Origin of the sequence: Actinoplanes derwentensis (assembly GCF_900104725.1) — a bacterium.
Taxonomy (GTDB): Bacteria; Actinomycetota; Actinomycetes; order Mycobacteriales; family Micromonosporaceae; genus Actinoplanes; species Actinoplanes derwentensis.
Genome location: NZ_LT629758.1, coordinates 1 through 56,372 on the forward strand (window position 1 = coordinate 1; position 56,372 = coordinate 56,372).

At 69.5% G+C, this 56,372-nt stretch carries 54 protein-coding genes, 1 tRNA gene and 1 pseudogene (1 of these 56 running past the window's edge); 32 read left to right on the plus strand and 24 right to left on the minus strand.

Annotated elements, in window-relative coordinates; all coding sequences use genetic code 11:
- Positions 1-97: 97 nt before the first annotated feature.
- The gene (locus BLU81_RS00005) at positions 98-1,411 is read left to right on the plus strand and encodes a hypothetical protein (protein WP_231954911.1); all 1,314 of its coding nucleotides are present in this window, start codon (positions 98-100) and stop codon (positions 1,409-1,411) included.
- Between the two features lie 4 nt (positions 1,412-1,415).
- Here BLU81_RS00005 and BLU81_RS50105 read toward each other — a convergent pair whose 3' ends face one another.
- The gene (locus BLU81_RS50105; RefSeq protein ID WP_231954917.1) at positions 1,416-1,820 is read right to left on the minus strand and encodes a hypothetical protein; all 405 of its coding nucleotides are present in this window, start codon (positions 1,818-1,820) and stop codon (positions 1,416-1,418) included.
- Here BLU81_RS50105 and BLU81_RS50110 point away from each other — a divergent pair.
- From BLU81_RS50110 to pstS, 4 genes and pseudogenes are all read left to right on the plus strand, one after another.
- Positions 1,789-1,884: pseudogene (locus BLU81_RS50110) on the plus strand (hypothetical protein); the annotation flags it as partial. The gene BLU81_RS50105 and the pseudogene BLU81_RS50110 overlap by 32 nt on opposite strands.
- Positions 1,885-2,117: 233 nt before the next feature.
- Positions 2,118-2,384, plus strand: a complete 267-nt coding sequence (locus tag BLU81_RS50115; RefSeq protein ID WP_231954918.1) for a hypothetical protein — start codon at positions 2,118-2,120, stop codon at positions 2,382-2,384.
- 126 nt (positions 2,385-2,510) lie between these two features.
- Positions 2,511-3,776: a hypothetical protein gene (locus BLU81_RS00020; RefSeq protein ID WP_231953880.1), complete on the plus strand. Its 1,266-nt coding sequence runs from the start codon at positions 2,511-2,513 to the stop codon at positions 3,774-3,776.
- A 135-nt stretch (positions 3,777-3,911) separates the two neighbouring features.
- A complete protein-coding gene (pstS, locus tag BLU81_RS00025; RefSeq protein ID WP_092540399.1) occupies positions 3,912-4,955 on the plus strand; it encodes a phosphate ABC transporter substrate-binding protein PstS in 1,044 nt (347 codons plus the stop codon).
- Positions 4,956-5,090: 135 nt separating this feature from the next.
- On the opposite strand, the gene araD is transcribed toward pstS, so the two are convergent.
- The 3 genes from araD to BLU81_RS00040 all read right to left on the minus strand — a co-directional run bounded on the left by araD (position 5,091) and on the right by BLU81_RS00040 (position 7,506).
- On the minus strand, positions 5,091-5,798 hold the full coding sequence (gene araD, locus BLU81_RS00030; RefSeq protein WP_092540401.1) for an L-ribulose-5-phosphate 4-epimerase AraD: 708 nt from the start codon (positions 5,796-5,798) through the stop codon (positions 5,091-5,093).
- A 113-nt stretch (positions 5,799-5,911) separates the two neighbouring features.
- A complete protein-coding gene (locus tag BLU81_RS00035; protein ID WP_092540403.1) occupies positions 5,912-6,364 on the minus strand; it encodes a hypothetical protein in 453 nt (150 codons plus the stop codon).
- A 149-nt stretch (positions 6,365-6,513) separates the two neighbouring features.
- Positions 6,514-7,506: a LacI family DNA-binding transcriptional regulator gene (locus BLU81_RS00040; protein ID WP_092540405.1), complete on the minus strand. Its 993-nt coding sequence runs from the start codon at positions 7,504-7,506 to the stop codon at positions 6,514-6,516.
- 369 nt (positions 7,507-7,875) lie between these two features.
- Here BLU81_RS00040 and BLU81_RS00045 point away from each other — a divergent pair, with 369 nt between their 5' ends.
- The 5 genes from BLU81_RS00045 (at position 7,876) to araA (ending at position 13,972) form a co-directional block, all read left to right on the plus strand.
- Positions 7,876-8,814, plus strand: a complete 939-nt coding sequence (locus BLU81_RS00045) for an ABC transporter substrate-binding protein (RefSeq protein WP_231953884.1) — start codon at positions 7,876-7,878, stop codon at positions 8,812-8,814.
- Between the two features lie 65 nt (positions 8,815-8,879).
- Positions 8,880-10,406 (plus strand): sugar ABC transporter ATP-binding protein, encoded by a 1,527-nt coding sequence (locus tag BLU81_RS00050; protein WP_092540409.1) that lies wholly within the window; start codon positions 8,880-8,882, stop codon positions 10,404-10,406.
- On the plus strand, positions 10,403-11,437 hold the full coding sequence (locus tag BLU81_RS00055; RefSeq protein WP_092540411.1) for an ABC transporter permease: 1,035 nt from the start codon (positions 10,403-10,405) through the stop codon (positions 11,435-11,437). The genes BLU81_RS00050 and BLU81_RS00055 overlap by 4 nt, the downstream gene beginning before the upstream one ends.
- Complete coding sequence (gene yjfF / locus BLU81_RS00060; protein WP_092540413.1) at positions 11,434-12,450, plus strand: galactofuranose ABC transporter, permease protein YjfF; 1,017 nt, start codon at positions 11,434-11,436, stop codon at positions 12,448-12,450. The genes BLU81_RS00055 and yjfF overlap by 4 nt, the downstream gene beginning before the upstream one ends.
- Before the next feature lie 37 nt (positions 12,451-12,487).
- On the plus strand, positions 12,488-13,972 hold the full coding sequence (araA, locus tag BLU81_RS00065) for an L-arabinose isomerase (RefSeq protein ID WP_092540415.1): 1,485 nt from the start codon (positions 12,488-12,490) through the stop codon (positions 13,970-13,972).
- A 292-nt stretch (positions 13,973-14,264) separates the two neighbouring features.
- On the opposite strand, the gene BLU81_RS00070 is transcribed toward araA, so the two are convergent.
- Genes BLU81_RS00070 through BLU81_RS00085 form a run of 4 tightly spaced genes read right to left on the minus strand, consistent with a single transcriptional unit; the run spans position 14,265 to position 19,424 of the window.
- Positions 14,265-16,454, minus strand: a complete 2,190-nt coding sequence (locus tag BLU81_RS00070) for an MMPL family transporter (RefSeq protein WP_092540417.1) — start codon at positions 16,452-16,454, stop codon at positions 14,265-14,267.
- 35 nt (positions 16,455-16,489) lie between these two features.
- Positions 16,490-17,038: a TetR/AcrR family transcriptional regulator gene (locus BLU81_RS00075; RefSeq protein ID WP_092556360.1), complete on the minus strand. Its 549-nt coding sequence runs from the start codon at positions 17,036-17,038 to the stop codon at positions 16,490-16,492.
- Between the two features lie 38 nt (positions 17,039-17,076).
- Positions 17,077-17,847, minus strand: a complete 771-nt coding sequence (locus BLU81_RS00080; protein WP_092540419.1) for a hypothetical protein — start codon at positions 17,845-17,847, stop codon at positions 17,077-17,079.
- Positions 17,844-19,424: an AAA domain-containing protein gene (locus BLU81_RS00085; protein ID WP_092540421.1), complete on the minus strand. Its 1,581-nt coding sequence runs from the start codon at positions 19,422-19,424 to the stop codon at positions 17,844-17,846. Before BLU81_RS00085 ends, BLU81_RS00080 begins: the two co-directional genes overlap by 4 nt.
- Before the next feature lie 209 nt (positions 19,425-19,633).
- Between BLU81_RS00085 and BLU81_RS00090 the strand changes: the two genes are divergently transcribed.
- Positions 19,634-21,259 (plus strand): amidohydrolase, encoded by a 1,626-nt coding sequence (locus BLU81_RS00090; protein ID WP_092540423.1) that lies wholly within the window; start codon positions 19,634-19,636, stop codon positions 21,257-21,259.
- A 15-nt stretch (positions 21,260-21,274) separates the two neighbouring features.
- Here BLU81_RS00090 and BLU81_RS00095 read toward each other — a convergent pair whose 3' ends face one another.
- Positions 21,275-21,934: a hypothetical protein gene (locus BLU81_RS00095; RefSeq protein WP_231953890.1), complete on the minus strand. Its 660-nt coding sequence runs from the start codon at positions 21,932-21,934 to the stop codon at positions 21,275-21,277.
- Positions 21,935-22,311: 377 nt separating this feature from the next.
- Here BLU81_RS00095 and BLU81_RS00100 point away from each other — a divergent pair, with 377 nt between their 5' ends.
- The gene (locus BLU81_RS00100) at positions 22,312-22,953 is read left to right on the plus strand and encodes a LamG-like jellyroll fold domain-containing protein (protein ID WP_231953897.1); all 642 of its coding nucleotides are present in this window, start codon (positions 22,312-22,314) and stop codon (positions 22,951-22,953) included.
- 114 nt (positions 22,954-23,067) lie between these two features.
- Here BLU81_RS00100 and BLU81_RS00105 read toward each other — a convergent pair whose 3' ends face one another.
- The 6 genes from BLU81_RS00105 to BLU81_RS00130 all read right to left on the minus strand — a co-directional run bounded on the left by BLU81_RS00105 (position 23,068) and on the right by BLU81_RS00130 (position 29,561).
- Positions 23,068-24,159, minus strand: a complete 1,092-nt coding sequence (locus BLU81_RS00105) for a glycoside hydrolase family 53 protein (RefSeq protein WP_092540429.1) — start codon at positions 24,157-24,159, stop codon at positions 23,068-23,070.
- A 30-nt stretch (positions 24,160-24,189) separates the two neighbouring features.
- Positions 24,190-25,287 carry a glycoside hydrolase family 53 protein gene (locus BLU81_RS00110; protein ID WP_092540431.1) on the minus strand — a complete coding sequence of 366 codons (1,098 nt, stop codon included), beginning with the start codon at positions 25,285-25,287 and terminating at the stop codon, positions 24,190-24,192.
- Between the two features lie 53 nt (positions 25,288-25,340).
- A complete protein-coding gene (locus BLU81_RS00115) occupies positions 25,341-26,357 on the minus strand; it encodes a LacI family DNA-binding transcriptional regulator (RefSeq protein WP_231953899.1) in 1,017 nt (338 codons plus the stop codon).
- Positions 26,358-26,371: 14 nt separating this feature from the next.
- Positions 26,372-27,208 carry a carbohydrate ABC transporter permease gene (locus BLU81_RS00120; RefSeq protein WP_092540436.1) on the minus strand — a complete coding sequence of 279 codons (837 nt, stop codon included), beginning with the start codon at positions 27,206-27,208 and terminating at the stop codon, positions 26,372-26,374.
- The gene (locus BLU81_RS00125; RefSeq protein WP_092540438.1) at positions 27,208-28,179 is read right to left on the minus strand and encodes a carbohydrate ABC transporter permease; all 972 of its coding nucleotides are present in this window, start codon (positions 28,177-28,179) and stop codon (positions 27,208-27,210) included. The genes BLU81_RS00120 and BLU81_RS00125 overlap by 1 nt, the downstream gene beginning before the upstream one ends.
- A 68-nt stretch (positions 28,180-28,247) precedes the next feature.
- Complete coding sequence (locus tag BLU81_RS00130) at positions 28,248-29,561, minus strand: ABC transporter substrate-binding protein (RefSeq protein WP_092540440.1); 1,314 nt, start codon at positions 29,559-29,561, stop codon at positions 28,248-28,250.
- 198 nt (positions 29,562-29,759) lie between these two features.
- Here BLU81_RS00130 and BLU81_RS00135 point away from each other — a divergent pair, with 198 nt between their 5' ends.
- On the plus strand, positions 29,760-32,084 hold the full coding sequence (locus BLU81_RS00135; RefSeq protein ID WP_231953901.1) for a beta-galactosidase: 2,325 nt from the start codon (positions 29,760-29,762) through the stop codon (positions 32,082-32,084).
- A gap of 49 nt (positions 32,085-32,133) precedes the next feature.
- Here BLU81_RS00135 and BLU81_RS00140 read toward each other — a convergent pair whose 3' ends face one another.
- From BLU81_RS00140 to BLU81_RS00150, 3 genes are read right to left on the minus strand one after another with little or no spacing between them, the layout of a single operon-like run.
- On the minus strand, positions 32,134-32,400 hold the full coding sequence (locus tag BLU81_RS00140; protein ID WP_373873309.1) for a Txe/YoeB family addiction module toxin: 267 nt from the start codon (positions 32,398-32,400) through the stop codon (positions 32,134-32,136).
- Complete coding sequence (locus tag BLU81_RS00145) at positions 32,397-32,669, minus strand: type II toxin-antitoxin system Phd/YefM family antitoxin (RefSeq protein ID WP_231953903.1); 273 nt, start codon at positions 32,667-32,669, stop codon at positions 32,397-32,399. Before BLU81_RS00145 ends, BLU81_RS00140 begins: the two co-directional genes overlap by 4 nt.
- 55 nt (positions 32,670-32,724) lie before the next feature.
- Entirely contained in the window at positions 32,725-32,985 is a 261-nt protein-coding gene (locus BLU81_RS00150; RefSeq protein WP_231953905.1) for a type II toxin-antitoxin system TacA family antitoxin, read from the minus strand.
- 136 nt (positions 32,986-33,121) lie between these two features.
- Here BLU81_RS00150 and BLU81_RS00155 point away from each other — a divergent pair, with 136 nt between their 5' ends.
- The 4 genes from BLU81_RS00155 to BLU81_RS00170 all read left to right on the plus strand — a co-directional run bounded on the left by BLU81_RS00155 (position 33,122) and on the right by BLU81_RS00170 (position 37,603).
- Complete coding sequence (locus tag BLU81_RS00155) at positions 33,122-35,128, plus strand: TRAP transporter permease (protein WP_231953912.1); 2,007 nt, start codon at positions 33,122-33,124, stop codon at positions 35,126-35,128.
- Entirely contained in the window at positions 35,125-36,126 is a 1,002-nt protein-coding gene (locus BLU81_RS00160) for a TAXI family TRAP transporter solute-binding subunit (RefSeq protein ID WP_092540449.1), read from the plus strand. Before BLU81_RS00155 ends, BLU81_RS00160 begins: the two co-directional genes overlap by 4 nt.
- 144 nt (positions 36,127-36,270) lie before the next feature.
- On the plus strand, positions 36,271-36,765 hold the full coding sequence (locus BLU81_RS00165) for a SigE family RNA polymerase sigma factor (protein ID WP_092540451.1): 495 nt from the start codon (positions 36,271-36,273) through the stop codon (positions 36,763-36,765).
- Positions 36,766-36,778: 13 nt separating this feature from the next.
- Positions 36,779-37,603 (plus strand): hypothetical protein, encoded by an 825-nt coding sequence (locus BLU81_RS00170; protein WP_092540453.1) that lies wholly within the window; start codon positions 36,779-36,781, stop codon positions 37,601-37,603.
- Here BLU81_RS00170 and BLU81_RS00175 read toward each other — a convergent pair.
- Positions 37,600-38,067 (minus strand): GNAT family N-acetyltransferase, encoded by a 468-nt coding sequence (locus BLU81_RS00175; RefSeq protein ID WP_092540455.1) that lies wholly within the window; start codon positions 38,065-38,067, stop codon positions 37,600-37,602. The genes BLU81_RS00170 and BLU81_RS00175 overlap by 4 nt on opposite strands.
- A gap of 22 nt (positions 38,068-38,089) precedes the next feature.
- Positions 38,090-39,742, minus strand: a complete 1,653-nt coding sequence (locus BLU81_RS00180) for an SWIM zinc finger family protein (RefSeq protein ID WP_092540457.1) — start codon at positions 39,740-39,742, stop codon at positions 38,090-38,092.
- Between the two features lie 83 nt (positions 39,743-39,825).
- On the opposite strand from BLU81_RS00180, the gene BLU81_RS00185 reads away from it, so the two are divergent.
- The 3 genes from BLU81_RS00185 to BLU81_RS00195 all read left to right on the plus strand — a co-directional run bounded on the left by BLU81_RS00185 (position 39,826) and on the right by BLU81_RS00195 (position 41,991).
- Positions 39,826-40,263 carry an RDD family protein gene (locus BLU81_RS00185; RefSeq protein ID WP_092540459.1) on the plus strand — a complete coding sequence of 146 codons (438 nt, stop codon included), beginning with the start codon at positions 39,826-39,828 and terminating at the stop codon, positions 40,261-40,263.
- Positions 40,264-40,440: 177 nt separating this feature from the next.
- Positions 40,441-40,524: transfer RNA gene (locus BLU81_RS00190), tRNA-Tyr, on the plus strand.
- Between the two features lie 150 nt (positions 40,525-40,674).
- A complete protein-coding gene (locus BLU81_RS00195; protein ID WP_092540461.1) occupies positions 40,675-41,991 on the plus strand; it encodes a ferredoxin reductase family protein in 1,317 nt (438 codons plus the stop codon).
- Positions 41,992-41,998: 7 nt separating this feature from the next.
- Here BLU81_RS00195 and BLU81_RS00200 read toward each other — a convergent pair whose 3' ends face one another.
- Positions 41,999-42,262, minus strand: coding sequence for an ABC transporter permease subunit (locus BLU81_RS00200; RefSeq protein ID WP_197686086.1), 264 nt, complete (start codon positions 42,260-42,262; stop codon positions 41,999-42,001).
- Positions 42,263-42,758: 496 nt separating this feature from the next.
- Here BLU81_RS00200 and BLU81_RS00205 point away from each other — a divergent pair, with 496 nt between their 5' ends.
- The 7 genes from BLU81_RS00205 to BLU81_RS00235 all read left to right on the plus strand — a co-directional run bounded on the left by BLU81_RS00205 (position 42,759) and on the right by BLU81_RS00235 (position 49,396).
- Entirely contained in the window at positions 42,759-43,583 is an 825-nt protein-coding gene (locus BLU81_RS00205) for a TIGR02452 family protein (protein WP_092556366.1), read from the plus strand.
- Positions 43,584-43,814: 231 nt separating this feature from the next.
- A complete protein-coding gene (locus tag BLU81_RS00210; RefSeq protein WP_157751043.1) occupies positions 43,815-44,528 on the plus strand; it encodes a hypothetical protein in 714 nt (237 codons plus the stop codon).
- Positions 44,529-44,688: 160 nt separating this feature from the next.
- A complete protein-coding gene (locus tag BLU81_RS00215; protein ID WP_092540467.1) occupies positions 44,689-45,153 on the plus strand; it encodes a MarR family winged helix-turn-helix transcriptional regulator in 465 nt (154 codons plus the stop codon).
- Between the two features lie 267 nt (positions 45,154-45,420).
- Positions 45,421-46,962: an MFS transporter gene (locus BLU81_RS00220; protein ID WP_092540469.1), complete on the plus strand. Its 1,542-nt coding sequence runs from the start codon at positions 45,421-45,423 to the stop codon at positions 46,960-46,962.
- Positions 46,963-47,034: 72 nt separating this feature from the next.
- Entirely contained in the window at positions 47,035-48,621 is a 1,587-nt protein-coding gene (locus BLU81_RS00225) for a methyl-accepting chemotaxis protein (RefSeq protein ID WP_092540471.1), read from the plus strand.
- Entirely contained in the window at positions 48,621-48,893 is a 273-nt protein-coding gene (locus BLU81_RS00230; RefSeq protein ID WP_092540473.1) for a hypothetical protein, read from the plus strand. Before BLU81_RS00225 ends, BLU81_RS00230 begins: the two co-directional genes overlap by 1 nt.
- Positions 48,890-49,396 carry a GAF domain-containing protein gene (locus tag BLU81_RS00235; RefSeq protein WP_092540475.1) on the plus strand — a complete coding sequence of 169 codons (507 nt, stop codon included), beginning with the start codon at positions 48,890-48,892 and terminating at the stop codon, positions 49,394-49,396. The genes BLU81_RS00230 and BLU81_RS00235 overlap by 4 nt, the downstream gene beginning before the upstream one ends.
- Here the strand turns inward: BLU81_RS00235 and BLU81_RS00240 are convergent.
- The gene (locus BLU81_RS00240) at positions 49,393-49,944 is read right to left on the minus strand and encodes a hypothetical protein (protein ID WP_197686087.1); all 552 of its coding nucleotides are present in this window, start codon (positions 49,942-49,944) and stop codon (positions 49,393-49,395) included. The genes BLU81_RS00235 and BLU81_RS00240 overlap by 4 nt on opposite strands.
- Positions 49,945-50,159: 215 nt before the next feature.
- Between BLU81_RS00240 and BLU81_RS00245 the strand changes: the two genes are divergently transcribed.
- From BLU81_RS00245 to BLU81_RS00255, 3 genes are all read left to right on the plus strand, one after another.
- Complete coding sequence (locus tag BLU81_RS00245) at positions 50,160-50,636, plus strand: hypothetical protein (RefSeq protein WP_092540477.1); 477 nt, start codon at positions 50,160-50,162, stop codon at positions 50,634-50,636.
- Positions 50,637-50,664: 28 nt separating this feature from the next.
- Positions 50,665-51,708 carry a carbohydrate kinase family protein gene (locus BLU81_RS00250; protein WP_092540479.1) on the plus strand — a complete coding sequence of 348 codons (1,044 nt, stop codon included), beginning with the start codon at positions 50,665-50,667 and terminating at the stop codon, positions 51,706-51,708.
- A gap of 66 nt (positions 51,709-51,774) precedes the next feature.
- A complete protein-coding gene (locus tag BLU81_RS00255) occupies positions 51,775-52,428 on the plus strand; it encodes a class I SAM-dependent methyltransferase (RefSeq protein WP_092540481.1) in 654 nt (217 codons plus the stop codon).
- Positions 52,429-52,474: 46 nt separating this feature from the next.
- Here the strand turns inward: BLU81_RS00255 and BLU81_RS00260 are convergent, their stop codons facing one another.
- Both BLU81_RS00260 and BLU81_RS00265 read right to left on the minus strand, forming a co-directional pair.
- Positions 52,475-53,653, minus strand: a complete 1,179-nt coding sequence (locus BLU81_RS00260) for a fatty acid desaturase family protein (protein WP_092540483.1) — start codon at positions 53,651-53,653, stop codon at positions 52,475-52,477.
- 27 nt (positions 53,654-53,680) lie between these two features.
- Positions 53,681-54,757, minus strand: a complete 1,077-nt coding sequence (locus tag BLU81_RS00265; protein WP_092540485.1) for a ferredoxin reductase — start codon at positions 54,755-54,757, stop codon at positions 53,681-53,683.
- A 113-nt stretch (positions 54,758-54,870) separates the two neighbouring features.
- On the opposite strand from BLU81_RS00265, the gene BLU81_RS00270 reads away from it, so the two are divergent.
- Together BLU81_RS00270 and BLU81_RS00275 are read left to right on the plus strand one after the other, a co-directional pair.
- Positions 54,871-56,061 carry a PucR family transcriptional regulator gene (locus BLU81_RS00270; protein WP_092540487.1) on the plus strand — a complete coding sequence of 397 codons (1,191 nt, stop codon included), beginning with the start codon at positions 54,871-54,873 and terminating at the stop codon, positions 56,059-56,061.
- 115 nt (positions 56,062-56,176) lie between these two features.
- Positions 56,177-56,372, plus strand: partial view of a YqeB family protein gene (locus BLU81_RS00275; protein ID WP_092540489.1) — the 5' portion only. The gene runs 497 nt beyond the window's last position; only the first 196 of its 693 coding nucleotides appear in the window; it begins with the start codon at positions 56,177-56,179; the stop codon falls past the right edge of the window.

Here is a 56,372-nt window from a genome sequence, read left to right on the forward strand (position 1 = left end):
GGGGCTATCGGGTGCGATCCCGGGTCGGCACCGGCGCGTTCCGGATCGACCTGGCCGTGCGGGCGTCCCCCGGCGCAACGCCCCGTTCGCGCTCGGCATCGAATGCGACGGCACCACGTACGACTCGGCGCCCGCCGCCCGGGACCGGGACCGGCTGCGCGAACGGGTACTACAGGACCTCGGCTGGCGGCTGCACCGGATCTGGGGCACCGCCTGGTACCTCGACCGCGAACACGAGGAACAGCGGCTGCGTGCGGCGATCGAGGCGGCCCTGGCCGGGTACCCGGCCGACGAGCAGGCGCCCGAACTGGACGGCAGCACCGTGCCGGACCCGGCCGAGATCGAGGGCGAGGTCGAGGACGAGGAACGTGAGCCGGTCCTGGTCGTCGAGACCGAAGCGGGGTACGCCCCGGTGACGGTCCTCGCCGACGCACACGTCGACGGCCTGGCCCACGACCCGGCCGACACCTTGGCCGACGCTCTCGCCGATGTGGACGAGGATGCCGACGCTTACCTGGCCGGGTTCGCGGACGTGCGGCAGGAGATGGCCCCGCGGGAGTGGTCGCACGCCTTCCCGGGCGCCCACGACGAGGAACTGTCGTGGGAGGAGACCCCACCGGTGTGGGCGGGCGCCATGGACCTCGACCCCGACCTCGAACCGGTTGCGGCGGAACAGGCCTTCCCCGCGGCGTTCGATCTGCCGGCCGAGTTCGATCTGCCGGTGGCGTTCGGGCCGCCGGCCGTGGCTGACTCGCCCGCCGAGGCGGAACAGGTGTTCAGCGGGCCGCCCGCCGAGGCGGAACCGATGCTCACCGAGGAGACGGGGGTACGGCCCGCGGTGTTCGAGCGGGTGTCCCGCACCGAGCCCGCCGAGTCCGCCGGGGCCGTGCCGGAGGTTCGGGCGGCGGTGTTCGAGCAGGTGAACCGGGCCGAAGAGGAGACCCGGGTCCGGCCGGCCGTCTTCGAGAAGGTCAACCGGGGCGAGGTGGCGCGTGCCGCCGTCGAGTCGGGCAACCTCATCCACGGCGACATCGACGACGAGCCCCGGGTCACCGCGGCCGTCTTCGAGCGGGTGAGCCGGGCGGACCTGGCCAGGGCCGAGACCGCCCGAGCCGAAGCCGCCCGGGCCGCGACGGAACGGGCCGAAGCTGTTCGGGCCGCCACGGAACGGGCCGAAGCCGTTCAGGCCGAGGCGAAACTGGCCGAAGCCGCCCGGGCCGAAGGGGCACGGGCTGCGCAGGCCGCGCTCGCTGAGGCGGCCCTGGAGGAGGCGGCTCTCGCCGAGACCTCCCGCGTGGAGATCGCCCGGGCTGAAGCTGCAGCCCGGGCTGCAGCTGAAGCGCGGCTGAGGCCGAGGAGATCGCCCTCGCCGACGCGGTGCGGGCCGAGGCCGACTTCCACGCTCCGGTAACCGTCTACGGGCTGCCCGACGTCCAGCCGGTCTTCGTCGCACCCGTCGAGGCTCCGGGGCCCGCGCGCAAGAGCACCCGGCCGCGGACCACGCGCACCATCCGGCCGGTGAAGAGCACCGTCGCCGAGACGACGGCCGGCGAGACGACGGCCGCGAAGGCGCCGACGGCTCCGAAGGAGAGCACGGCTCCGAAGAAGACGACAGCTCCGAGAAAGACAGCGGCCCCGAAGGAGAATGCGGCTCCGGCGAAGGCGGCGGCCTTGAAGGAGACGAACAAGGAGACGACGGCACCGAAAGCGGCCGGGAAGGTCGAGGCGGCGGCGATGGAGGTGCACCACGGGCCGGACGAGTGGGCCCACCCGTACCAGAAGGCGCAATTGGCCCCGCTGCCTGCCGGAACCGGCCTCACCGACCCGGAGAGCCGCCCCCACCTCGCCGACGCGATCCGGCGGATCGCCGCCGTCGAGGGGCCGGTGCACGTCAGCGTCGTCCTTCAGCGGATGCGTGAGGCCTGGTCGATCGCCCGGATCACCAAGCCGGCCCGGACCGTGATCGACGCCGAGATCGCGGCGCAGGCCGAGAAGGCCCGGGTCACCTGGGCGGACGAGTTCCTCGGTGATCCCGGCCAGATCGTGCCGGCGGTGCGGACCCGGGCCGGCGGGGGTGGCCCGCAAAGCCGATCAGGTCGCCGACTCCGAGCTGCGGGGTGGCGCTGGAGCATCTGGTCCAGGACGCCGGGGCGATCGAGGTGGAGGGTCTGCTCGCCGCGACCGGGAAGCTGTTCGGATGGGCGGCGCGCCGGTCCGGGAACTGGACGACCGGCTCACCGGGCTGGTCGCCGACCTGGTCGGCGAAGGTATGCTGGAACGCCGCGACGAACGGGCTCAGCGCCGCCCACGACCTGCCCGATCCGCTCGCTCTGCCCCGCCACGACGCGGCGCCGTCGCGCTCCCGGAAAAGGGTGCGCAGCTGATCTTTGGATAAAGCGATTCGGAGGGCGTCTTTCCAGCTCAAGGCCGTTTAGGGAACGGTGAATTAACGTCCGGAGAACTGCTGGCCGCGCTTTCTGATAATTGCGGTAATGGCTTACCGTGGCGGCGTGCCCGTCAATGTCGAGGCTGTTTTCCGGAGTGAGACGCCGGCCCGTCTGCGGTTGTGGGCGGTGCTCGCCGCGGGCGCGGCCGCCGCCCTGCTGCTCGCCCTCACTCTGGTGATGGCCGGGGTGCGCGAACAGGTCCGGGTCATCGGGCTCCAAGCCGCGCCGCAGGCCGCCACCGCCGCCGACCTCTACTTCGCCCTAAGTGACCTGGATGCCCAGGTCACCCGGATCCTGCTGGCCGGCGACAGCGACGAACTGGCCGGCAGTCGTGTCGACGCGCTCGGCATCTACCGGGACCGCGGCTACCAGGTCGACCATGATCTGCGACTGCTGCTGACCACGGACGCGGAACCGGCTGTCGTGCTCCGCGTCATGGACGGGCTCACCGTCTACCGGCAGCGTGTCGGCCAGGCCCTGACCGCGCCGGACTCGCTGGGATACTGGACCCAGGCCACCAACCTGCTGCACCTGCGGATCCTGCCGGACGCGGCCCGGTTGCGGGAGGCCAGCACCGGACGGCTCGACGCGGCGTACCGGGCGAAAGCCGCCTATGAGTCAGCGGGTTCCGCCGTCGTGATCGTTCTCGGCGGGGCGCTGGTCGGGCTGCTGATCCAGCTGCAGATCTGGATGGCCCGCCGGTTCCGGCGCAACTGGAACCCGGCTCTGGTCGTGGCCACCGGCCTGAGTGTGCTGTTGCTGGCCGCCGCGGTCCTGGTACTGCAGCTGCAGTCCCGGCAGCTCGCCGACGGGCGCGACGACGGGCTCGGGCCCTACCTCGCCCTCTCCGAACTGCGGGCCCTCGGTTACGACGCGGCCGCCGACACCGGGCGATATCTGGTCAGCGGCAACCTTTCCTACTACCGCGACGACTTCACCGGGAAAGCCGCCTGCCTGACCGGCGAGGCCCCCTGCGACACCTCGGCCACGGGCGGTCTGTCCCGTCTCGCCGGGGCGGAAGCGGCCGTGCGCTGGGCCGGTTACCAGCGGGTCCATCTGCGCATCCTCAACCTCGCCGACGCCGGCCGCGCCGACGAGGCTACCCGGCTGCTCACCGGCATCCGTCGCGGTGACGCGGCCTTCGACTTCGCCTGGTTCGACGCGTCGGTGGCCGAGGTCGCCGGCGAGCGCGAGCAGGACTTCGCTCGGGCGCTCCGCGCCGCGGAGACCACCATGACCGGTTCCACCGTGCTGCCGGGCGCGATTCTCACCGTGGTCGTCGCGCTGATCCCCATGGCCGTACGCCGCCGCCTGGCCGAGTACCGATGACTCGCCCCAGCGCCGCGTCGTCGCCGTACCTGCCGCTTGCCCTGCCGCCGTGCCGTCTCCGCGCCGGCCGCGCTCCGCTGCCGTGCCGTCTCCGCGCCGGCCGCGCCCGGCCGCCGTCCGAAAGGAAACACCGTGATGAAGCTGCGGGCCCTCGCCGTCGTGGCGCTGCTCGCGACGGCGGGCTGTCAGGCGCCCGAACCGGAACCGGTGCGGATCTCCTGCGGCTCCGGGCCGGTGACCGGGCAGGGGTCGTCGGCGCAGACGAACGCCGTCAACGCCTGGATCAAGGCCTATCAGATCGCCTGCCCGGAGGCAACCGTCGAATACGCGAGCACCGGTTCCGGAGCCGGTGTGCGGGCGTTCCTCACCGGAACCGGGGACTTCGCCGGAACCGACACCCCGCTCAGCACCGCCGACCAGGCCAAAGCCGACGCCCGCTGCGGCACCGGCCCGGCGGTCCATCTGCCGCTGGTGGCCGGGCCGATCGCGCTCGCTTACAACGTCGCCGGAGTCGACAGTCTGCGGCTGCGGCCGGACACCATCGCCCGGATCCTCAGCGGCCGGATCACCGTCTGGAACGATCCGGCCGTCGCCGCCGACAATCAGGGCGTCGCCCTGCCCGCCACGGCGATCCGGGTGGTGCACCGGTCCGACGACTCCGGCACCACCGCGAACGTCCTCGCCTATCTGGCGGTGGCGGCCCCGTCGGTCTGGACCCACGGCACCGGCAGTGCGTGGCCACTTCGTGGCGGCGACGGCCGTCGTGGCAGTCACCGGGTGGTGGCCGCGATCGCCGGGACCGACGGCGCGATCGGGTACGTGGAATCCTCGTACGCCCGGGTCAATGATCTTCCCGGGGTTCGGGTGGGCACCTCGGACGGCCGCTGGGCCGATCCCACCGACCACGCGGCCGGCCTGACGATCGCCGCGGCCACCGTCTCCGGTGCCGGCGGCGACCTGCGCCTGGCGATCGACCACACGGTCACCGGCGGCGCCTACCCGATCGTCTCGGTCACCTACGAGGTGGTGTGCCGGGGCTCCGTCTCCGGGGTGGCCCGCAGCTTCCTCGGTTACGCCGCGAGCGAGGCCGGCCAGGAGGCCGCCGCGAACGCCGGGTTCGCCCCGTTACCGCCGGCTCTCCGCGAACAGGTGGTCGCGAGCGTGGCTGAGCTGGGATGAACCGAGCGCCGGGTCACCGGTGCGGCCGGCGAGGGAGCAGGCACGGCGGAGCCAGTGCGGTGAGCGCCGCACGTCGGTCTGGCGACCGGCGGATGCGGTCCAAGGGGGTGGCCGCATCCGCCGGTCGTGGGGTGCCTACTTCGGCGGGTTGCCGTAGTAGGCACCCGGCCCGTGTTTGCGCTTGAAGTGGCGCTCCTGCAGGTGCTGCGGGGTGGTGGCGGCCGGGTTGAGGGCCAGCGTCTTGATGGCCATCTCGGCGACGGCCTCCAGGATGATGCCGTTCTCGACCGACTTCATCGGGGTGGCGCCCCAGGTGAACGGCCCGTGGTTGGCGACCAGGGCGGCCGGCATCCCGGCGGCGGCCTCGTCGTCACCGATGCGTTCGACGATGACCCGGCCGGTGTTCAGCTCGTAGTCGGTGGCGCACTCCTCGGGCGTGAGCCCGCGGGTCACCGGGACCGGGCCGTCGAACGTGTCGGCGTGTGTGGTGCCGAGGACCGGGATGTCCAGGTCGGCCTGGGCGAAGGCGACCGCGTTCGTCGAGTGGGTGTGGGTGACCCCGCCGATCGACGGCCACGCCAGGTAGAACGCGCGGTGGCTCTCGCTGTCGACCGACGGCCGCAGGTCACCGTCGAGGACCTTGCCGGTGGCGAGGTCGACGGGCACCAGGTCGTCCTCGGTCAGGTCGTCGTAGGCGACACCGGAGGGCTTGATCACGTACAGCCCGGCCTCCCGGTCGATGCCGCTGACGTTTCCCCAGGTGAGCTGAGCGAGCTTGGCCAGCGGAATCCTCTGATTGGCCAGCAGCACGGCCCGGCGCAGGGCCGGCGAACCGTAAGTCACGTCGTCTTCTCCTCGACCGGCGGATGTTAGCGCTCACCCTAGCGGAGCCGGGTCGTCACGATACAGGGCCGAAACACCCGAGTGTTAGCGACAACAGGTCTCCTGCCTCGACGCTACCGGCTCTGGGTGACGCTCCGGACCATGTTGCGGAAGCGGCCGTAGTCGGCGCGGGTGTTTGCGGTGCGCTGCGCCGGGACGCGCAGGTGGCCGGGAACGTTCGGCGGTGGCAGCAGCCAGGTGAAGTCGGCGCCGCCCAGGGTGATGGTCCGCCCGGCGGGGCAGATGCCGGAGCGCCGGTCGGCCACCGCGCCGGTCGGGCCGTAAACGATCAGCAGACCGGTTCGGGAGGTGCCGAGGTGCACCGCCCAGGCCTCCCCGTAACCGGGCAGTCCGCTGCCGGCCGCGGTCAGCAGGGTGTCCCGTCCGCGCAGCGGCACGATGATCTCGTGACCGGCGGCGTCGCGGATGTGCAGGGTGCCGGCGAGCCGTGGGGCCCGGCGCCGGAACCAGGCGCTCACACCCGTGCTGGTGGGCGTCTCCGGAAACGGCGTCTCATCGGTGAGCACCCCTCGCACTGTAGCGGCGTGCCGCCGGGGCGCAACCCTCGGTCACCGGAGCGAGCCGAGATTGGCACCGCCCCGGACCGGGGTGCTGGCACCGGTCCGGGGCGGGCGTCTGGGTGAAGACCAGGTCGGATGTCGGGGGAGACCGCTGGTCAGGTGTGTGGTGGGCCGGCGCTGGCCCGGGCCACGACGCGGGGTGCGACCACCACGTCCTCCGGCGGGTCGTCGCCGTCGGGGGCGGCCATGTGGCGCAGCAGCAGGGACAGGGCGCGCCGCCCCAGTTCGGCGAAGTCCTGGTGGACGGTGGTGAGCGGGGGCAGGAAGTAGCCGGAGTCGGGCATGTCGTCGAAGCCGGTGACGCTGACGTCGCCGGGCACCCGGCGGCCGGATTCGTGCATGGCGAGGAGGACCCCCAGCGCGATCCGGTCGTTGGCGCAGAAGACGGCGGTCACGGCCGGGTCGGCGGCGAGACGGCGGCCCTGGTCGTACCCCGCTTCGGCGTCCCACCATCCGGTGGTGACGGCCGGGACGACGGCGCCGGCCGCGTAGAGGGTCTCGCGCCAGCCGTCGACCCTGGACTGTGCCTCGGGCCAGTCGAGGGGTCCGGCGACGTGGTGCACGGTGGCGTGGCCGAGGTCGAGCAGGTGCCGGGTGGCCAGGCGGGCTCCGGCGGCGTTGTCCACCCGTACCGTCGGGAAGCCGGCTTGTCCGTCTCCGCCGACGGCGACGCAGGGCATGCCGGCGGGCGCGTGGGTGAGCGCCGTGGTGACCGCGTGTTTGGGTGCGATGGCGATGATGCCGTCGACGCCGTGCTGGACGAGCCGGTCGACGGCTTCCAGGACGGGCCGGTGTGACAGGTCCCGGACGGTGGCGACGCTGACCAGGTAGCCGGCGGCGCGGGCGGCGCTCTCGATGCCGTAGAGCATCGACTCGGGCCCGAAGAGGGTGGTCTCGAACCCGACGATCCCGAGGGTGTGCGATTTGCGGGTGGCGAGGGTGCGCGCGGCCAGGTTGCGCCGGTAGTTGAGCGAGCGCATCGCGGCGAGCACTCGTTCCCGGGTCTCGGCGCGGACGTGCGGATGCTCGTTGATCACTCGCGACACGGTCTGGTGCGAGACGCCGGCCAGTTTGGCCACGTCACGCATGACGCTGCCGCGCTCCTTGCCGGGTCTCGGCCGAAGTGCGAACGCGGGTGATTCGGGTGCCGGCTCGGGCCCCGGCACATGGTCAGGTGTCGCCATTGGACGATTCCTAGCAGCTTCCGCTCGATCACCACGGGTGAGATAGGCGTTCTTGCAACAGATCTGAAACGTTGATCCATATCTCTTGACGACGTGGTTGAGAGCGGTAACACTCACGAAACGCAAGCTGTGACGGCGGTCGCAGCAGGACGGCGATTCTCGCGTGTTTGGGCTGGTCGCCCAGGCCGCTGATTGTTTGTTAACGGTAACAGTTCTGGAGGGGTTGTAGTGCGCAGGACTTTGTCTGTGGCGGTTTTTGGTGGCCTCCTGGCCGTGTCCACGCTTGCCGGTTGCGGTGGCAGTGACAGCGGCTCCGAGGGCGGCGGCGACGACGGCAAGCTCACGCTCGGTTTCTCCCAGGTGGGTGCCGAGAGTGGCTGGCGTACCGCCAACACCGAGTCGATCAAGGCGTCCGCCGCGGCCGCCGGGATCGAGCTGAAGTTCTCCGACGCGCAGGGCAAGCAGGAGAACCAGATCAGCGACATCCGTGGCTTCATCACGCAGAAGGTCGACGTCATCGCCTTCTCGCCGGTGGTCACCTCCGGCTGGGACGCGGTGCTCAAGGAGGCCAAGGACGCCGACATCCCGGTCATCCTGACCGACCGTGCCGTCGACTCGACCGACACCTCGCTGTACGAGTCCTTCATCGGCTCGGACTTCAAGGTGGAGGGCCAGAAGGCCGGCGAGTGGCTGGCCAAGGAGTACGAAGGTAAGACCGGCGACGTCAACATCGTCGAGCTGCAGGGCACCACGGGCTCGGCTCCGGCCATCGACCGGCAGACCGGCTTCGCCGACGCGATCAAGGCGAACCCGAACCTGAAGATCGCCAAGTCGCAGACCGGTGACTTCAAGCGCGCCGACGGCAAGACGGTCATGGAGACCTTCCTGCAGTCGGTCCCGAAGATCGACGTGCTCTACGCCCACAACGACGACATGGGCCTGGGCGCGATCGAGGCCATCGAGGCCGCCGGCAAGGTGCCCGGCAAGGACATCAAGATCATCACCGTCGACGCGGTCAAGGACGGTATGACGGCGCTGGCCGCGGGCAAGATCAACTTCATCGTCGAGTGCAGCCCGCTCCTCGGTGACCAGCTGATGGAGACCGCCAAGAAGGTCAAGGCCGGCGAAGCGGTGGAGAAGCGGATCCTCACCAAGGAGGGCACCTTCACCCCGGAGCAGGCCAAGGCCGAGCTCCCCAACCGCAAGTACTGATTGATTCGCCCGTAGGTCGCCCCGGCTCGTCCGGGGCGACCTACGGCGCTCGAAACGGAGCAAGAATGGGCGAGCAGTCCCCGGTCCTCGAGATGACCGGGATCAGAAAAGTCTTCCCCGGCGTCGTCGCCCTCGACGGCGTCGATTTCCGTCTGTTCCCGGGCGAGGTCCACGCGCTCATGGGCGAGAACGGCGCCGGCAAGTCCACTCTGATCAAGACGCTGACGGGCGTCTACGAGATCGACGGTGGCGAGATCAAGCTGGGCGGCGTGCCGGTGCGGATCGCCGGGCCGTTGCAGGCGCAGCAGGCCGGCGTCAGCACGGTGTACCAGGAGGTCAACCTCTGCACCAACCTCTCCGTCGCGGAGAACATCTTCATCGGGCGTGAGCCGCGTAAATGGGGCAAGATCCAATGGGGCAAGATGCGGCGCCGTGCCACGGAGCTGCTCGCCCGGCTCGACCTCGATCTCGACGTGTCCGCGCCGCTGGACACCTATTCGCTGGCGATCCAGCAGATGGTCGCCATCGCGCGCGCGATCGACATCGACGCCCGGGTGCTCATCCTCGACGAGCCCACCTCCAGCCTGGACACCGCCGAGGTGGAGCAGCTCTTCCGGGTGATGCGCCTGATCAAGGAGTCCGGCGTGGCGATCCTCTTCGTCTCGCACTTCCTGGACCAGATCTTCGAGATCTCCGACCGGCTCACCATCCTGCGCAACGGCCAGCTGATCAGTGAGCACCGGGTCGAGGAGCTGTCCCAGGTGCAGCTGGTCGAGAAGATGATCGGCAAGGAGCTCGCCGCCCTGGAGGACCTCGAGGACAAGGCGCAGCGCAACCGGGAGCGGGCCGCCGAGGCGAAACCGCTGCTGGAGGCCAAAGGGCTCGGCCGCACCGGCGCGATCTCCCCGTACGACCTGACCATCCACGAGGGTGAGGTGGTGGGGCTGGCCGGTCTGCTCGGCTCCGGCCGCACCGAGCTGGCCCGGCTGCTGTTCGGCGCGGACAAGGCCGACAAGGGCGAGCTGTCGGTGGACGGCAAACGGGTCACGCTGCGCGACCCGCAGGTCGCGATGAAACACGGGATCGCCTTCTCCTCGGAGAACCGGCGCACCGAGGGCATCATCGGCGATCTCAGCGTCCGGGAGAACATCATCCTCGCGTTGCAGGCCACCCGTGGCTGGACGCGCCCGATCCCGCGCAAGAAGCAGGACGAGATCGTCGAGAAGTACATCAAGGCTCTCCAGATCCGGCCGGCCGACCCGGAGCGCCCGGTCCGCAACCTCAGCGGCGGCAACCAGCAGAAGGTGCTGCTCGCCCGGTGGCTGATCACCGAGCCGCGGCTCCTGATCATCGACGAGCCGACCCGGGGCATCGACGTCGGCGCCAAGGCCGAGATCCAGAAGCTGGTGGCCGAACTGTCCGACGGCGGGATGGCGGTGCTGTTCGTCAGCGCCGAGCTGGAGGAGGTCCTCCGGCTCAGCCACAAGATCGCCGTGCTGCGGGACCGGCGCCTGGTCGAGGAGCTGGAGAACACCGCGGACGTCGACGCCGACCGCATCATGCAGACCATCGCCAGCGGAGCAACCTCATGAGCATCATCAAGAACCGGCTGTTCTGGCCGTCGCTGATCCTGGCGGTGATGCTGGTCATCAACATGTTCACCTCCAACCAGTTCGTCACGATCCAGAACGGCCACCTCTTCGGCACCCTGATCGACATCCTGCGTGGCAGCGCGCCGCTCATCCTGGTGGCCCTGGGCATGACGCTGGTGATCGCCACCGGCGGCATCGACCTGTCGGTGGGCTCGGTGATGGCCATCTCCGGCGCCGTCGCCTGCCTGCTGATCAGTGACCTCGGCGATCAGAACGCCGTCGGATCGGTGCTGCTGATCATCGGCGTCGCGATCGCCGCCTCGCTGGTGCTCGGTCTCTGGAACGGCGCGCTGGTGGCGTTCGTCGGCATCCAGCCGATCATCGCGACGCTGATCCTGATGGTGGCCGGCCGTGGTGTCGCCCAGTTGATCACCGACGGTCAGATCATCAACGTGCAGTCCAGCCCGTACGCCACCCTCGCGACCGGGTTCTTCCTGGCCGTGCCGGTCGCCTTCCTGATCGCGGCGGCGGCCGTGGCGCTGACCCTCCTGCTGACCCGGCGCACCGCACTGGGCCTGCTCCTGGAGTCGGTCGGTGGCAGCCCGACGGCCAGCCGGCTGGCCGGCATCAGCGCACGGCGGATCACGATCATGGTGTACGTGGTGGCGGGCGGGTTCGCCGGTCTCGCGGGCCTGATCTACAGCGCCAACATCAAGAGCGCCGACAGCATCTCGGCCGGCAACCTGATCGAGCTGGACGCCATCCTGGCCGTGGTCATCGGTGGCACCGCGCTGATCGGCGGCCGGTTCTCGATCGCCGGCACGGTCCTCGGCGCGGTCCTCATCCAGACGCTCTCCGTCACGGTGGTCGCCATCGGCATCCCGCCCGAGGCGAACCTGCTGTTCAAGGCGGTCGTGGTGGTGGCGCTCTGCCTGTCCCAGTCCCCGGACTTCCGGGCGAAGGTCTTCGGGCGTTTCCAGTCGCGTCCCGCCGTGGAGAAGCCCGCCGTGGAGAAGGTTGTAACACCATGACCACTGTCGACATGACGCCGGCCACCAAAGGGCCGGAGATCAACAAGCGGCGCCGCGTCTACAAGCCGAACACCAAGTACATCCCGATCCTCGCCACGCTGTTCCTGCTCGTGGTCATGTACAGCACCAGCGTCGCCAATTACGAGAACTTCGGTGACCCGAGCGTCATCGTCAACCTGTTCCGTGACAACGCGGTGCTGCTGGTGGTCGCGGTCGGCATGACCTTCGTGATCATCACAGGTGGTATCGACCTGTCGGTCGGCGCGGTCATCTCGCTGACCACCACCCTGACCGCCACCCTGCTCCAGGGCGGCTGGCCGCCGCTTGTCGTGCTCCCGGCGGTGCTGCTGCTGGGCGCGCTGATCGGAGCCGGTCAGGGCGCGGTGATCCACTTCTTCAAGGTGGAGCCGTTCATCGCGACTCTGGCGGGTCTCTTCCTGGCCCGCGGCCTGGCGCTGTTCATCAACCAGAAGTCGATCCCGATCCGCGACGACCTCTGGCGGTCCATCTCGGACTACCGGATCGTGCTCGCCGACGGGGTGGTCACCAAGCCGATCGCCATCGTCGCGCTGGTCACCGTGCTGATCGCCGCCGTGGTGCTGGCGTGGACCCGGTTCGGCCGCAACGTCTACGCGATCGGTGGCAACGCCGACTCGGCGCTGCTGATGGGCCTTCCGGTGGGCCGTACGAAGATCGCTGTCTACACGGTCAGCGGTTTCTGCGCGGCGCTCGGCGGTGTGCTGTTCAGCATCAACTCCACCTCCGGCTGGGCGCTGCAGGGCAACGGCATGGAACTGGACGCGATCGCCGCCTGTGTCATCGGCGGTGTGCTGCTCACCGGTGGTTCCGGTTACGTGTGGGGAACGGTGCTCGGTGTCCTGGTGGCCGGCCTGATCCGGACGATCCTCAACTTCCAGGGCGATCTGAACTCGGCCTGGTCGCGGATCATCATCGGCGTTCTGCTCTTCGGCTTCATCGTGATGCAGCGACTGGTCACGAGAAAAGCGAAATGACCCGGATGAAACGTAAAAAGTGCGAGAAAGGCGATACATGAGTAACGGGGAAATCTGGTTCCTCACCGGCAGTCAGGGGCTCTACGGGCCGGAGACTCTGGAGCAGGTCGCCTCCCAGTCCCGCGAGATCGCCGCCCAGCTCGACGCGCGGCTCGACGCGGACGTGGTCTGGCAGCCGGTGCTGACCAGCGCGGAGCAGATCCTGGACATCTGCCGGCGGGCCTCGTCGACACCCGGCGTGCTCGGCGTGATCACCTGGATGCACACGTTCTCCCCGGCGAAGATGTGGATCGCCGGACTGGACGCGCTGCGTGCCCCGCTGCTGCACCTGCACACCCAGCACAACGTCGAGCTGCCGTGGGCCGAGATCGACATGGACTTCATGAACCTCAACCAGGCCGCCCACGGCGACCGGGAGTTCGGGTTCATCGAGACCCGGCTCGGGGTGCCGCGCAAGACGGTGGCCGGGCACGTCAGCAACCCGGCCGTGGTCGCGCGGATCGCCACCTGGGTCAAGGCGGCCCGTGGCTACTCGGCGATGCGCAGTCTCAAACTGGCGCGCTTCGGCGACAACATGCGGGACGTGGCGGTCACCGAGGGTGACAAAGTCGAGGCCCAGTTGCGGTTCGGGGTCTCGGTCAACACGTACGGCGTCAATGATCTCGTCGCAGTGGTGGACCAGATCGGCGATGCGGAGATCGACAAGCTGGTCGAGGAGTACCGGGACACCTACGACGTCGTCCCGGAGCTGCTGGGGGACCGGCTCGACTCGCTGCGCTACGGCGCCCGCGTCGAACTGGGTCTGCGGCAGTTCCTCACCGAGGGTGGTTTCAAGGCGTTCACCTCGAACTTCGAGGACCTCGGCGGTCTGCGTCAGCTCCCCGGCCTCGCGGTCCAGCGCCTGATGGCCGACGGCTACGGCTTCGGCGGCGAGGGCGACTGGAAGACGTCGGTGCTGGTCCACACGCTGAAGGCGATGGCCCCCGGCGGCGGCACCAGCTTCATGGAGGACTACACCTACGACCTGACACCGGGTAACGAGGTGATCCTCGGCGCCCACATGCTCGAAGTGTGCCCGTCGATCGCCGCCGGCAAGCCGAAACTGGAGATCCACCCCCTCGGCATCGGCGGCCGTGAGGACCCGGTCCGCCTGGTCTTCGACGCCGCGCCCGGCCCCGCCGTGGTCCTGGGCCTGGCCGACCTGGGTGAGCGCTTCCGCCTGGTGGCCAACGAGATCGAGGTCGTCCCGCCGACCGCCCCGCTGCCGAGACTCCCGGTCGCCCGCGCGGTCTGGAAACCGGCCCCGTCCCTCAGCACGTCCGCCGAGTGCTGGCTCACCGCCGGCGGCCCGCACCACACCGTCATGTCCTCAGCCGTCGGCACCGAGGAACTCGCCGACCTGGCCGAGATGGTCGGCACCGAACTCCTGGTCATCGACGACGCGACGACGACGCGCTCGTTCGCCAAGGAGGTCCGCTGGAACCAGGCCTACCACCGCCTGTCCCGGGGCTTCGGCCGCTAGAGGTGCGGCGGCCCCGCCCGGTTCACGCCGGGCGGGGCCAGTTCCAAGGATCGAAAACCCTTCTTCGGTACGGTCGTGCAGAGCTCTGCCCGCCCCCGCCAGGCAGGCATCGCCTTACGGCCGACCCGCGACCGCCGGGCCGAATGCGACCCGCACGGCAGGCGTCCCGCCCCCAAGCGTGGTGACCTGGGGTTCGGATCGAACCGCAACTAGCCACGCAGTTCGTCGACCGCCTGTGCGTGGTGAGGTGGGGTTCGATTCGAACCCCACCTCACCACGCTCGAAGGGTGGGTCAGGCGGAGGCCGGGACCGGCTCCTCCTTGCCGGTGGCGGGCTCGATCACCGGGGGCTTGCGTTCCAGGGCGGCGCCCTCCACGTCCAGCTCCGGGAGCCAGCGCAGCCAGGACGGCAGCCACCAGGCGGCGCGGCCGAGCAGGGCCAGAGCCGCCGGGACGGCGATCATGCGGACGATGAAGGCGTCGAAGGCGATGCCGACCGCGAGGGCGAACGCGATCGGTTTGATGGTGTCGTTGCCTTCGGGGACGAACGCCGCGAACACCGCGAACATGATGGTCGCCGCGGCGAGGACGACCGGGGCCGCCTGCCGGAAACCGGTGACGATCGCGTCCTTCGGCGCCGCGCCGTGGGCGTGTGCCTCGTGCATCCGGGACACCAGGAAGACCTGATAGTCCATGGCCAGGCCGAACAGGATGCCGACGATGATGATCGGCGCGAGGCTCAGGATCGGGCCGGTGGAACCGGCGTTGACCGCGTCGGCGGCCCAGCCCCACTGGAAGACCGCGACGGTGGCACCGAACGCGGCGCCGATGGTCAGCAGGAAGCCGAGCACCCCGACGACCGGCACCATCAGGGACCGGAACACCAGCACCAGCAGCACGAACGCCAGTCCGACGACGAGCGCCAGGTAGACCGGCAGGGCGTCGTTGAGTTTCTGCGACACGTCGATGCTGATCGCGGTGCTGCCGGTGACGTACACCTGGGCGCCGTCGGCGTCGTCGACCTGGTCCCGGATGGCGTGCACCAGGTCGACGGTCTTCTGGTCCTCGGGACCGGACGACGGGATGATCGTGATGAGGGCGGCGGAACCGGCCTGGTTCGGGGTGGCGGGCAGGGCCAGCGCCACGTCGGGCAGTGCGGCGACCTGTTTCTGCACCTCGGTCGCGTGGGCGGCCGAGTTCGGGCCGTCGACGAGGATCAGCAGCGGGCTGCTGACACCGGGACCGAACCGGGCGTCCATGATCTCCTGGGCGTACGCCTGGGTGCTGCCCTCGGCGGCCCGCTGGGCGAGCGTGGTCTTCATCGAGAAGAACGGGATCGCGATGACGCCGAGCAGGGCGACCGCGACGATCAGGCTGAGCCAGCGCTGCTCGGTGACGAGCCTCGCCCAGCCCTTGACGAACCCGCGCCCCTCGGGGGTGGCCTCGGTCAGCGGCACGTCGCGCAGCTTGCGCGGCAGGGCCCGCTTGCCGATCCAGCCGAGGATCGCGGGGACCAGGGTGATCGCGACCAGGACGGCGATCACGATGGTGCCCGCGGCGGCCACGCCCATCTCGCTGAGGAACGGGATGCCGACGATCGAGAGCCCGGCCAGGGCGATCACCACGGTCAGGCCGGCGGTGACCACTGCCGCACCGGCGGTGCCGACGGCCATGGCGGCGGACGCCTCCACCGTCAGGCCGCGGCGCAGTTCGTGCCGGAACCGGGTGACGATGAACAGCGCGTAGTCGATGCCGACCGCCAGGCCCAGCATCACCGCCAGGATCGGGGTGGTCGACTGCAGGTCCATGAACCCGGTCAAGGTGACGATGCCAGCCGCGCCGATGCCGACACCGGCGATCGCGGTCAGCAGGTTCATCCCGGCCGCGACCAGCGAGCCGTAGGTGAGGGCGAGCACGATCAGCGCGACCACCACACCGAGGAGTTCGGAGATGCCACCGATGTCGGCCGGGTTGCTCAGGGCCTCACCACGGGCCTCGACGGTCAGCCCACCGGCGCGGGCCTGGTCGACGGCGGCGGTGATCGCCTCGCGTTCGGCGTCGGTGACCTCGGAGGGCTGCACCGGGTAGGTGACCGAGCTGTACGCCGCCACCTGGTCCTGCGACACCGTGGGCGCCTGCGGGTCCAGCGGGTTCGACGCGTTGACCACGCCGGGCAGCTTGCCCAGGGCGGCGACGGTCTCGGCGACCTCAGCCGCGTTCGCCGGGTCGGTGATCTTCTGGCCGTCGGGGGCCTGGAACACCACCTGGACGGTGGCGCCGGCCGTAGCCTCGCCGAATCTCTCCTCCATCAGGGAGAGCGCGGTGGTCGACTCCTGGCCGGGGATGCTGAACGTGTTGGCGGTGGTCCCGGCGAGGGTGCCGGCACCGACACCGACGGCGACCAGGGCCACCAGCCAGGCGATCGTGACGAGCAGACGATGTCGGACCGAAGCCAGTCCGAGGCGGTGCAGCAGTGTTGCCATCAGGGGTTCCCTTGGTTCTTTGAAGAGGGTGGTCTTCAGTGCCCGAGCGCGTCGTAGCCGATCTCGGCGAGAGCGGCGGTCGTGCCGGGTGTGACGTGGTCCCGGAGGGCCACGCTGGCCACGGCGACCGCGCCGAGCGCCGCGGTGACCCGCAGTGCCCGGTCGAGGTCGGCGTGCATGTCGTCCCCGAAGGCCGCGGCGATGCTCTCGCCGATCGACTCGAGGGCGCAGCCCATGTCGCTCTCCGGCTCACTGAGCAGCGACGACAACAGCAGAGAGACGATGCCGGGACTGCCCACGGCCAGTTCGGCGATGTGGGCGATCGCGATCCGGTCCCGCTCCGGTCCGGCCGGCAGATCCGCGACGCCGGAGCCGGCGTCGCGGATCTGCTGCACGCACCGGCTGATGACGGCGGCCTGCAGCGCCTCCTTCGTGGGGAAGCGGTGCAGCAGGCCGGTCTTGGAATAGCCGACCGAGTCGGCGATCCGCTGGACCGAGGTCTCCTTGAAGCCGTGCCGGGCGAAGAGCAGGGCGGCGGCTTCCAGGATCTCGTCGTCGATCTGCTGTTTGGTGGGACGGGGCATGAGGACCACCGTAGACCGGAATGGACCAACCTGGTCGGTCAGGGACCGTGGCGGTCCCCACACCGCGAAACGTTAAGATCCGATTCCCCCGAGTGATCGAGATAAACCCGCAAAAGGTACGGATCGGGCCCGTCCGCGGCCCACCCGAAGACCAGCGGGTCGTCCTCGCACTCGACCAGATAGACCGGCAGCCACACCTGCCGGGTCCGCGGCGACTCCACCCTCACCGGCACCGACGGCCCGGTGAAGTCCGCCAGATCAGCGCGCGCCAGCAACCGGGCCACCGCGTCCCCGGGCAGTGCCGACGGCTCGCCGACCGGCGCGAACACCGTGCCGTCCGGCAGCGTCAGCACCGGCCGCTCCAGCCACACCGCGTGCGTGGCGTGCACGAACGGCACCGGCTCGGCCCGGCTCCCGTCGAACCGCAGCGTCATCGGCCGGCCCGGCGACAGCAGATAGCGGCGCCCGTCCGCGACCGACCGCTGCCCCAGCCCGGTCAGCTCCAGCCGCCCGTCCGGCCGGTGCAGGTGCCCGATCCCCTCCAGGAACCGCGCGGTCCGCTCCACCAGCACCGGCTCCACCCCGAAGAACCCGGCCAGCTCCTCGATCCCGGACAGTCCCGCCTCGGCCAGGGCCCGGGTCAGATAACGATCGAAGACGTCGTACGCGTGCGGCTCCCGCACCGTGGCCGCCACCTCGACCGCCCACATCGGCAGCAGCAGCGGCACGAACCGCACCGGCCGGACTCCGGGCAGCGCCCCCACCCGCCGGATCACCTCCCGCACCGGAAGATGCGCCGCCCCGGTCACCAGCCCGTCACCGCCCGGTTGCGCTCCGGGGCCCGCGACACCACCCGATCGAACACGCTCCCGGTCAGCAACGCCGCCATCTCGTCCGCGTCGGTACCGGCCGGGCAGCGGGCCGCCAGCCACGCCCGTACCACCTCGGTGTCGCGTAACGGCGGGCGCCGCATCTCCCCGACCAGCACCGCCCGCCGCGCCCGCACCAGCGGAACCAGCGCCGCCGGCACCCCGACCCGCGACGCGTCCTCCAGCACCAGCAGGTCGAACTCCAGGTCACCGTGCTCCGGACGGCCCGCGTCCAGACAGGTCGCGGCCACCACGTCGGCGTACCGCAGCAACTCGGGGTGCAGCTGCCGGGTCGGCCGGGCGGCCCGCTGGCGCCACTCCCGCAGCAGGCCGGCCCGGCCCCGCAGCACCGGTTCCAGCCCCTGACAGTGCTCGGCGAACACGGCCAGCCCGGCCGGATCGGCGATCCACGCCGGGGCCTCGGCCACGCCGTCCAGCAGCCGGGTCAGGTGATGCGCGGACCGTTCCGCCGACTCCAGGGCCCGCAACGCGGCCAGGCCGGCGAACGCGGCCCGGTCGGCGGCCGCGCGAACGATGCCGTCCTGCTCCACCGCACGGTCCAGGGCATGGGCATTGTTCTCGTACGCCACGGTCGTCTGATGCCACACCGACCGGGCGGCTGCCGCGCCCCGGACCGCGTCGCTCAGCCGCCGCCGCAGGCCGCCCGCGCTCCACCGGCGCAGCCGGGAACTCTCGGCCCGCCGCAACGCCGCGGTCAGCGCCTGGACCTCGGCGGCCGTCCGGGTGACCGTGTCCCGTGCCTCATCTGTGTCCTGTTCGGCTCGCCGGGTCGCCGCGCCCAGCCGTTCGCGGGCCTCGCGCACCGTGGTGTCCTGGTGCGCGGTCGCCCGGTCGGCCCGCTCCCGTGCCTCGGCCGCCTCGTCGAGCGCGGTGGTCAGCCGCCGCAGCCAGCCCAGCGCCGGTGACGGTTCGCCCAGCCACGGCTCCAGCGCGCGGGCCGCCGACTGGGAACGGGACAGGATGCGCTGCTGCACCCCGGCCGCCGCGGCGGTGATGCTGCCCGGGCCGGAACCCGCCTGATCGGTGCGGATCACCGTGGCGCCCGGCGGCAGCCGCGACATGATCGCCTCCACCGCCGGTGCCGCGGGCGCGGCGATCAGCACCCGCTCGCCCCGCTCGGCGGCCGCGCGGACGATCTCCAGGACGGTCAGGGTCCGGCTTGTGCCCGGCGGGGCCACCAGGCAGAACAGGTCCGGTACGGCCAGTGCTCGGCTCACCTCGTCGGTGCCGTCGTCGCCGGCGTGGTCCGCGAACAGCCCGTCGGCCAGCAGCGACAGCAGCCCCGGGTTCACAGTCCGGCCGGCCCGCAGGCGCAGGATCGCGTCCCGCTGGATCCGCTCGTCGAGCCCGGCATCCCGGCCGGCGGTGGCCCCGATCTCCCGCGCGCCGGGGGCGGCCCCGATCTCCCGCGCGGCGGCCACGGCCAGCTCCAGGGCGGCGCAGAACCCCTCGTTCCGATTCGACGAATGCTCTAGATCGACAAGGGTCGACGCCATCCGACCACCATAGTTGTGCCGCGTGCGGCCCAACAAACCACGCAGGATTGAATGAGGCGACCAAAAGCTTTCCGGTGTGGTGACTTGGGGTTCGATTCGCACCGCAACTCTCCACACCAGTCGGGCCGTGGTGAGTTCGGGCGTGAAACGCACCCCGGGTCAGCACGCGACCCGGACCACGAAACGTAGACGCGAGATCGGAGACACTGATGTCGTCTGCCCACGCTGACCTCATCTTCTCCGGCGGGCCGGTGTTCAGCGCCGGAGCCGGTCCGGCCACTGCGGTGGCGGTGCGCGGCGGCCGGATCGCCGCGGTCGGTGACGATCTGCGGGAGTTCCGCGGGCCGCGCACCGAGGTCGTCGACCTGGCCGGGCGGCTGCTGCTGCCGGGGTTCCAGGACGCTCATGTGCACGCCGTGATGGGCGGGACCGAGCTGAACCAGTGCGACCTGACCGAGACCACCGACCTGGACGAGTACCTGCGCCGGATCGCCGCCTACGCCGCGGCGCACCCGGACGCCCAGTGGATCGTCGGCGGTGGCTGGTCGCTGGAGAGTTTCCCGGGTGGGGTGCCGGGGCGTGAGCTGCTGGACCGGGTGGTGCCGGACCGGCCGGTCTACCTGATCAACCGGGACCACCACGGCGCCTGGGTGAACAGCCGGGCCCTGGAGCTGGCCGGGATCACCGCGGACACCCCGGACCCGGAGCACGGGCGCATCGACCGGGCCGCCGACGGCTCCCCGGCCGGTGGGCTGCAGGAGGGCGCGATGGAACTGGTCGAGCACCTGCTGCCGGAGGTGACCACGGCCGACCGGGTGGCCGGGCTGCGCCGCGCACAGGAACTGCTGCACTCGCTCGGTGTCACCGCCTGGCAGGACGCGATGGTGTGCGCCACCAACGGGTACCCGGACGTGGCCGACGCCTACCTGGCCGCCGCGGAACAGGGCTGGCTGACCGCGACCGTGGTCGGCGCGCTCTGGTGGGACCGGGAGCGGGGTGCCGAGCAGATCCCGGACCTGCTGGCGAACCGGGAGCGGTTCACGGTGGGCCGGCTGCGCTGCGACAGCGTGAAGCTGATGCTGGACGGGGTGGCGGAGAACTTCACGGCCGCGATGACCGAACCGTACAAGGACGCGTGTGGCTGTGTGACCGCCAACCGGGGGCTGTCGTTCATCGACCCGGCGGCACTTGGCGGGTACGTGACGGCGCTGGACGCGCACGGTTTCCAGGTGCACTTCCACGCCCTCGGTGACCGGGCGGTCCGTGACGGGCTGGACGCGGTGGCGGCGGCGCGGGCGGCGAACGGGTTCCGGGACACCCGGCCGCACCTGGCCCACCTGCAGGTGGTGCATCCGGACGACGTGCCGCGGTTCCGGCAGCTGGGCGCGACGGCGAACCTGCAGGCCTACTGGGCGTCGCACGAGCCGCAGATGGACGAGCTGACCATCCCGTTCCTGGGCGGAGAACTCGCCGGGCGGCAGTACCCGTTCGGGGACCTGTGGCGGGCCGGGGCACACCTGGCGGCCGGCAGTGACTGGCCGGTCAGCACACCGGATCCGTTGCAGGCGATCCACGTCGCGGTGAACCGGGTGCATCACGGCGCCGATCATCAGCCGTTCCTGCCGGAGCAGCGGCTCGGCCTGGCCACCGCGCTGGCGGCCTACACGGCCGGTTCGGCGTACGTGAACCGGCTCGACGACACCGGCACGATCCGTCCGGGGAACCGGGCCGACCTGGTGGTGCTGGACCGCGACCCGTTCCTGGCGCCGGCGGCGGAGATCGCGTCCACCCAGATCGTGTCGACCTGGGTGGACGGTGTGCGCGTCTTCGGCTGAGAACGAGAGCGCGACCTACTTCTCGTCGGTCGCCTCGTCCTCGTCGTGCTCGTCGCCTGCCTCGTCGGGCTGCGGGTGCCCGTGCCGGGCGTGCTGGACCGGGGCCGCTTCGATGACCTCGGCGACCGGCTCCTCCTCGACGTACTCGTTCATCTGCGGCGCGTCCACCCAGAGGGCGCGGAGCTGGCTCTGCATGAACCCGGTGAGCCGGCCACGGTACTCGCGGTCGAACTGCTCCAGGGCCTCGATCTGCTGCTGCAGCGCCTCACGCTTGACGCCGAGGCTGCCGACCACGTCGTCGTAGCGTTGCTGGGCCTGGTACTTGAGCTGTTCGGCACCGGCGTGCGCGTCGGCCCCGATGGTCTCGGCCCGGGACCGGGCGTCGGCCACGATCTTCTCCGCGGTGCGGCGGGCCTCCTCGGCACGGGCCTGCGCGTCGCGGGCCATCTGCTCGGCTCCGGCGCGGGCCTCGGCCAGCACCCGGTCGGCCTCCCGGCGCACGTTGTTGGCGTGCGCCTGCGCGTCCCGGGCGATCTGCTCGGCCGCCCCGAGGGCGTCCGTCCGGATCTTGTCCGCGTGGTGCTGGGCGCTTGCCACGTGCTCCTCGGCGGTGCGCTGCGCCAGCGCCAGCACCTGCAGAGCCTGGTTCGGCAGGCCAGGATTGGGGGAGATCACCGAATGCTCCGAGGTCTGACTGTCCGTCCCATTGAGAAGCACTTGGACACGATCCTTATCTGCAGGGGTGAGACAGGCACCCGGCCGGGTTGTCGTGAAGGGTGCGGCCGGAGCACTGGCCATGATCGGCGGATGCTACCAAGCCGGCCCGGCAGTCTGCGAGAGCGGCTTTGGTGGCCGCGTAAACACGCACAGTGCAGTTCGCATAATTGGACAAGTCTCGCATTAAGCTCATTTGGTCCCCCTCTCCGATAGTTCGAGGAAAAGCCATGGGTTTCCGCCGCACGCTGGCCGCATCAACCGTTCTGAGCTGTTTATTCTCCTCGTTCGCGACACCCGCGGAGGCGTATTCGGCAACCACGATGGCAGCCTGGACGATGGGTGAACCGCCGGGAAGCACCTGGATGGTGGACGCCAGTGGACGCGGTCATCACGGGCGAATCGGTCACGAGGTCGGCGTCGGCATGTTCGACGGTACGACGGTCGGATACCGCTTCGAACGGCTGGAACCGGACACTCCGCCCACCCGGCCCGGCCATCTGGTCAGCGTTCCCGACCAAACGGATCTTGACCCGGGGGAGCGGGACTTCGCGGTCTCGCTCCGGCTGAAGACCACTCACAAGTTCGGCAACATCATTCAGAAGGGTCAGGCGACCGTGTCCGGCGGCAACTGGAAGGTCCAGCTCCCCAACGGCCGGGCGACCTGCACCTTCCGCGGCGCCAAGGGGACGATCGAGCTGATCGCGCCGTACCGGATCAACGACGGCGGCTGGCACGTGGTCCGCTGCTCCCGGCTGCGGTCCGGCGTCTACCTGGCCATCGACGGGCGGCTCGCGGCCGGACGGGAGGGCTGGGTCGGCGCGATCGACAACGACTGGCCGGTCTCCATCGGCGGCAAGACCGACTGTGATCAGGTGAAGGTGGGCTGCGACTACTACGCGGGTGAACTGGACTGGGCGGTGATCCAGGCGGCACCGCCGGCGGAACGCTCCAGCCCGGCGGTCGCGGGACGGCGGTGACGGGCCGCCCGCCTCGCGGGGTAGGCCCGGACCGTTCGGTAGGCGTACCGGAAAAGGGAGAAGCCCGGCCCGGGGAGAACCCGGACCGGGCCGCTGGACCGGGCCGCTAGATCGTCAGGCCGCCCACTTGATGTAGGGGTTGACCTTGCCGGTCCAGTCGAAGACGGCCATGTTGTCCCAGCCGTCGCCGGTGCCGTTGATGTTCGCCGGGTCCCAGCCGTTGCCCTTGATGGCGTACCAGGTCGGTTCCCAGTAGAAGACGCCGATCGCACCGGCGTTGCGGGCAGTGTTCTGCACCCAGGTGAACTGCTGGGCCTGGCCCGCCGAAGTGGCCGGGATGCTGTCGCAGAGCACCGTGCCGGGGATCGAGTTCTTCTCGCTGTCGGCGTCCGCGGTGGTGAACTGGTATGCCGTCTCCGCGATGATCACCGGCTTGCCGTACCGGGTACGCACGTCGGTGATCACGTTGTACAGGTTGGCGAGCGTGCCGTGCCACATGCAGTAGTACGACAGCGCGGTGATGTCCCAGGTCACACCGGCCGCCTTGATACCGTCGTAGAACCAGCGCGCGTTGGTCATGCTGTCCGCGTCGGCGGTGTGGATGATGACCTGGGTACCGCTGTTGCAGGCCTTCGTCGCGTTGTAGCCCTGCTTCAGCAGCGCCGCCAGCGGGGCGAAGTTGCTGTTCACCACCTGGCCCTTGGGCCACAGCATGCCGACGTTGATCTCGTTGCCGATCTGCACACTGTCCGGCGTGAGGCCCGCTGACTTGAGGCTGCTGCACACGTCGTAGGTGTAGTTGTAGACCGCCGTCTGCAACTGGGCGAGCGTGTAGGACGCCCATGCCGCCGGCGGGTACTGCTTGCCGGGGTCGGCCCAGGTGTCGGAGTAGTGGAAATCGACCATCAGCTTCAGGCCCTTGGCCTTGATGGCCGCCGCCTGCTGGAGCACCTTGGCCTTGTTGTTGTAACCACTGGCCGGGTTGTTCCAGACACGCAGCCGGGCGTAGTTGACGCCGGCTGTCTTCAGGATGTCGTAGGCGTTCGCCTCGACTCCCGAGGCGTTGTAGTACTTACCGCCCAGATCGAGCGTGCGCTGCAGCGACGACACGTCGGCGCCGAGCATGGTGAGGGAGGCGGCTTGTGCGGGAGCGGGGTTTACCATCACGGCGATCGCGAGGACGGCGGCCGTGACGGCGGCCTTCATTTTCATGGTGGTGCTCCTTAAAACGGGGATTTACCGGAGCCAGCGGACATAGGGGTTGATGCGTCCGCTGTCGTCGAAGGTCGCCATGTTCTCCCAGGCGTTACCGGAGTTCTCGATGTCCTCGGTGTCCCAGCCGTTGCCGGCGATACCGGTCCAGGTGGGTTCCCAATAGAAGACACCGATGGCTCCCGCGTCACGCGCGGTGGTCTGCACGGCGGCGAACTGCTGCGCCTGGCCCTTCTGCGTGGCGGGGACACCATCGCAGGGAGCTTCCGACAGCATGATGTTCTCGAGGTGGTCGAAATTCTCGGTGGTGTACGGATAGGCCGTCTCGGCGATCACGACCGGCTTGCCGTAACGGGCTTTCACGTCACCGACGACCGTGGACAGGTTGGTGAGACTCCCGTGCCACATGCAGTAATAGGACAGCGCGGTGATGTCCCACTTCGCTCCCGCTGCGGTGATCCCGTCATAGAACCAGTGCGCGGCGTCGATGTTGCCGGCCAGTGCGGTGTGCACCATGACCTGAGTCTTCTTACTGCACGCTTTCGTCGCGTCATGACCGGCGTTGAGCAGTTTCGTGAGCGGCGTGAAGTCGCTGTTGTTCACATATCCGGTGGGCCACAGCATGCCGGTGTTGATCTCATTGCCGACCTGCACGCTGTCCGGTGTCGTGCCCTGCTTCTTCAAACTGCTGCAGACATCGTACGTGTAATCGTAGACGTCCTTCTCCAGCTGCTCCAGCGTGTGGCCGTCCCACGCTTTCGGGACGAATTGCTTGCCCGGGTCGGCCCACGTGTCGGAGTAATGGAAGTCGACGAGCAGCTTCATGCCCTTGGCCTTGGCCGCGCGGGCCTGTTGCAGAACCTTGGCCTTGTTCGAATAACCGCTGGTCGGGTTGTTCCAGATGCGCAGCCGGACGTAATTGACCCCGGCGTCCTGCAGAATCTCGTACGGATTGTCGCGCTTGCCGCGGACGTCGTAGAACTTCTGACCGAGTTCTAATGATCGCTGCAGGGTGGAGACGTCGGCGCCGCGCATTGTCAGGCCTTTTTGTTCATGCGCGGCGGCGGGGGAGGGGATCAGTGCCACCGCGAGGAAAGCGGCGACAGCGAGGGACGGTTTCATGACACTCCTTTTCGGTCTTCCGTGACAGAAAGGGCGTTTTTATAAAGGGTTTTTCAGGAGGGGGAACTACCGCGCACCACGAGAGAAGTGGGCACGGTGATGGAGAGCGGGGTGCGCCCGGCGATCACGTCGGTGAGCAGCCGGACCATCTCTTCGCTGATGCGTTCCATCGGGTTGCGCACGGTCGTCAGGGTCGGTTCGGTGGTGACCGCGAGCACCGAGTCGTCGAACCCGACCACCCGCACGTGACCGGGCACGTCCCGGCCGGCCTCGCGCAGCACCGGCAGGGTCGCGGCGGCCATCGCGTCCGAGGCCGCGAACACCCCGTCCACGTCCGGCACCCGGGCGAGCAGCGCGCGCATTCCCGCCGCGCCGCTCTCCCGGCTCCAGTCGCCGTGCTCGATGTACGCCGGGTCGACGGCGATCCCGGCCGCGATCAGCGCGTCGGTGTAGCCCCGCAGCCGGAACACCCCGCCGAACTGGTCCTGCGGCCCGGTGATCGTGGCGATCCGCCGGCAGCCGGCCGCGAGCAGATGCTCCACGGCCATCCGCCCGCCCATCCCGTCGTCGGCCGACACCGAACTGATCGACTCCTCGAACCCGAGCACCTGACCACAGGCCACGATCGGGATCTCGGCCTGCACCAGCTGCCGCAGCAGCGGGTCACCGGAGTGCGGCGACACCAGCAGCACCCCGTCGACGTGCCCGCCACCCAGGTAGGTGACGGTCCGCTCCCGTTCCTGAGGGGTGGAGGCGATCATCAATATCAGGGTCAGGCCCTGATCGGAGAGCGCCTGAGCCACCCCGCGCAGCAGCACCGCGAAGTTCGGGTCCTCGAACAGCAGGTGCTGCGGCTCGGTCAGCAGGAACGCGATCGACCCGGACTTCCCGGTGGCCAGCGAACGGGCGTGCGGGTTCGCCGTGTAACCGGTGCGGGCGATGGCGTCGGTGACCGACCTGACCGCTTCCGGGCTGACCCAGTCGCGTCCGTTGAGGACCCGGGAGACCGTCGCGTAGGAGACCCCGGCCTCGCGAGCGACATCGCGGATGGTGGGGCGTTTACGCGACACGTTCGGGATCATAGTCAGGCCTTCACTCCGCCGGCGGCCAGGTCGACCTGCCAGTACCGCTGCAGGGTCAGGAACAGCGCTATCAGCGGAACGATCGACACCAGTGCGCCGGTGACGACGGCGGTGTACATGGCCGGCTGGGCGGCGCCCTGGTTGAGCAGGCCGCTCAGCCCGACCGTGATCGGGTAGAGCCGGTCGTCGCCGAGCATGATGTACGGCAGCATGAAGTTGTTCCAGATCGCCACGAACTGGAACAGGAACACGGTCACCAGCCCGGTCCGCATCATCGGCAGTACCACCGTGCCGAAGGTGCGCCACTCTCCCGAGCCGTCGATCCGGGTCGCCTCCAGGATCTCGGTCGGCACCGACGCGGCCGCGAAGATCCGGGCCAGATAGATGCCGTACGGGCTGATGAAGCTGGGCAGCAGCACCGCCCAGTAGGTGTTGGTCATCCCGAGCTTGGCCAGCAGCAGGTACTGCGGGATGGCCAGGATGACGCCGGGCACCAGCACACCGGCCAGGATGATGTTGAAGGCCGCGCTCTTGCCGGGGAAGTCGAACTTGGCGAGCGCGTAACCGGCCATCGCCGAGACCAGCGTGGAGGCGGCGGCACCGACACCGGCGTAGAGAGCAGTGTTCGCCATCCAGCGCCAGTACAGGCCGTCCCGGTAACCGTTCAGGTCCACCAGGTTGTCCCACAGGTGGGTGCTGGGCATCAGGGTGAACGTGGAGAACAGCTCACTGGAGCTCTTCGACGAGGCGATCAGCACCCAGAGCACCGGGAGCAGGCAGTAGGCGGCACCGAGGAGGAGCAGCACGGTGGCCAGTGTGCTGCGTTTGTTCTTAAGCATCAGTCCTCCTGGTTGAAGGCCCGGCGCCCGACGAGCTTCAGGAAGCCGAAGGACAGGATGAACGTGGCGAGCGCGATGATCACCGAGGTGGCGGCGGCCGCGTAGAGGTCGTTACGGGCGAACGCGTCCCGGTAGACCTTCATCAGCGGCGTCCACGTGGTCGAGATCGTGTTGGCCAGCGGGCGCAGCGTCATCGGCTCGGCGAACACCTGCAGGGTGGCGATGAGCGAGAAGACGAAGGTCATCACCAGCGACGGCATCACGATCGGGATCTTGATGCGCCAGGCGATCGCGAGCTCCGAGGCGCCGTCGATGCGGGCCGACTCGTACAGGCTCGTCGGCACGGCACGCAGCGCCGTGTAGATGACGATCATGTTGAAGCCGGTGCCACCCCAGATCGCGATGTTCGCGACCGCCCACATCGTCAGACTGCTGGAGAGCAGGTTCGGCGCGGTGATCCCGACGGCCTCGAAGATGTCGGTGATCGGGCTGACCCGGGGCAGGTAGAGGAAACCCCAGAGCAGCGAGGCGACCACGGCCGGCACCGCGTACGGCAGGAAGATCGAGATCCGGGCGAACTTACCGATCGACTCGCGGGTCCGGTTCGCGTCCAGCAGCAGGGCGAAGAGCAGAGCCAGACCGAGCATCGTGGGTACGACGATCAGGCCGTACGCCCCGACCCGGTACACACTGGGCAGGAAATCGGGATCGGTCAGCGACCGGGTGTAGTTGTCCAGCCCGGCCCAGATCTCGGTCCGCGACTTGGACCCGAGTCCCAGGCCACTCACCTTGACCTTGCGCAGGCTCAGATAGCCGGCGTACACGATCGGCGCTGCCAGGAACGCGGCGAACAGGATCATGGCGGGGGCGAGGAACCCGTACGGAGTGCCGGTCCTCTTCGCCTTTCGGCGCCGGGGCGTGCCCGCCGTGGGCGCCGCGGTCTTCCTCGGTGCGGTGGTTGTCAGCGACATCGCCGATTCTTCCTTTCGGAGCGCTCCGGGTGGGTACGAGGGGGGCTGGCACCCACCCGGAGACGAACTCATCCGGCGACGGTGAACCCGGAGTTCTTCATGTCGTCGACGGTGGTCTTCTGCATGGTCGCCAGGGACTCGGTGAAGGCGGCGGCCTTCTTCGACTCGGCGGCCTTGGCGAAGGCGTCGTTGAACGCGCTGTAGGCGACGTTCACGTTCGGGCCGTAGGTGAACGGCGAGAGCTGCTTGGAGGCCTCACCGGCGATGGTGTAGTAGTCCGCCTGGTCCGCGAAGAACGCCGGCGGGGTGGTCAGCACACTGGTGGCGTCGTTGGAGGCCGGGTAGATGAACGCCGTGTCGGCGAGCAGCTTCAGCGACTCCGGGTCGCTGTTGAGCCAGGTGATGAACTGGGTGGCCTGCTTCTTGTGCTTCGACTGGGTCGTCACACTGGTGGCCGAACCGCCCCAGGCGCCGGTCTTCGGAGCCGCGGCGTCCCACTGCGGCATCGGGGCGGCCTTCCACTTGCCCTTGGTGTCCTTGGCGCTGCCGTCGAGCACACCCGGGGCCCAGACCGCGCTGACCCAGCCGACCTGGGTGCCGTCGTTGAGGGCCGCGTTCCACTCCGGGGTGTACATCGGCTTGTTGTCGATGACGCCCTTCTCCACCAGGCCACCCCAGTAGGAGGCGACCTTCTGGGTGGCCGCGTCGTTGATGTTGACGCTCCAGGCGTCCCCGTTCACACCCCACCAGGAGGCGCCGGCCTGCTGCGCGAGGCCGGTGAACAGACCCGCGTCGTTGGCCGAGAAGGTGCCCAGGTACTGCTTGGCGTCCGCCTTGTGGATCTTCTCTGCGGCGGCCGCGTAGTCGTCCCAGGTCTTCGGGGCCGCGATGCCGTTCTTCTCGAAGACGTCCGCGCGGTAGAAGAACATCAGCGGGCCGGAGTCCTGCGGGACACCGTAGGCCGCGTCCGAACCGAGGGAGACACCGCTCCACGCGCCGGCCGGGTACTTGTCCTTGATCGCGCCGACCTCGGCGGAGATGTCAGCGAGCGCGTCCGCGGAGACCAGCGTCGGCACCTTCTGGTACTCGGCCTGCATGATGTCCGGCGCGCCGGAACCCGCCTTGATCGCGGTCAGCAGCTTGGTGACGGCCGGGTCGCCGCCGTCCTGCTTGTTGACCGTGACCTGGATGTTCGGGTTCTTCGCGTTCCAGGCAGCCACGACCTTGTCCATGTTCGGAGTCCAGGTCCAGTAGGTCAGCTCGACCTTCTCGTTGGGGTCGACGGCCCCCTCGTCCGAGGAATCGGTGCTGCTGCAGGCGGAGCCGGTGAACAAAGCCGCCGCGGCGAGAGCCGCCATCAGCGGTGCGAATTTAGTCTTCATTGATCCTCCTTGATCGGCTTGGCCGAAAACGGGAAGCCGGAGACGGAAGCGTGTCGTTCAACACAACCCCTGTGACCGGTTACAGTGCTGGTGTTACGGCGATGTGTCAAGCCCTTGCGTCCGACCCGTTACGCCTGTGTATCGTTCGAGCCTGCCGGCCTGTGACCGGTTACAGTCAAACCAGCAAGGAGTGATCCCATGTCGTGGCCTGAGCCGCTTTTTGTTCGCCACCAAGCCTGGGCGACTCCGCTGCGCCGGCCACGGATGAGCAACGCCGAGGACGTCACCTCCGGCCTGTCGCTCACCAGCCGTTACCTGACTCGCGACGGCGTTCCGGTCATCCCGGTCTCCGGCGAACTGCACTACAGCCGGGTCCCCCGCGCGCGCTGGGCGGAACGACTGCGCCAGATGAAGGCCGGTGGGGTCACCGTCGTGGCCACCTACCTGTTCTGGCTGCATCACCAGCCCACCCGCGAACAGGCCGCACGCTTCGACGGTGACCTCGACGTGGCCGCGTTCGTCGACCTCGCGGTCGAGACCGGACTCGACGTGGTCCTGCGGATCGGCCCCTGGTGCCACGGCGAGACCCGCAACGGCGGCTTCCCCGACTGGGTCCAGCAGGCCCCGGTCCGGCACCGCACCGACGACCCGTCGTACCTGGCGCTCGTCACCGAGTGGTTCGAGGCCATCGGTACGGCAGTGGCCCCGTCGATCGACAAGATCATCGGCATCCAGCTCGAGAACGAGCTGTACGACCAGCCGCAGCACCTGGTCACGCTCAAACGCCTGGCCCGCGAGGCCGGCCTGACCGCGCCACTCTGGACCGCCACCGCGTGGGGCGGCGCCGACCTGCCCGAAGACGAGGTCCTGCCCCTCTACGGCGGGTACGGCGACGGCTTCTGGGTCGACGCCGACGCCCCCTGGGACCCGACATTCCGGGACCATTACTTCTTCTCTCACGTATGGGATGATGCGGGCATCGGCGCTGATGTGCGGCGTGCTCAGGCGATCGAGGCCGCATCGGGTGGACCGCGCACCCCCTCGGACCAGTTCCCGGCCGCCACCTGCGAACTCGGCGGCGGCATGGCCACCGCGTACCACCGCCGCCCCCGCCCCGAAGCCCTCGACGTGGCCGCCATCGCCCACTGCAAGATCGGCAACGGGTCGGCCTGGCAGGGCTACTACATGTACGCCGGCGGCACCAACCCCGGCCCCGGCCTGCAGGAATCACACGCCACCGGCTACCCCAACGACATCGCCCCCCTCGGGTACGACTTCCACGCCCCCATCGGCGAAGCCGGCACCCTCGCCCCCAGCCACGCCGAACTGCGCCGTCAGCACGCGTTCCTGTCCGCTTTCGGGCACACCCTGGCGGAGATGCCGTCCAGCTTGCCGGAGGTGCGCCCGACCGGTGTCGAAGACTCGACGACACTGCGGTTCGCGCTGCGCAGCGACGGGACGAGCGGCTTCCTGTTCCTGTCCTGGCACCAGCCGCACTTCCCGCTGCCGGTGTACTCCGGCGCGCGGTTCCGGGTCGCTCTCGGTGCCGGCTCTGGCTCTGGTTTTGGCGCGGGCTCTGCTGCGGGTTCTGATTCCGGCCCGGTCGAGCTGGAGTTCCCGTCCCAGCCGGTCGACGTCCAGCCCGGCACCCTGGCCCGCTGGCCGCTCAACCTCACCCTCGGCGGGACCACCGTCACGTACGCCACGGCCTCGGCCCTGACCCTGCTCCCGGCCCCTCCCGGCGGCGTGCCGACCCTCGTCCTGATCGCCGAACCCGGCATCCCCACCGAAGTCGCCGTGTCCGAAACCGTTCACACCGTGACCCCCGGTTCCGGGCCGCTGGTCCTGGCCGGCCTGGACGTGCTGGTCCTGGCCGCCGAGACGGCCGGTGCGGTCTGGGTCACCGAGGACGGCGGCCGCCGCCTCTTCCTCAGCACCGATGAACTGCAGTGGGACGCTTCCGGCGCGGTGACGGTCAAGGCTTCAAACCCCGCTGTGGTACGGGTATACCAGCCCACGCTCCGTGCCTTCACCGACCTGCCGGTCCCGCAGCCGTCGCCGGTCCCGCAGCCGTCGCACTCTCCGGTGACCGTCACCGAGATCCGACCGGCTGCCGCCACGGTCCCGGTCAGCTACGGCAAACACGACGGCCGCCCCTCGGCCCCGTCCCCCGAGGTGTTCGACGAGCTGGCCGCCGTCCACCGCCTGACCCTGCCCGCCTGGGCCGCCGACCCGTCCCACGACGCGCTGCTGCACATCCGCTGGGCCGGCGACATCGGCGAACTCCGCGTCAACGGCACCCCGGTCACCGACCGCTACTGGGACGGCGCCACCTGGACGGTCAACCTGACCGACATCGGCTACACCCCCGAAGCCGACCTGACCCTGCACCTGCTGCCGCTGGCCGCCGGTTCCCCGGTCTCGGTCCCCGCCGAGGTCCGCTCCCGCCTGACCGAGGCGGAAACCCAGCTGCTGTCCATCGAATCCATCGACCTGGTAGCCCGAACCACCACAACCCTGTAACCCACCAAGGCCAGGGGAGCGCGACTCACCGCCAGGGCCGCGCTCCCCTTCACATCCCGCTGTAGTGCCCGGCGCAAGCAGCGATCTCGAGTACCTCGCCGCGAATCCGGTAGACGAGCCGGTGCTCCTCGTCGATTCGCCGGGACGACCAACCGGACATCAGTCCCCGCAGAATCTCCGGTTTGCCGAGGCCGACCGCTGCCGGATCGCGCTGGATGTCAGCGATGAGGCGATTGATGCGGCGGACGGCCTTCGGGTCCTTCCACGAGGTGTAGTCCTCCCACCCTTCTGGGGTGAATTTGACGCTCAGTCTCACGCTGCCGGAACCTTGGCGTCGCCGTCCGGGTCGATGAGCACGTGCTCCTCCAGAACGCCTTCCTCGGCGTGCGCGATGCTGTCCAGGAGTCGCCGGGTGCTGGCTGGGGTCCGGAGGAGGTGCAACGTCTCCCGCATCGAATTCCACTCGTCGAGCGAGACGATCACAACCGCCTTGCCGCCGCCTCGCGGGATGACGGTCTCCTCGGCGTCGTCGATCACCGCGTCCACCACCGCCGCCAAGTTCCGCCGAACTTCACTGATTGTCATGACCTTCATGTTGTACCTCCAGACGTACTATAAAGCGTACATTTGGTCCGGCTAGTCAGTTGTTCCGCGCTGTCAGCAGCTTCTGCAGGCCGACGACATCCCGCTCCGGTCGCCGGAGAGCGTCGTCGAACATCTGCCATGAGTTCTCGTCCAGCAGGAACGCCTGCCGGTCTGCCGGCACATCAGCCGCCGCCTCGGTGACGACCTCGAGTGCGAACGCCGACACGCCCGCGCCCACGGCCTGACTCGCCGCCTCCAGAATCGCCTTCTGCCGGGTAGCCAACCGCGGGCGCGGCAGTTCCGTTTCCGCTTCCACGACCCGACCGTATGCAGAACGTACGCAAGTGGCCAGGTGGATCCCCCGTGCGTGACGGGGCGAAGAGTAACGAATGCGTCATGGGGTGAAGGCGGGGTCGTTACAGAGAGGGATGAGGCATAGTACTGTCCGTTTCATGGGTGATGGTCGATCTTCTGCCGCTGGTATGGCGGAAGCGGAGGTCGCGTCGCCTGCCGTGCACTACGACGATGAGGAGCGGCCGGCCCGGCGGCTCGGCGGGCGGGTCGGGGCCGGGGTCTCGGTCGTCGCGTTCGGGGCTGCTCTACTCGTTCTCTGGCAGGTTTTCCGGCCGCTTGCTCAAGGTAGCCAGTACTACCTGATCGTCTTTCTCGCGGGGACGCTGCCGCTGTGCTTCCTGGCGTACAAATCGGGCTGGGGTAAAGGCCGGGAAGCGCCGACCGTGACCGACTGGATTCTCGCTGTCGCCGCGCTCGCCGTCTGTCTCTATCCCGTCGTGGGTGGCTACAACGCCTTCCTCGACCGGCAGGGGCTGCTCGAACCCGTCGACGTCGCCTTCGGCGCCATCCTTCTGATCCTGGTGGTCGAGGCCTGCCGCCGCACCACGGGGTGGGCGTTGCCCGTGGTCTGTCTCAGCTTCCTGTCGTACGGCTACTACGGTGGACTGTTGCCGCAGACCTGGCCGATCGCGCACGCGGGGCTGGACTTCGCGCAGATCGTGGACGCCCTCTACAACTCGGGCAGCGGGTTCTACGGGACGCCGCTCGATGTCGCCGCCACCTACATCGTGCTGTTCACCATCTACGGTGCGGTGCTGGATCTGTCGGGGGCGAGCCGGTTCTTCGTGGACCTGTCGATGGCCGCGTTCAAGAAGTCGCGCAGTGCGGCGGGGCGGACCGCGGTGGCCGCCGGGTTCCTGCTGGGGACCGTGTCCGGGTCGGGGACCGCCACCGCTGTCAGTGTGGGCGCGGTGACCTGGCCGATGTTGCGCCGGGCCGGGTACCCGCCGGAGCAGGCCGGGGGCATGCTGGCCGCCGCCGGAGTGGGGGCGATCCTGTCGCCGCCGACGCTGGGGGCCGCCGCGTTCATCGTCGCCGAATACCTGAACGTCTCCTACCTGACGGTTCTCGGCTGGGCGATGATCCCGACGGTCCTCTACTACCTGGGCATCCTGCTCGCGGTGGAGATCGACGTGCGCCGGTTCGGGGTGCGCGCGGTCGACGCCCCACCGGCCAGCGCGTGGCGGCTGCTGGCCCGGTTCGGCTACCACTTCTCGTCGCTGATCGTCATCGTCGTGCTGCTCGCTCTGGGGCAGAGCGCGACCCGGGCGGTGGTGTACGCGACGATCCTCGCGGCAGCTCTCTCGTTCCTGGACCGGACGGCCTGGCTGACCCCGCCGAGGGTCTTCACGGCGCTGGCTGCCGGGGTGGGCGGGGTGCTGCCGGTGGTGGCCGTGTGTGCCGCCGCCGGGATCATCACCGCGACCACCACCAAGACCGGCCTCGGCGCCCAACTGGCATCACTGCTGGTCAACGGCGCGAAAGCGGTCACCGACGAACCGCAGCTGGTGCTGGCGCTGACCGTGGTGCTGGCCGCGATCGCCCTCGCCCTTCTCGGGCTCGCCATTCCGGTGACCGCGAGTTTCATCATCGGCTGGGTGATCATCGGCCCGGCGCTGCTCACGCTCGGTGTCCCGGCGCCAGCCGCGGCCATGTTCGTCTTCTACTACTCGGTGCTCTCCGAGGTCACCCCACCGACCGCCCTCGCCGCGGTCGGCGCGAGCGCGATCACCGGCGGTCGCGCGGTCCCGACCATGTGGCAGGCGCTGAAGTACGCGCTGCCCGCCTTCCTCGCCCCGATCGCGTTCGTGCTCACCCGCAACGGGGAGTTCCTGCTGGCCCGCGGGCCGTGGACCGGGGTGCTGTGGACGACTTTGGCAGCGGGGCTGGCGGTGCTGGCACTGGCGATCGCGACCGGCGGCTGGGTGCTCGGGGTGGGCCGGGCCGGTGTGCTGAGCCGGGTGCTCGCCGGGGTGGCCGGACTGCTGCTGCTCTACCTGGCACCGGTGACCGTCGCCGCCGGAGTCGCGGTGCTGGTGACGGCAGTACTGATAGCCGGTTTTCACAAGCTTGAAGTCCGCCCTGGCAACGGAGGAGAAGCATGAGACGAATGACGGGAATGACGCTGGTCGTCACGCTCGCGGCGGCCACCGCGGCGTGCGGCGGCCGGCAGGACGCGGCGACCACCGACACCGGTGGCGCCGTCACCTGCGAGGTGGGTCAGGCCACCCGGATCGGCATCGCCACCGGCAATGCGACAGGCGTCTACTTCGCACTCGGCAACGCCTACGCCGAACAGATCAACGCCTCCGGTACGAACGTCCAGGCGACCGCTGCGGAGACCGGCGCGTCGGTGCAGAACATCCAGCAGCTGGTGGCCGGCACCTACGGTGTCGCGTTCTCCCTGGCCGACACGGCTGCCGACGCGGTGAACGGCACCGGCAGTTTCACCGTGAAACAGCCGGTGGCGGCACTGGCCCGGATCCACAGCAACTACACGCAGGTGATCGTCCGCAAAGCCGCCGGGATCAAGGACGTGGCCGGGATGAAAGGCAAACGGGTCTCCACCGGCTCCCCGAAGTCCGGCACCGAAGTGATCGCGAACCGGCTGCTGACGGCGGCCGGCCTGAAACCGGACACCGACGTGCAGGCCCAGAAACTGGACCTGACGAAGACTGTGGACGCGATGAAGGACGGCACGATCGACGCGCTGTTCTGGTCCGGCGGCCTGCCCACACCCGGCATCACCGACCTGCTCACCACCAGTGCGGACCAGGTCGAGTTCCTGGACATCATCCCGTTGCTGCCCGAACTGCAGAAGATCAACCAGGTCTATGCGGAGGGTACGATCCCGGCCGCCACCTATCGGACCCCGGCCGACGCCAAGACCATCGTGGTACCGAACGTCCTGCTCGTCCGGGACGACCTGGACGCGAACGTGGCCTGCGTCCTCACCAAGGCCCTCTTCGACCGCAAACCGCAGCTCGAACAGGCGAACGCGGCCGCCAAGGAGATCAGCCTCGACACCGCCCGCGAGTCCACCCCGGTGCCGGTCCACCGCGGAGCCGCCAAGGCCCTCGACGATCTGGGTGCGCCTAAATAGAAGAAGCATGCAACCCTCCCGTCCTGTCGGCTCGTGATTAACCCGACCGACAGGATGGGGGACCGGCATGAGCGAGCTTGCGAGCGAATCATCGAGCTCAGTTGAAGACTCATGGCGACGCCGGAGCGAAGCGGAGGCGGCGGCATGAGCGATCGCGATCGCGCGTTCGCCGAATACTTCGCGGCACGGTCGTCAGCCATGCGCGCGACGGCGTTTCTGCTGTGCGGTGACTGGCATCGGGCCGAAGACCTGACGCAGACCGCGTTCACCAAGCTCTACCTGCGCTGGAATCGGGTGCAACGGCACGACTCTCTGGACCCGTACCTGCGCAAGGTTTTGATCTCGTCCTTCATCGACGAGACACGGTGGGGCTGGTGGCGCCGCGAACGGCCGCACGACGCCGGGATCGACCGCGAGGCCGTCCCGGAACCCTCCGATGACCGGGTCACGCTGATCCGCGCGCTGGCCCAGGTGCCGCCGCGGCAGCGGGCCGTGCTGGTGCTGCGCTACTGGCAGGACCTGAGCATCGACGACACGGCGGAGGCTCTCGGCTGTTCGCCGGGAACCGTCAAGAGCCAGGCGGCCCGCGGCCTGGAAACCCTGCGCACGTTGGTGACATACCCCGTCAAGGCCCAGTGAGGAGCCTCCCGACATGGACGAGAACGAATTCCGTAGCGCCCTGCGCACCACGGTGACGCTGCACCCGGAGCCACCGCCGATGCAGTCGCGGACCGCGGTCGCCGTCGCCCGCCGCGCCGTCGCCCGCCGCAACCTGCTGGCCGGCGGCGGTGCCGCGGCCGCGATCCTGGCGGTCACCGTCGCGGTGGTCCCGGCTTTCGGCGGCGGTACGAACATCCAGCCCGCTGCCGGCCCCTCAGCCGGACTGGTGCCGTTTCCACCGTCGCAGCCGGTGCCCGCGGTGTCCGAGACGAAGCCGTCGTGGCCGGCCGAAGCCAGCGGCGACGCCACCGCCGACAGCGGCGCACACTACAACACCGGGAAAGCGCTGCTCGCCGACGTTCTGAAGGTGGTGCCGGCCGGTTACACGGTGCCGTCCGGCACCGTCGGCGACGGCATTCCACTTCGTGATCACCAGGCGACGGTCGAGGACGACTACTGGCGGTACATGGCGACGGTCGCACTCCGTCAGGGCGACCGGACCGGTGGACTCGTCGTCGAAGTCCACGAACCCGGCAACAAACTACCCACCGACGTGTGCAAGCTGGCGCAGGAGTTCTGGGGCCGGGGCGGCACCTGCGTCCCGCAGACCGTCGGCGGTGAGAAGGTCGGCGTGGTGCGCGACGGCACCGGCACCGCCTGGGCGGCCTACCGTCATGCCGACGGCACCGTGGTCTACGTGCGGCAGTCGACATCCACCACTTACGGTTCCGAGGTCGGCTTCCAGCCGCTGCCCACCCTGCCGCTGACCGTCACCGAACTGGCCACCCTGGCCACCGACAATCGCTTCCGCCTCTAGGACTCTCCGGCCCAGCTCAGCCACTCGGGATCGTGGCCCCAGCCGTTGCGCTCGTAGAACGGAACCGCCCGCGGGCTGGAATGCACCGTCACATGCTCCAACTCCAGACCGCGGGCCTCGTCGAGCACCGCCGCCATCAGCAGCGCACCGACCCGGCGGTCCCGCAACTCGGGCACCACGAAAACCGACTGCACGTCCCCGCCGCGGCGCGCGTGACCGGTCACCGTCGGCACCCGGTCGAGAACCGCCAGCCACGCCATGCCGACCACCTCACCGCCGACCTCGGCCACGAACGCCCGATGCTCGGGATGCCCGCGCATCCAGTCCCCGAACACCTCGACGAACTCGTCCAGGTCATCACCCTGATACCCGTGATCCTGGGTGGCCCGCTTCCACCGCAGGCCCGCCAGCGCGGGCGCGTCCACCTCGGAGGCCCGCCGCACCGTCACGTTGATTTCGGTCATCCGTCGATTATCCGCTTGCCGGTCACAGGCCCCGCTGGCACAGGGCGGTCATGAAGTTGCGTTTGCGGGAGTGGTCCGCTTTCAGGCGGGCGACCTCAGCACCGTGGTCGGTACCGGCTCGATGGCACATGTCCCTCACGGTGACCAGCAGATCGGCGGCTCGTTCGTAGTCTGCGTTGGTGGCCCGGGCGATGGCGTTCTCGACTGCTGGCAGGTAGATCTTCAGCGCCTCGTCCGGGTGGGTCGCCGCCCGCCGGCTGGCGACCGCCAGCCTGGTCGACTCCTCGCAGCGCACCTGGTCCAGCATCTCCCACGCTGCCTCGTCCCGGTCCTCGGACAGCAGCACCCGCACGTAGACCTCGCCGGCGTTCCATGTGTTCCCGGCACCACCACTGGTCGCCCGGGTACGCAGCAGATCCAGAGCCTCCTCGCATCGCTGTGGCCACCGCTGCGGGTATTCGGCCAGGATGAACTCGCGCAACCGCTGGTAGGAGCCGACGCCTCCCTCAGCACGGAACCACTCCCAGTGCAGGGTCATCAGGTCTTCGGTACGCCCGGTCTCGGTGTACAACTCGACCAGGAGATCGACGAGCAGCCTGCTCCGGTGATCGAAGTGACCGGCCTCGGCGCGACCGTGCTCCAGCCACGCGACGGCCTCGGCCGGCCGCTCGTTCTCGCGCAGCAGCCGGGCGATCAGCACGTACCGGTCCGGGGTGGACAGGTCCTCGGCATAGCAGGCCACCAGGATGTCGACGTCCCCGATCGCCTTGATCATCTCCTCGCGTAGCGAACGCACGGTCCAGCCGCCAGGGTTCGCGTCGCGTGCTGCTTCCAGGGAGTTCCAGTAGGCGTCCAGGCCGTCCGTTCCCAGCAGGTCGGCCACGTCGGTGATACTCATGTCCAGGATGTCCACTTCGGTCAGCCGGAACCCGGCGAACCAGACTCCCAGCTCCACCGGGTCCGGTGGAGCCGCGTCGCAGGCGTCCAGGAAGACATCCCATGTCTCGGCAGCCGAGGCCAGAGCCGCCCCACTATGGTCCTCGCTACATCCGGCAGCCTGGCCCAGCAGTTCCAGCACCCGCTGAAGCAGCGGCCGGACCTGGCCCGCGTGCTCGGGCAGCAACTCGGCCAGAGCCGCGACGACATCGTCGGCCCTTTCGGCGTACGCCTCCTCCTCGCCGTACCGCAGCCAGTCCACCGCCAGGTTCTCCACCTGCCGGGCCAGCAGCGACAGGTCAACCGTCGGCGCCCCGGCTATCGCCCGCAGCAGCATCCGCTGGTAGAGCGCCGGATCCTGGCTGACCTGCGCCCACACCAACTCCACCAGCTCGCTGTGGTCGAGGGTGCCCAGAAACGCGTGCACGTCGGCGGTTCCCGCATCGGAAGATGCGCCCCCGACGCCGGTGACGCTGGAGCGCTGCAACAGCCGCAACCCGACGGCGACGCAGTGCTTGCAGAAGTTGCCCTGCTCGCCATAGGGACAGTCGCACTCACCGTCGAGCTCGCCGTCCGCGTCGAACAGCCGGACCTGGTACACGTCGGATCCGTGCACCGTCGCGACGACGCCGTCGGGTAGATCGCGGAGGTTGACGACCGCTTCGAGGTATTCCAGCCCTCGGCCGAACGACCGGCTGCCGGCGAGCTCTTGGAGATCGACTTCGGTGAACCACGCCATGGTCGCCCAACGTACCCGGCGCGGGTGAAAAGCAGCGATCGGGGCCGTTCGGCCCCGACGGCCTGCGGCGTTAGGCTGCGGTGATGACCTATGCACAGCCCTCGCTGAACACTCGGGTGACCGGGCGGCGTGTCGTCGCGACGATCATCGACAGCATCGTTCTCAGTGTGCTGCTCGGCGGGATCGGCAGGATCTTCGGCATCGACGTGCCCACCGACGGCAGCGACCTGACCGGGCTGTCGTTCAACGGCAGTCTTCTGGCCGCCACGGTCGTGCTGCTCTACTACATCCTCCTCGAAGGGACCGTCGGCCGGACCGTGGGCAAGTTCGCCACCGGCATCCGGGTGGTCAGCCAGGACGGCGGCCGTCCGGGCCTGGTCTCCGCGATGGTCCGCACCCTGCTGCGGATCATCGACGGCATCCTCGGCTACCTGCTCGCCCTGATCATCGTGGTGAACTCGGACCGCCGTCGCCGCCTGGGTGACATGGCCGCCAAGACCCTCGTCGTGCGGGCCGGTTAATTGCGTTGCCGGGGTTCCGGGGCGGCACTAATGTGGATCTCAGCTCGAACGACCTTTTAGGAGACCAGCCATGTTCTGTTGCTATCGCGTCCCGGACCGGTGGTGTGGCTGAGGCTGTTCGCAGCGTCTTTCTGCACCGCCCGTCCCTGGTCTCAGGGGCGGGCGGTTCTCATTCCCGCGGGCGCGCCGAAGTTGGAGAGTCGGGACCGGCTGTAAACCGGTTGCCTCAGCGCTGAGCAGGTTCGAATCCTGCCGCCCGCACGTTTTCGTTCTCCGGATCGTCGCCACTAAGAGCCAGGACGACACCGTCGTAAGAACCCGGCCGGTGCCGAGCTGGCGTCCACTGTCTTGAACCTGATGGCGCTGCCCGCGGTACACCCCTGAAGATAGGAGTTCAGCAGGGGAGACCGGATGATCGCTGTGGCCCAGCCCTTCGCCCGTTTCGCGGTCGGAGCCTTCCTCATCGTCAACCTAGCGATCGTCCACCTGATGTTCGTGGCCGCCGGGCCGCCCGCTCACAACATGTTCGGGCAGGTGGGGCGGCTGCTCGGGCTCTACCTGGCGTTCACGATGACGGTGCAGGTGCTGCTCGTCGCGCGGCTGCCGCTGCTGGACCGTGCGTTCGGCATGGACCGGCTGACCGGCTGGCACCGGTGGACCGGGTTCACCGTGTTCTGGCTGGCGGTGCTGCATCCGGCGTTCGTGGTCGTGGGCTTCGCCCGGTACGACCGGGTGCCCGTGTTCACGACCGCTGTGGCCCTGTCGCGGCAGATCCCCGTACTGCTGGGTCTGATCGCTGTGGGTCTGATCGTGGTGATCGCCGGGCTGTCGGTGCGGATCGCCCGGCGACGGCTCTCCTACGAGACCTGGCATGCCGTACACCTGCTGCTGTATGTCGTCCTGGTCCTCGGGATCGTGCATCAGGTGTACGAGGGCACAGCTTTCACGATCAACCTGTTCACCCGGATCTACTGGTGGGGGCTGTGGGCGTTCGCGCTCGGTGCCCTGGTGACCGGGCGGCTGATCGTGCCGCTGATCCGCAACCTGCGGCACCGGCTGCGGGTGGCCGCGGTCGTCCCCGAATCCGACGACGTGGTGTCGGTGCACGTCACCGGGCGCGACCTGGACCGGCTGCAGGCCCGGGCCGGGCAGTTCTTCCTGTGGCGGTTCCCGGGGCACAACCGCTGGTGGCAGGCCAACCCGTTCTCACTGTCGGCGGCCCCGAACGACCGCTCGTTACGCCTGACCGCGAAAGGTGTCGGTACCACCAGCGCCGGCCTGCGTGACCTGCCGGTCGGGGCGCGGGTCTTCGCCGAGGGACCGTACGGGGCGTTCACCCTCGCCGCCCGCACCCGCCCGGCCACTCTCCTGATCGCCGGCGGCATCGGAGTCACCCCGATCCGGTCCCTGCTGGAGGATCCGGAACTCGGCGCCGACACGGTCGTCATCTACCGGGTGCGCCGCGGCGCCGACGCCGTCCTGCTCGGCGAGATCCGTAACCTGGCCGCCGGGAAGGGCGCCCGCCTGCACGTCATCACCGGCCGGACCGGCGGCGACAACCAGCCCTTCCACCCGCCGAACCTGCACCGTCTGGTCCCCGACATCACCGGCCGGGACGTGTACGTGTGCGGCCCGCACGCCCTGACCACCGCGGTCCTCGCCGCCCTGCGCACCCTGAAGGTGCCGTCCCGCCAGGTCCACGCCGAACTCTTCCGGCTGGCGGGGTGACGACGATTCAGCGGCGCGCCGCCAGCAGCCGGTTCTCGCCGAGACCGAGCAGGGTGTCGCTGAGTTTGCCGAGCACCGCCAGCAGGATGATGGCCAGCAACATCACGTCGGTACGGCCGGTGTTCTGACTGTCGATCAGCAGGAAACCCAGCCCCATCGACGACGCGATCAGCTCCGCCGCGACCAGGAACAGCCAGCCCTGCGCCAGCCCCAGCCGCAGCCCCGACAGGATCGCCGGAGTCGCCGCCGGGAACAGGATCGTGCCGAGCAACGGCCATCGCCACCGCCCGGTCGAACGGCGTCTCGGTGTTGAAATGCGACGGCACCCCACGCCAGGCCTGAAGCGTGATGCCACCGACCTCCACCACACAGTCCACCGTGAAGATCCCGAGAAGCCCCCCGCTCAGCCGGCGACCCATCTCCCGATGCCCCGCCACCCAGGCGATAGTGATCAGGGTCAGCCCGAACGACAGACCGAACGTGACCGGCTTACGCCACGACACCGGCCCGGTCCACGGCGTGTCATCGACCAGGAAAACCCCGAGATGCACCAGTCCCGAGACCATCAGCAGCAGCCCGGTCAGATGGACCATGGGCGGGACCGGCCCGATGGTACGGCCCGCCGCGACGTCGAGTTGTCCCATGCCCGGAGCATCTCGTGTCCCGGTACCGGCTGTCGTCCTTCTGCTGGTGTATGCCCTCGTACGCCCCGGAGAGCAGGGGAAAACCGGTGGAACCCGGCTGACCAGTCCGTCATGATCAGCGGCATGAGTGGCAGGTTGCGTGGTATCGCCCGGGAGACGGTCTCCATCGTGGAACGAGGCTGGTACGACGGGCCGGCCGGCCGAGTCGACATCTCCGCCGCGGTGGCCGCCGCGGTCGCCGGCACCCGCCTGCACCTGCCCGGCGACGCTCTCCCGCCTCCTCCGTCCACGCCGGGCGGCGCTTCCCGCCCGGACGGTGTGGTGGTGCCGCGGGCGATCGCGGTCGAAGTCACCGGGGAGAGCAGTCTGGACGCGGCGCGCCGGCTCGGGGCCGGGGTGGCCTGTCTCAATTTCGCGTCGGCTCGCAACCCGGGTGGCGGTTTCCTCAACGGGGCGCAGGCTCAGGAGGAGAGCATCGCGCGGAGTTCGGCGATCTATCCGTCGTTGCGGGCGGCCGGTGACTTCTACGCCTTTCACCGGGCCGATCGCGGGATCCTCTACACCGACCGGGTCATCTACTCGCCGTCGGTGCCGGTGTTCCGGGACGACCGCGGCGGGTTCCTGGCGGCGGCGTTCCCGGTCTCGTTCCTGACCTCCGCCGCCCCCAACCGTGCCATGATCACCCGCGACCAGCCGCAACTCCTACCTCAGGTGCAGGGCGCGCTGGCTTCCCGGGCCCACCGTGTCCTGCGGGTCGCCGCCGCCCACGGCCATCGTGACCTGGTACTGGGCGCCTGGGGTTGCGGCGTCTTCGGCAACGACCCGGCCGAGGTGGCGCAGGCGTTCGCCGATGCCCTGGCCGCCACGCCCGCCTTCGACCGCGTGGTCTTCGCCGTCCTGGACCGCCGCGAAACAGTCCGCGACGCCTTCCGTGCCGTCTTCGCCTGACTGCCGTGCCTGACTGCCGCACTTGACCGTTGCAGCCTTGCTGCCGCTTCTGGCTACCGCGTCTGACGGCGGCATCTCACGGCGGCGCCTGATCGCCGCGTCTGACGGCCGTGCCTGATCGCCGGGACTTCGCGTTGTGGCGTCCGTCGTGGCTTACCGGCGTGGATGGTCTGCGGGCGGTAGGGTTCCGATTACCGCCTGTGCTCCTATCGTGTCCGGCTGGAGTTCGTCATGTCGACGGGTACCGATGATGTGCTGGTTCGTTTCGGGCGCTGGGCGCTGGCCAAGATCTGGTTCGGGGTGCTGGTCTCCGGCGCCTGGGCGATCGGGCAGCACTACCACTGGTCGCAGGCGTTCCTGACGGTCGCCGCGGTGCTGGGGGCGCTGGCGCTGGCTCTGGCGTCGTCGTTCCTGCCGGTCTGGACCCGTCAGCGCCCCAGTGGGATCTCGGTCGCTGACGTCGGTCTGCGCGTCATGGTCTGGGGCGGCCTGATCATCGGCGTGATCGCCTTGCTCATCGGCATGCCGGCGATCGGTATGGTCGCCGCGGCTCTGCTCCTCAACACGGCGGCCCGTACTTTCGGCGACCCGTTCGGCCCCTTTCTCCGACGCCTCCAGGTGACACCGGCGGTCCGCCACACCTCCCGCTCCACACCACCCCGGCACCCGGCGTCGTCCCGCCGCCCACGCCCGGCGGCCCGTTCTGCGTCTGGTCCGGCGGCTCGCCCCGCGTCTGGTCCGGCGGCCCGTTTCGTTGCTGGTGGCAACGCCCGCCCTGCCGATGGTCCCACCGTCCATCCCGCGGGCGGCCCCATCGTCCACCCGGCGGCTCGGTCCGCGGAGGGTGGTGCGGCTTCGGCGGCCCGGAATGCCGAGGGGCGCCTGGCTTCTGCGACTCGTCCTTTGGGCGGTCGTTCCGTTGAGGCGCGTTCTTCGGAACGGTAGGCAGCTTTCGGAGGGTTCGCGTTTCGCGGGAGCGGATTCGGGGCCGGGTCCTCGTCTTCGGAGTAGCGAGCGGAGTGGTCGGCCCTTGTGGCGTGGTTGTGGAGTGATCAGGGACGCATGGGCTTGAAATAGGTATGCCGTCATACCTAATAATGGGGGCATGAGTGAGGACGGCGGGATGGCTGTGGATCTGATGCATCTGGCCCATCAGTTGCATCGGAGTCTGGAGCGGCGGGTGGAGACTGATTTCGTTCACCCGAAACCGCCTGAGGTGCAGATCGTCGCGCTCTGGCAGGTGCGCGCCCGGCCGGGCCTCACTGTTCGGGAACTCGCCGATGATCTGCAGCTCAAACCGAACAACGCCAGTGCCCTCGTCACCGCCATGGTCAATGCGGGGCTGCTGCGCCGGGAAGCGGACCAACGGGATCGCCGAGTGGTCCGCCTGCACGCCACCGAGGAGGCCGGGCGCCGTGTCGACGCGGTGCAAGGGCTCTTCACCCGCTATCTCACGGCCGCTCTGGACGACCTCGACGAGAAGCAGCGAGCCGCTGTTCAGGCGGCACTCCCGGCGCTCGGCCAGATGGCCCGGCACATCCGCGACGGAGGTCGCCGAACCGACACGTGACGTGTGGTGAGTTCGGGCGCGAAGCGAACCCGAACTCACCACACGCATGGGATCGCCGGGCCGGGAGTGGATCGGCTGGCGGGGTGGCCTGGGCATGCATGACCGGGAGTGCCCAGCGGTCTGGAGTGACGCCTGCGTCGCCGCCGGTGGGGGCGAGGTGGGCTCGGGTTCGGCGGGGCGTCCCTAGTCGTACCGAAAAGTGAAGTTGATCTGCGCCTGGGGGTTTGCCTGAGGCGTTCCAGAATTGTGCGCGGAGACGGAGTGGGCATGACGCAGACGACCGAGAGGCCGCCGGAGAAGACGGGGCGGCGAGGGAATCCCTGGCTGAGTTTGATCGCTGTCGCGTTCGGCCTTTTCATGGTCGGGCTGGACGGCAGCGTGGTGTCGATCGCCAATCCGGAGATCGGGCGTGACCTGGGCGCCACTACCGCCGAGCTGCAGTGGGTGACCAACTCCTACCTGCTGGCGCTGGCGGCCGCGCTGATTCTCGGTGGGAAGCTCGGTGACCGGTTCGGACGGCGGCGGTACTACCTGATCGGGGTGGCCGGGTTCACGGTGGCCTCGGTGGCGATCGGGCTGGCCGGGTCGGTCGAAGGGGTGATCTTCTTCCGGGCGGCGCAGGGGCTCTTCGGGGCGCTGCTGATGCCGAACACGCTGGGGATGTTGCGGGCGGTGTTCCCGCCGCAGCGGTTCGGCATGGCGGTCGGGATCTGGGCGATGGTGTCGTCGGTGTCGACGGCGCTGGGGCCGATCGTCGGCGGGCTGCTTGTCGAACACGTCAACTGGGAGTCGGTTTTCTACATCAACGCGCCGATCGGTGTCATCGCTCTGGTGTTCAGTGCCTACGTGCTGCCGGAGAGCCGTCATGAGACCGGCCGGCACCGGTTCGACGTGCCGGGGGTGCTGCTGCTCGCGCTGGGGCTGCTGGTGCTGGTCTTCGGGGTGGTCAAGGGCGAGACCTGGGGCTGGGCCAGCGCGTCCACGATCGGCACGATCGCCGGTGGACTGGTGGTGCTGGGGCTGTTCGGCTGGTACGAGACCCGGATCGCGCACCCGCTGCTGCCGATGCGGCTGTTCCGTAGCCCGGCACTGACGATCGGTGCCGTGATCACCGCGATCAACTTCTTCACGCTGCTCGGATCGATCTTCTACATCATGCTGTATCTGCAGAACGTCCGCGGCTACAGCCCGGTCTGGGCGGGTGTGCTGACGCTGCCGCTGAGCATCGCCTCGGTGGTCGCCTCGCCGCTGGGGGCCGCGCTCACTGACCGATTCGGGCCACGTCTGACCATGCCGCTCGGGATGGTGCTGCAGGGTGCCGCGTCGTTCGGGCTGACCGGGCTGGCGGCGGACTCCGGGTACTGGGCGATGTGGCCGTCGTTCATCGGTCTCGGCCTGGGCATCGGCATGGTGATGGCCGCCTCGTCGGAGGCGATCGTCGGCAACGCGCCGGTTCAGGACGCCGGGGTCGCCGGTGGTCTGCAGGCCACCATGCTGCAGATCGGCGGCGCTCTCGGGACCTCGGTGCTGATCTCGCTGATCAGCGGGCACGTCGGGTCGTCGCTGGTCGGTGACCTGGTGAACGCGGGTGTGCCGGAGCAGACGGCGACCGGGCTCGCGGTGGCGAAGGACGCGGTGGCGATGGGGGTCGCGCCGGTCGCCGACGGCATGACCGATCAGGTACGGGCGGCGGTCACCGAGGGCGCGGCCACCGCCTTCCTCGGCGGCGTGCACACCGCGGCTCTGGTGGCGGGGGTGCTGTGCCTGCTCGGCGCGATCGTCGCGGCGGCCGGAATCCGTCGGCGATAAGTCCTCAGCGGGCCTCGCACCGGTGCCGAACGGGAGTAGTACGGGTGCGAGGCTTGAGGAGGCGAGGCCATCATGGCGTTCTGGGCCGACCTCGGCGTCAACATCAAGATTCTGGTGGCGATCTGCGTCGCCGCCCTGGTCGCGCTGGCTGTCGGGCTGCTGGGGCTGAGCGCGCTCGCCGAGACCAGCGCGGCGGCACAGCGGATCTACAGCGGCAACCTGGCCGGGGTCTCCGCGCTCGGCGTGGTGCGCGAGGGGATCACCCAGTCCCGCCTCGACCTGGCCCTGCACGTCGTCTACCCGGACCTGAAGACCAAGGACCAGTACGAGGAGGCGTTCGCCGATAACCTCGCCCTGGTCGACGACGGGTTCGCGGCGTACGAGTCGGCCGGCCCCGTGGTCGGCGCCGAGACCGTCGACAAGGTGCGGGCGGCTTGGCAGTCCTACGTGACGATCGCCCAGGAGGAGCTCATCCCGGCCTCCCGGGACAACGATCTCACCGCTTGGGGGACGATCCGCTCCGAGCAGGTCGGCCCGGTGGTCAAGGAGCTGACCGGGCTGCTGACCGAGATCGCCGCAGCCGAGCAGGCAGCCGCCGCGACCGATGCCGCGAACGCCGCCGCAGGCTACGACAGCAGCCGCGTCAAGGTCATCCTGCTCCTGACCGTCGGCCTCGCGGCGGCTCTAGCGCTGGGCGTCTTCGTGGCCCGGGCCATCGTCCGGTCCCTGCTGCGGGTCATCGCCGTGTGCGAAGGGCTCGCCGCCGGCGACCTCACCCACAGCACCGGCCTGACGTCCCGCGACGAGCCGGGCCGGATGGGCCGCGCCCTGGACGCCGCGATCCTGCGGCTGCGCGAGACCGTCGGCACCATCGGCGGGTCCGCGGTCACTCTGGCCGGGGCCTCCGAGGAACTGTCCGCGGTCAGCGCCCAGCTGCACGCCGGTGCCGCCGACGTCGCCGACAAGGCCGGGTCGGCTAGTTCCGCCAGCGAGAACGTCAACGTCGGAGTCCAGTCGATCGCAGCCGGCGCCGAACAGATGAGCGCGTCGATCGCCGAGATCGCCTCCAACGCGGCGCACGCGGCCCGGGTCGCCCAGGAGGGCATGGCGGTGGCCGAACGCACCAACAACCAGGTCGCCGAACTGGGTACGGCCAGCCAGAAGGTAGGCGACGTGGTCCGCCTGATCACCAGCATCGCCGAACAGACCAACCTGCTCGCGCTCAACGCCACCATCGAGGCCGCCCGCGCCGGGGAACTCGGCAAGGGCTTCGCGGTGGTGGCCGGTGAGGTCAAGGAACTGGCCCAGCAGACCGCGAAGGCCACCGAGGAGATCACCGAGCGGATCGCCGCGATCCAGGATTCCAGTACGTCCGCGGCCTCCGCGATCGGCGAGATCACCGGCGTCATCCAGCAGATCGGCGACTACACCACGACCATCGCCTCGGCCGTCGAGGAGCAGACCGCCACCACCGGGGAGATGAGCCGGTCCGTCGCCGACGCGGCCACCAGCAGCGGCGACGTGGCCCGGACCGTCTCCGGCGTCGCCGAGGTCGCGTCCGCCACCGCCGAAGGGGCCCGCGCCACCCAGCAGGCCGCCGCCGACCTGACCCGCCTCGCCGGGGACCTCACCGTCCTCGTCGGCGGCTTCCGGCACTGATGGAGACGGCTTACGGGCTCACCCGGCCCACCTTCGACGACGCCCGCGACGCCGTGCACCGGGTCCACGGCCCCGACGGTCCAGACGTCTGGCGGGAACTCGCCAAGTCGGCCGGCCTGACCGGAACGGAACCCGACGCCGTCGACCGGCTGCTGCCCCTGATGACCGCGGCCGACCCGACGACCCGGCTCTGCGCGGTGGCCCTGCAGATCCGGATCACCTCGTACGACTGTCTCGCTGCCGCCCACCTCGAAATCAGGAGCCAGACATGAACACCGAACTCTACGACCGGCTCGGTATCCCGGAGCGGATCAGGGAGATCGCCGGTTACGACCTCTACTCCGCCGAACTGCGCGCCAGCCTCGACGCACTCTCCGAACGCAGCGCCAAACTGATCGAGGCACCCGTCTCACTGGTGTCGGTCATGCTCGACACGTCGCAGTTCATCATCGGGTCCTATGGGGTCTCCGGCTGGGTCGCCTACGCCCAGGGGACACCCGCGGAATGGGCCATGTGCACGCACACCGTGCTCGCCGGGGAACCGTATTGTGTGGTCGACGCGCTCGAGGATCCGAAACACACCGACAATCCGATGGTACGGATGACCGGGCTGCGCAGTTATCTCGGAGTGCCGTTGACCGGTTTCGGCGGGCACACCCTCGGCGCCCACTGCGTGATCGACGCCCGGCCGCGTGTCTTCAGCGACGCCGACCGGGCGGTGCTCACCGACGCGGCCGAGCAGGTGATGAGGCTGCTCGACGTGCACCGGACCTAACGCTGCGGAGTGCCGTCCCAGCGCCACTTCTCCTGGCGATGTTCGCCGCGCCCGGTCGCCGACAACAGCGCCGACCAGCGGCTTCCCGTCGCCGGGGCGTCCCGGAACAGGCGGCGCAACGCCCGGTCGCACAGGTCCTCCGGCGGTGCCCACGGCACGTCCAGCGCCCGTGCCACGTCATGCATGTGGACCAGCGTCTCCACCACACCCATCGCGGCGAAACCCGCCGGATCCGAATCGCCGTACGGGTGATACGCCAGCCGATCCGCCGGTGCCGTCAGCACCACCGCGGACAACAGTCCCGCACTGGACAACAGCACGTTGATCAGGTCGTCCGGCTTGTCGTGATCCTTGACGAAAACGGTCAGCGCCGGACCGTCCGGACGGTGATGCTGCCAGGCGAACGGCACGTACGTCTCGGCGCCACTCGCCGGATCCGGGGAAGAGAGTTGCGCTGCATAGGCGAACAGGTCGTCGGCGATGTGCTCGACCGTCTCCCAACAGGTCCAATTCAGGCCGGCGGCGGGTTGCTGCCAATCCTTTCCCACGGCGTTGCGCAGGGTCGCGGCCGCCAGAGACGCCGATTGTCGTACGTCGCTCGCCGCCCGATGTTGCCTTTCCGTCTGTTCCTTCGTAGCTTCGTCCGCAGCTTCGAAGATCGATTCCTGTTCCGATGTTGATTCATTCGTCATTGGGGCAACCTATCCATGGTGGTGACCAGCGGCTATGCATTTTTGTCATACCCCGGGCGCATCATCGGTGTATGGGAGAACCAGCAATGCCGATTCGCCGCCGGATCGAGCTCACGGTCTCTGAGGCTCGCCTGCGGTTCCAGCAACTGGTCCGGGTCACCGGGCTCACCGGGCAGGTCACCGTCATCGTCGACGGTGGGCGCCCGATCGCCGCCATTGTTCCCGCCGCCGCTGTGCTGGGTGACGCCCCGGCCACTTCCCCTTCGGTTCCCGCGCCCCGATCCGGTTTCCCGCCGGGCCCGCGCACGTCCACTTCCGCCGGACCGTCCTCGACAGCCAGTGCGGAAGGCTGGATGCGCCGGATCGAGAAAGTCCGGGAGGACGTCCGTAAACAGCACGCCGGCCGGATCGGTGAGCTGTCCCAGGCTCTGGACGAGGCGTGGCGTCTTCTGGACTCGCTGCGGCCACCCGGCAGCGACCGGGCCGCCGACACGCTGCGTGCCACTCATGCCGATCTGCGCAAGCCCCCGGGATCAATCACGACTTGATCGATAGGAGCGGGGCTAAGATCGGACGATGGCTCGTCAGCTCGACCTGTTCGTACCCGGAGTCGTCTTCCTCGACGTGATCTTCACCGGCCTGCATGAGCTGCCCGGTCCCGGGACGGAGGTGCGAGCCTCCGGCATGGGCTCCTGTCCCGGCGGGGTGGCCAACCTGGCGGTGGCGGCGAGCCGGCTCGGCGTGCACACCGGCCTGGGCACGGCGCTCAGCTCGGACGCCTACGGCGAGTTCTGCCACCGGGTGCTGAGCCACCAGGAGGGCATCGACATGTCCGCGTCGTTGCGGGTCGACGACTGGCACTCGCCGGTGACCGTCTCGCTGGCGTACCACCGTGACCGCAGCATGATCACCCACGGTCATCCGCTGCCGGTCGACGCCGACGGGCTGGTCAACGGCCTTCCGGCGGCCCGCAGTGCCGCGGTCAGCCTGGCGCCGGAGGGCATGGGCTGGGTCAGCCGCGCCCGGGCGGCGGGCACCCTGGTCTTCGCCGACGTCGGCTGGGACGAGACCGAGCAGTGGTCCGGCGACGTGCTGGAGGTGCTGGCCGACTGCCACGCCTTCCTGCCGAACGCGGTCGAGGCGATGCGCTACACCCGGACCGGCGACCCCCGGCAGGCTCTGGAGAAGCTCTCCGGCCTGGTCCCGGTGGTGGTGGTGACGTGCGGCGCCGACGGTGCCCTGGCGATCGACGGCAGCACCGGCGAGGTCGCCGAGGTCCCCGGCATCCCGGTGGACGCCTTGGACCCGACCGGCGCCGGTGACGTCTTCACCGCCGGTTTCATCACCGGGACCCTGGGCGGCTGGCCCTTGGCGGACCGGGTCGCCTTCGCCACCTTGGTCGGCGCGCTGTCGGTGCAGCACTTCGGCGGTTCGCTGTCGGCTCCCGGCTGGGGCGACATCGCCGACTGGTGGCAGACGGTCCGCACCGACCCGTCCCGCAGCGACCTGGCCACCCGTTTCGGCTTCCTGACCGACGTGATCCCGCCGGGCAGCCGTAACGCCGTCCACCGCGCCACCGCCACCATCGCCCGGTTGTCGGACGCCCACCCCGCTCGCTGACCCCTGCCCGGTTCGCTGTCCCGTAGATTCGCCGTCACATCGAGGCGAGGGGACGGGCGACGGGGAATGGACGCTGGGACCGAGGAACTACGGGACGCGCACGACACGCTGGCGGAGTGGTACGCGGCGAACATGCCCGGCAAGCTCGAGGACATGCCGGTCGAGCGGGCGATGCTCGACCTGTTCGCGGAGATGACCGCGGCCGTGGGCACGGAGGTCGCCGACGTGGGCTGCGGCACCGGAAGGCTGCTTCCGTACCTCGCCGGCCGGGGCCTGTCGCCTCGCGGAGTGGACCTCTCGCCGAGGATGATCGAGGTGGCGCGACGCGACAACCCGGGCTACGACTACCAGGTCGCCGACCTGCGCGAGTTGCCGTTCGAGGACATGTCGCTGGCCGGGGTGGTGTGCTGGTTCTCGCTGATCTACCTGGCGCCGGATGCCAGGGTTCGGGCGTTCACCGAACTCGCCCGGGTGGTGAGACCGGGCGGCTGTCTGGTGACCGCTTTCAAACACGGCACCGGCAACCTGCACCGCAACGCACCCGGCAGCCTGGTCAGCGAGTTCGGTGTCGACTTCGATCGGTACTGGCTCTCCGCCCGGGAGATGGCGGACCTGTTCACCGCGGCTGGATTCGTCCTGGTCTTTCAGGGCCACATTCCGGCCGCCGGAGCGGTGCCGCCGTACGGGTACATGCTGGTCCGCAGGCTCGCAGACGCATAGAAGGGGTGGTGCCGTCCGCCAGGCGTGCGGCGGACGGCAGCAGCGGTCAGGCGGCTACTTCGACCGGCTTGCGGGCCGGGATCGAGTGGTCGATCTCGCGGGCCGGCTCGGGGTTCGGCAGGGCCAGGCGGATGACCTTGGCCCAGGCGGAGGCGACCTGCACGACCATCGGCCCGGAGACGTACTTCAGCTCGTACTTCGCGAAGAGGGCCTTGATCTTCGGGGCGATCTGCGCGTACTGGCTGGACGGCAGGTCGGGGAAGAGGTGGTGCTCGATCTGGTGCGACAGGTTGCCGGTCATGATGTGCATCAGCTTGCCGCCGGAGATGTTGGCCGAGCCGAGCATCTGCCGCAGGTACCACTCGCCGCGGGTCTCGCCGGTGATCGAGGTGCGCTCGAAGGTCTCGACACCCTTCGGGAAGTGACCGCAGATGATCACGGAGTGGGACCACAGGTTGCGGGCGACGTTAGCGATCGCGGTGGCCGCCATGGTGCCGAAGAAGGCGCCGACCGGGTTGCCGACGGCCAGACCGGCCGGGATCGTCAGGGCCGGCTGCACCAGGTAGTCCTTGGTGGCCTGCTTGCGGATCTTCCGGCCGACCGCGCGGAGACGCTCGCGGAACTCGGGGTTGTTGCGGCGCTTCTTGGTCTTGAGGTTGCGGCCCAGTTCCAGGTCGTACGCGGCGATGCCGTATTCGAAGAAGAGCGCGTTGATCAGGTTGTAGAGCGGCTGGCCCAGGTGCGCCTTGGTCCAGCGCTGCTGCTCGTCGACGCGCATGATGCCGTAACCGAGGTCGTTGTCACGGCCGATGACGTTGGTGTACTTGTGGTGCAACTCGTTGTGCGAGTGCTTCCACTGCTCGGCGGGCGATGCGTGGTCCCACTCCCAGGTGGTGGAGTGGATCTTCGAGTCGCGCATGAAGTCGTACTGGCCGTGCAGGATGTTGTGACCGATCTCCATGTTCTCCAGGATCTTGGCGATCGCCAGGCCGGCGGTGCCGAGAACCCAGGCGGGCGGGAAGACCGAGAGCATCAGCGTGGCCCGGCTGGCCAGCTCCAGCCGCCGCTGGATCTTGATCATCCGGCGGATGTGCGCAGCGTCCTTCTCACCGCGGAGGGCCAGGAACTCGTCGCGGATCGCGTCGAGCTCGCGGCCGATCTCCTCGATGTCCTCGGGGGAGAGGTGGGCGATCGGGTTGGATTCCTTACGCTGCAGCGTCGTCACGGCATTTCCCAGCTTTCTAGATGTTCGTCAGGCGTCGAACCGGCACGGGCCGGCTGCGGTGGTGACACAGGTCTGGATCAGGACGTTGTCACCGTCGACCTCGGTCGCGGTCGTGATGGTGCCGTCCCGCACGTCGCGCACGATGCCCTCACGCATCGGCAGCACGCACTTGTAACAGATGCCCATCCGGCAGCCGGACTTCATCAGCTGCCCGGCGGCCTCACCGGCGTCCAGGATGGTGGTGCCGCCCGGAACCTCGACGGTCGTCCCCGTCTTCTCGAACAGGACCGTGCCGCTGTCCCCGGCGATCAGCACCGTCGGACGGAACCGCTCCACGTGCAGCCGCTCGGCGGCGCCCGCGTCGGCCCAGTGTGCCTGGAGGTCGTCGAGCAGGTCGGCCGGGCCGCAGGCCCAGGTCTCCCGCTCGAACAGGTCCGGCACCAGCTCGGCCAGCCCTTCCGGCTTGAGCCGGCCGTCGGCGGTGGTGTGCCGCTCGACCAGCGTGATCCGGCCCGCGGCGGCCAGCGCCCGCAGGTCGGCGCCGAAGACGACGTCCTGCGCGGTCTTCGCCGAGTGCACCACGACCACGTCGGCCATCTGGTGCAGGGCGCTGCGCAGCATGCCCATCACCGGGGTGATGCCGCTGCCCGCGGTCACGAACAGCGCCTTCGCCGGTCGCTCGACCGGCAGCACGAAGTCACCGGACGGCAGGTCCAGGTGCACGATCATGCCCTTACGGACGTGATCGCGGATGTACGAGCTGACCACACCGTCCTTCACGGCGTTGACCGTGACGGTGAACCGGCCGTCCCGGCGGGAGGCCTCGCTGCTCACCGAATAGGCACGCCACAGCCGTACGCCGTCGATGTCGACGCCGAGACGGATGTACTGTCCGGGCTCGTGCGGCTCCCAGCCACGCCCGGGGCGCAGCTCCAGGGTGACCGCGTTGGCGGTCTCGGGGCGCACCGCTTCGACACGGGCGCGCAGGACGGTCGGGTTGCGCAGGGGTGCGATCACGTCGAGGTAGTCGGCCGGCACCACCGGGGTGGTGATCAGCTCGACGACTCGCCACGCTCCGTCGCGCAATGTCTGTGTAACAGGCACATCTCAAGAGTGCTGCTTCACCAGAGCAAAGTCCTGACCAGGAGAAGTGAATCCCCGGAGCCGTAATTGTTCGTAGGGAACAAGAGTCGGACGGTTTGTGGTAAAGAGTTCGCGTGAAACCACCACTACGCGACATCGGGTCGTACCGCCTGCCGGTGGAGGTCGTCGATCCGCTCCGGCTCGGCCTGTCCTCGGTGTCGACCAGGACCATCGCCGCGATCATCAAAGAGGTGCCCGCGTACGCGGAACCCTTCGCGGGTGCACTCGGACTCAAGATCGCCCGGGCGGTACGGGCCGCGCTGGGTGCCTTCCTCAACCTGGTGTCGCGTCCCGGCGCCGACCCCGGCACCCCGATGGCGTCGGCGGTCGAAGCCGCGTACGCGCTCGGCCGGGGTGAGGCCCGCAACGGCCGCAGCCTGGACGCGCTGCTCGCGGCGTACCGTGTCGGCGCCCGGGTGGCCTGGCGCGAACTCGCCGCGATCAGTGTCCGGGCCGGTCAGCCCGCCGCCACCATCGCCGACTTCGCCGAACTGGTCTTCGCCTACATCGACGAACTGTCCGCCGCCAGCGTCGCCGGACACGCCGACGAACTCGCCGCCTCCGGCCGGATCCGGCAGCGCCGCCTGCACGAACTCGTCCAGGCCCTGGCCGCCGGCGAACCCTCACACGTCCTCCAGGGCCTCGCCGAACAGGCCGAGTGGTCACCCCCGCAGACCCTCACCGCCCTGCTCCTGCCGGAACGCGCCGCCCGCTGGGTGATCGACCTGCTCGACCCGCGCACCCTGCAACTCGCCGACGCGGTGCCCGACCTGCCCGGCACCACCGCACTGCTCGTCCCCGACCCGCAGGGCGGCTCCCGGCCGACCCTGAACCGCCTGCTCACCGGGCACGACGTGGTGATCGGCCCGGCCCGGCCCTGGGCGGAGGCGAAGAGCTCGCTGGACCGGGCGCTCCGGGTCCATCGGCTCGCGCCGCCCGCCGACGGCACGGTCGTCGACACCGAGGACCACCTGGCCGCCGTCGTGGTCACCGCCGACGCGGGCGCGCTCGAGGATCTGCGGGCCTGGGCGCTGAACCCGCTCGCCGGGGAGCGCGGCGCGGCCGCCGCCAAGCTGATCGAGACGCTGCGCAGCTGGCTGCTGCACCATGGGCGGCGGGAGGACATCGCGGCTGAGCTGTTCGTTCATCCGCAGACGGTTCGCTATCGGATGGCCCGGCTGCGCGAGTTGTACGGTGACCGGCTCCGGGATCCGCGGTGGGTGCTCGCGCTGACGATCGCGCTGGCGATTCCCGAGTCCTCGTGAGATCTACCGTCGCTGTCCGCTGTGCTGTCTCCGCCCTCGTCGGATATACCAAAGTCGCGAACCATCGACTTTCGGCAACTGTCCGGGCCTACTCCGCCCGGCCTAACGTGGCGGCATGAGCTCAACCCGGCGGGATGCCACCGTTCTCACGTTCTCCCCGGCCGGCCGGGTGCTCGTGACGGTCGGCCCGGCCGCCGTGGGGATCGCGCTGGCGGTGCTCCTGCCGATCCTCGCGCGCTGGCTGGTCGACGTCGGCTTCCCGGTGCTCGGCGTGGTGTGGCGGGTGCTGGCCGCCGTCGACGACTGGTGGA

Bases quoted from the DNA above. Each gene is read 5' to 3' on its own strand.
- pstS (WP_092540399.1), top strand. From the start codon at position 3,912: ATGAAGCTGCGGGCCCTCGCCGTCGTGGCGCTGCTCGCGACGGCGGGC.
- BLU81_RS00040 (WP_092540405.1), bottom strand. From the start codon at position 7,506: ATGCGTGACGTGGCCAAACTGGCCGGCGTCTCGCACCAGACCGTGTCG.
- BLU81_RS00050 (WP_092540409.1), top strand. From the start codon at position 8,880: ATGGGCGAGCAGTCCCCGGTCCTCGAGATGACCGGGATCAGAAAAGTC.
- BLU81_RS00055 (WP_092540411.1), top strand. From the start codon at position 10,403: ATGAGCATCATCAAGAACCGGCTGTTCTGGCCGTCGCTGATCCTGGCG.
- yjfF (WP_092540413.1), top strand. From the start codon at position 11,434: ATGACCACTGTCGACATGACGCCGGCCACCAAAGGGCCGGAGATCAAC.
- araA (WP_092540415.1), top strand. From the start codon at position 12,488: ATGAGTAACGGGGAAATCTGGTTCCTCACCGGCAGTCAGGGGCTCTAC.
- BLU81_RS00070 (WP_092540417.1), bottom strand. From the start codon at position 16,454: ATGGCAACACTGCTGCACCGCCTCGGACTGGCTTCGGTCCGACATCGT.
- BLU81_RS00075 (WP_092556360.1), bottom strand. From the start codon at position 17,038: ATGCCCCGTCCCACCAAACAGCAGATCGACGACGAGATCCTGGAAGCC.
- BLU81_RS00085 (WP_092540421.1), bottom strand. From the start codon at position 19,424: ATGGCGTCGACCCTTGTCGATCTAGAGCATTCGTCGAATCGGAACGAG.
- BLU81_RS00090 (WP_092540423.1), top strand. From the start codon at position 19,634: ATGTCGTCTGCCCACGCTGACCTCATCTTCTCCGGCGGGCCGGTGTTC.
- BLU81_RS00100 (WP_231953897.1), top strand. From the start codon at position 22,312: ATGGGTGAACCGCCGGGAAGCACCTGGATGGTGGACGCCAGTGGACGC.
- BLU81_RS00105 (WP_092540429.1), bottom strand. From the start codon at position 24,159: ATGAAGGCCGCCGTCACGGCCGCCGTCCTCGCGATCGCCGTGATGGTA.
- BLU81_RS00110 (WP_092540431.1), bottom strand. From the start codon at position 25,287: ATGAAACCGTCCCTCGCTGTCGCCGCTTTCCTCGCGGTGGCACTGATC.
- BLU81_RS00120 (WP_092540436.1), bottom strand. From the start codon at position 27,208: ATGCTTAAGAACAAACGCAGCACACTGGCCACCGTGCTGCTCCTCCTC.
- BLU81_RS00125 (WP_092540438.1), bottom strand. From the start codon at position 28,179: ATGTCGCTGACAACCACCGCACCGAGGAAGACCGCGGCGCCCACGGCG.
- BLU81_RS00130 (WP_092540440.1), bottom strand. From the start codon at position 29,561: ATGAAGACTAAATTCGCACCGCTGATGGCGGCTCTCGCCGCGGCGGCT.
- BLU81_RS00135 (WP_231953901.1), top strand. From the start codon at position 29,760: ATGTCGTGGCCTGAGCCGCTTTTTGTTCGCCACCAAGCCTGGGCGACT.
- BLU81_RS00145 (WP_231953903.1), bottom strand. From the start codon at position 32,669: ATGACAATCAGTGAAGTTCGGCGGAACTTGGCGGCGGTGGTGGACGCG.
- BLU81_RS00155 (WP_231953912.1), top strand. From the start codon at position 33,122: ATGGGTGATGGTCGATCTTCTGCCGCTGGTATGGCGGAAGCGGAGGTC.
- BLU81_RS00160 (WP_092540449.1), top strand. From the start codon at position 35,125: ATGAGACGAATGACGGGAATGACGCTGGTCGTCACGCTCGCGGCGGCC.
- BLU81_RS00165 (WP_092540451.1), top strand. From the start codon at position 36,271: ATGAGCGATCGCGATCGCGCGTTCGCCGAATACTTCGCGGCACGGTCG.
- BLU81_RS00170 (WP_092540453.1), top strand. From the start codon at position 36,779: ATGGACGAGAACGAATTCCGTAGCGCCCTGCGCACCACGGTGACGCTG.
- BLU81_RS00175 (WP_092540455.1), bottom strand. From the start codon at position 38,067: ATGACCGAAATCAACGTGACGGTGCGGCGGGCCTCCGAGGTGGACGCG.
- BLU81_RS00180 (WP_092540457.1), bottom strand. From the start codon at position 39,742: ATGGCGTGGTTCACCGAAGTCGATCTCCAAGAGCTCGCCGGCAGCCGG.
- BLU81_RS00185 (WP_092540459.1), top strand. From the start codon at position 39,826: ATGACCTATGCACAGCCCTCGCTGAACACTCGGGTGACCGGGCGGCGT.
- BLU81_RS00195 (WP_092540461.1), top strand. From the start codon at position 40,675: ATGATCGCTGTGGCCCAGCCCTTCGCCCGTTTCGCGGTCGGAGCCTTC.
- BLU81_RS00205 (WP_092556366.1), top strand. From the start codon at position 42,759: ATGAGTGGCAGGTTGCGTGGTATCGCCCGGGAGACGGTCTCCATCGTG.
- BLU81_RS00210 (WP_157751043.1), top strand. From the start codon at position 43,815: ATGTCGACGGGTACCGATGATGTGCTGGTTCGTTTCGGGCGCTGGGCG.
- BLU81_RS00215 (WP_092540467.1), top strand. From the start codon at position 44,689: ATGAGTGAGGACGGCGGGATGGCTGTGGATCTGATGCATCTGGCCCAT.
- BLU81_RS00220 (WP_092540469.1), top strand. From the start codon at position 45,421: ATGACGCAGACGACCGAGAGGCCGCCGGAGAAGACGGGGCGGCGAGGG.
- BLU81_RS00225 (WP_092540471.1), top strand. From the start codon at position 47,035: ATGGCGTTCTGGGCCGACCTCGGCGTCAACATCAAGATTCTGGTGGCG.
- BLU81_RS00230 (WP_092540473.1), top strand. From the start codon at position 48,621: ATGGAGACGGCTTACGGGCTCACCCGGCCCACCTTCGACGACGCCCGC.
- BLU81_RS00235 (WP_092540475.1), top strand. From the start codon at position 48,890: ATGAACACCGAACTCTACGACCGGCTCGGTATCCCGGAGCGGATCAGG.
- BLU81_RS00245 (WP_092540477.1), top strand. From the start codon at position 50,160: ATGGGAGAACCAGCAATGCCGATTCGCCGCCGGATCGAGCTCACGGTC.
- BLU81_RS00250 (WP_092540479.1), top strand. From the start codon at position 50,665: ATGGCTCGTCAGCTCGACCTGTTCGTACCCGGAGTCGTCTTCCTCGAC.
- BLU81_RS00255 (WP_092540481.1), top strand. From the start codon at position 51,775: ATGGACGCTGGGACCGAGGAACTACGGGACGCGCACGACACGCTGGCG.